This window comes from Paenibacillus albicereus (assembly GCF_012676905.1).
Taxonomy (GTDB): domain Bacteria; phylum Bacillota; class Bacilli; order Paenibacillales; family Paenibacillaceae; genus Paenibacillus_O; species Paenibacillus_O albicereus.
Window position 1 is genome coordinate 4,390,344 of sequence record NZ_CP051428.1, and the last position, 57,671, is coordinate 4,448,014.

Annotated in this window: 37 protein-coding genes, 1 pseudogene and 2 riboswitches (2 of these 40 cut by a window edge); of the genes and pseudogenes, 8 read left to right on the forward strand and 30 right to left on the reverse strand. The window is 66.2% G+C overall.

Annotation, left to right across the window (positions count from 1 at the left end; genetic code table 11):
- Positions 1-759 carry the 5' portion of a DUF3048 domain-containing protein gene (locus HGI30_RS19785; RefSeq protein WP_168909092.1) on the reverse strand. It extends 321 nt beyond the left edge of the window, so only the first 759 of its 1,080 coding nucleotides appear in the window; it begins with the start codon at positions 757-759; its stop codon lies off the left edge, out of view.
- 195 nt (positions 760-954) lie between these two features.
- Here HGI30_RS19785 and HGI30_RS19790 point away from each other — a divergent pair, with 195 nt between their 5' ends.
- Genes HGI30_RS19790 through HGI30_RS19800 form a run of 3 tightly spaced genes read left to right on the forward strand, consistent with a single transcriptional unit; the run spans position 955 to position 4,878 of the window.
- On the forward strand, positions 955-2,061 hold the full coding sequence (locus HGI30_RS19790) for a GerAB/ArcD/ProY family transporter (RefSeq protein WP_168909093.1): 1,107 nt from the start codon (positions 955-957) through the stop codon (positions 2,059-2,061).
- On the forward strand, positions 2,058-3,722 hold the full coding sequence (locus HGI30_RS19795) for a spore germination protein (RefSeq protein WP_168909094.1): 1,665 nt from the start codon (positions 2,058-2,060) through the stop codon (positions 3,720-3,722). Before HGI30_RS19790 ends, HGI30_RS19795 begins: the two co-directional genes overlap by 4 nt.
- A 13-nt stretch (positions 3,723-3,735) precedes the next feature.
- Complete coding sequence (locus tag HGI30_RS19800; protein WP_168909095.1) at positions 3,736-4,878, forward strand: Ger(x)C family spore germination protein; 1,143 nt, start codon at positions 3,736-3,738, stop codon at positions 4,876-4,878.
- A 7-nt stretch (positions 4,879-4,885) separates the two neighbouring features.
- On the opposite strand, the gene HGI30_RS19805 is transcribed toward HGI30_RS19800, so the two are convergent.
- Positions 4,886-5,707: an alpha/beta hydrolase family protein gene (locus tag HGI30_RS19805; RefSeq protein WP_168909096.1), complete on the reverse strand. Its 822-nt coding sequence runs from the start codon at positions 5,705-5,707 to the stop codon at positions 4,886-4,888.
- 181 nt (positions 5,708-5,888) lie between these two features.
- Between HGI30_RS19805 and HGI30_RS19810 the strand changes: the two genes are divergently transcribed.
- On the forward strand, positions 5,889-6,233 hold the full coding sequence (locus tag HGI30_RS19810; protein ID WP_168909097.1) for a winged helix-turn-helix transcriptional regulator: 345 nt from the start codon (positions 5,889-5,891) through the stop codon (positions 6,231-6,233).
- A gap of 332 nt (positions 6,234-6,565) precedes the next feature.
- Here the strand turns inward: HGI30_RS19810 and HGI30_RS19815 are convergent, their stop codons facing one another.
- The 21 genes and pseudogenes from HGI30_RS19815 to HGI30_RS19910 all read right to left on the reverse strand — a co-directional run bounded on the left by HGI30_RS19815 (position 6,566) and on the right by HGI30_RS19910 (position 34,310).
- The gene (locus HGI30_RS19815) at positions 6,566-7,975 is read right to left on the reverse strand and encodes a sensor histidine kinase (protein WP_168909098.1); all 1,410 of its coding nucleotides are present in this window, start codon (positions 7,973-7,975) and stop codon (positions 6,566-6,568) included.
- On the reverse strand, positions 7,972-8,595 hold the full coding sequence (locus tag HGI30_RS19820; RefSeq protein ID WP_235680463.1) for a winged helix-turn-helix domain-containing protein: 624 nt from the start codon (positions 8,593-8,595) through the stop codon (positions 7,972-7,974). Before HGI30_RS19820 ends, HGI30_RS19815 begins: the two co-directional genes overlap by 4 nt.
- Positions 8,593-8,952, reverse strand: a pseudogene (locus HGI30_RS23365) (response regulator transcription factor); the annotation flags it as partial. The gene HGI30_RS19820 and the pseudogene HGI30_RS23365, both read right to left, overlap by 3 nt.
- 39 nt (positions 8,953-8,991) lie before the next feature.
- Positions 8,992-10,494, reverse strand: coding sequence for an FG-GAP repeat domain-containing protein (locus HGI30_RS19825; RefSeq protein ID WP_168909099.1), 1,503 nt, complete (start codon positions 10,492-10,494; stop codon positions 8,992-8,994).
- A gap of 110 nt (positions 10,495-10,604) precedes the next feature.
- On the reverse strand, positions 10,605-11,573 hold the full coding sequence (locus tag HGI30_RS23065; protein WP_206109953.1) for a polysaccharide deacetylase family protein: 969 nt from the start codon (positions 11,571-11,573) through the stop codon (positions 10,605-10,607).
- 934 nt (positions 11,574-12,507) lie between these two features.
- Positions 12,508-13,926 carry an ABC transporter substrate-binding protein gene (locus HGI30_RS19835; RefSeq protein ID WP_235680208.1) on the reverse strand — a complete coding sequence of 473 codons (1,419 nt, stop codon included), beginning with the start codon at positions 13,924-13,926 and terminating at the stop codon, positions 12,508-12,510.
- Between the two features lie 235 nt (positions 13,927-14,161).
- Positions 14,162-14,929: a carbohydrate ABC transporter permease gene (locus HGI30_RS19840; RefSeq protein ID WP_168909998.1), complete on the reverse strand. Its 768-nt coding sequence runs from the start codon at positions 14,927-14,929 to the stop codon at positions 14,162-14,164.
- A 119-nt stretch (positions 14,930-15,048) separates the two neighbouring features.
- Positions 15,049-16,239, reverse strand: a complete 1,191-nt coding sequence (locus HGI30_RS19845; RefSeq protein WP_168909100.1) for an ABC transporter permease subunit — start codon at positions 16,237-16,239, stop codon at positions 15,049-15,051.
- Between the two features lie 522 nt (positions 16,240-16,761).
- A complete protein-coding gene (gene purD, locus HGI30_RS19850; RefSeq protein ID WP_168909101.1) occupies positions 16,762-18,042 on the reverse strand; it encodes a phosphoribosylamine--glycine ligase in 1,281 nt (426 codons plus the stop codon).
- An 86-nt stretch (positions 18,043-18,128) separates the two neighbouring features.
- Positions 18,129-19,676: a bifunctional phosphoribosylaminoimidazolecarboxamide formyltransferase/IMP cyclohydrolase gene (gene purH / locus HGI30_RS19855; protein WP_168909102.1), complete on the reverse strand. Its 1,548-nt coding sequence runs from the start codon at positions 19,674-19,676 to the stop codon at positions 18,129-18,131.
- Between the two features lie 771 nt (positions 19,677-20,447).
- On the reverse strand, positions 20,448-21,089 hold the full coding sequence (gene purN / locus HGI30_RS19860; RefSeq protein WP_235680464.1) for a phosphoribosylglycinamide formyltransferase: 642 nt from the start codon (positions 21,087-21,089) through the stop codon (positions 20,448-20,450).
- Between the two features lie 224 nt (positions 21,090-21,313).
- A complete protein-coding gene (purM, locus tag HGI30_RS19865) occupies positions 21,314-22,357 on the reverse strand; it encodes a phosphoribosylformylglycinamidine cyclo-ligase (RefSeq protein WP_168909104.1) in 1,044 nt (347 codons plus the stop codon).
- A gap of 168 nt (positions 22,358-22,525) precedes the next feature.
- Positions 22,526-24,151, reverse strand: a complete 1,626-nt coding sequence (purF, locus tag HGI30_RS19870) for an amidophosphoribosyltransferase (protein WP_235680209.1) — start codon at positions 24,149-24,151, stop codon at positions 22,526-22,528.
- Positions 24,136-26,385 (reverse strand): phosphoribosylformylglycinamidine synthase subunit PurL, encoded by a 2,250-nt coding sequence (purL, locus tag HGI30_RS19875; RefSeq protein WP_168909105.1) that lies wholly within the window; start codon positions 26,383-26,385, stop codon positions 24,136-24,138. The genes purF and purL overlap by 16 nt, the downstream gene beginning before the upstream one ends.
- On the reverse strand, positions 26,363-27,058 hold the full coding sequence (purQ, locus tag HGI30_RS19880) for a phosphoribosylformylglycinamidine synthase subunit PurQ (RefSeq protein ID WP_168909106.1): 696 nt from the start codon (positions 27,056-27,058) through the stop codon (positions 26,363-26,365). The genes purL and purQ overlap by 23 nt, the downstream gene beginning before the upstream one ends.
- A 4-nt stretch (positions 27,059-27,062) precedes the next feature.
- Positions 27,063-27,305, reverse strand: coding sequence for a phosphoribosylformylglycinamidine synthase subunit PurS (gene purS / locus HGI30_RS19885; protein WP_028598681.1), 243 nt, complete (start codon positions 27,303-27,305; stop codon positions 27,063-27,065).
- A 1,410-nt stretch (positions 27,306-28,715) separates the two neighbouring features.
- Positions 28,716-29,615 (reverse strand): phosphoribosylaminoimidazolesuccinocarboxamide synthase, encoded by a 900-nt coding sequence (locus HGI30_RS19890; RefSeq protein WP_168909107.1) that lies wholly within the window; start codon positions 29,613-29,615, stop codon positions 28,716-28,718.
- A 357-nt stretch (positions 29,616-29,972) separates the two neighbouring features.
- Positions 29,973-31,268 (reverse strand): adenylosuccinate lyase, encoded by a 1,296-nt coding sequence (gene purB / locus HGI30_RS19895; RefSeq protein ID WP_168909108.1) that lies wholly within the window; start codon positions 31,266-31,268, stop codon positions 29,973-29,975.
- A 49-nt stretch (positions 31,269-31,317) separates the two neighbouring features.
- Positions 31,318-32,550, reverse strand: a complete 1,233-nt coding sequence (gene purK, locus HGI30_RS19900) for a 5-(carboxyamino)imidazole ribonucleotide synthase (RefSeq protein ID WP_168909109.1) — start codon at positions 32,548-32,550, stop codon at positions 31,318-31,320.
- The gene (gene purE / locus HGI30_RS19905; protein WP_168909110.1) at positions 32,547-33,035 is read right to left on the reverse strand and encodes a 5-(carboxyamino)imidazole ribonucleotide mutase; all 489 of its coding nucleotides are present in this window, start codon (positions 33,033-33,035) and stop codon (positions 32,547-32,549) included. Before purE ends, purK begins: the two co-directional genes overlap by 4 nt.
- 187 nt (positions 33,036-33,222) lie before the next feature.
- Positions 33,223-33,322, reverse strand: a riboswitch (purine riboswitch).
- 418 nt (positions 33,323-33,740) lie between these two features.
- The gene (locus tag HGI30_RS19910; protein ID WP_168909111.1) at positions 33,741-34,310 is read right to left on the reverse strand and encodes a nitroreductase family protein; all 570 of its coding nucleotides are present in this window, start codon (positions 34,308-34,310) and stop codon (positions 33,741-33,743) included.
- A 188-nt stretch (positions 34,311-34,498) separates the two neighbouring features.
- Here HGI30_RS19910 and HGI30_RS19915 point away from each other — a divergent pair, with 188 nt between their 5' ends.
- Both HGI30_RS19915 and HGI30_RS19920 read left to right on the forward strand, forming a co-directional pair.
- Entirely contained in the window at positions 34,499-41,212 is a 6,714-nt protein-coding gene (locus HGI30_RS19915) for a DUF7507 domain-containing protein (RefSeq protein ID WP_407945047.1), read from the forward strand.
- Positions 41,212-42,894 (forward strand): DUF11 domain-containing protein, encoded by a 1,683-nt coding sequence (locus HGI30_RS19920; protein ID WP_168909113.1) that lies wholly within the window; start codon positions 41,212-41,214, stop codon positions 42,892-42,894. The genes HGI30_RS19915 and HGI30_RS19920 overlap by 1 nt, the downstream gene beginning before the upstream one ends.
- A gap of 632 nt (positions 42,895-43,526) precedes the next feature.
- Here the strand turns inward: HGI30_RS19920 and HGI30_RS19925 are convergent.
- From HGI30_RS19925 to HGI30_RS19945, 5 genes are all read right to left on the reverse strand, one after another.
- The gene (locus HGI30_RS19925; protein ID WP_168909114.1) at positions 43,527-44,279 is read right to left on the reverse strand and encodes an imm11 family protein; all 753 of its coding nucleotides are present in this window, start codon (positions 44,277-44,279) and stop codon (positions 43,527-43,529) included.
- A gap of 220 nt (positions 44,280-44,499) precedes the next feature.
- A complete protein-coding gene (locus HGI30_RS19930; protein ID WP_168909115.1) occupies positions 44,500-46,377 on the reverse strand; it encodes a hypothetical protein in 1,878 nt (625 codons plus the stop codon).
- Between the two features lie 55 nt (positions 46,378-46,432).
- The gene (locus tag HGI30_RS19935) at positions 46,433-47,806 is read right to left on the reverse strand and encodes a hypothetical protein (protein ID WP_168909116.1); all 1,374 of its coding nucleotides are present in this window, start codon (positions 47,804-47,806) and stop codon (positions 46,433-46,435) included.
- A 422-nt stretch (positions 47,807-48,228) separates the two neighbouring features.
- On the reverse strand, positions 48,229-49,617 hold the full coding sequence (locus HGI30_RS19940; RefSeq protein WP_168909117.1) for an NCS2 family permease: 1,389 nt from the start codon (positions 49,615-49,617) through the stop codon (positions 48,229-48,231).
- Between the two features lie 230 nt (positions 49,618-49,847).
- Positions 49,848-49,948: riboswitch (purine riboswitch) on the reverse strand.
- A gap of 100 nt (positions 49,949-50,048) precedes the next feature.
- Positions 50,049-51,272, reverse strand: coding sequence for an MFS transporter (locus HGI30_RS19945; protein ID WP_168909118.1), 1,224 nt, complete (start codon positions 51,270-51,272; stop codon positions 50,049-50,051).
- A 420-nt stretch (positions 51,273-51,692) separates the two neighbouring features.
- Here HGI30_RS19945 and HGI30_RS19950 point away from each other — a divergent pair, with 420 nt between their 5' ends.
- The gene (locus tag HGI30_RS19950; protein ID WP_168909119.1) at positions 51,693-52,880 is read left to right on the forward strand and encodes an asparaginase; all 1,188 of its coding nucleotides are present in this window, start codon (positions 51,693-51,695) and stop codon (positions 52,878-52,880) included.
- Positions 52,881-52,895: 15 nt separating this feature from the next.
- Positions 52,896-54,671: an asparaginase domain-containing protein gene (locus HGI30_RS23370; protein WP_168909120.1), complete on the forward strand. Its 1,776-nt coding sequence runs from the start codon at positions 52,896-52,898 to the stop codon at positions 54,669-54,671.
- Positions 54,672-54,743: 72 nt separating this feature from the next.
- Here the strand turns inward: HGI30_RS23370 and guaA are convergent, their stop codons facing one another.
- Both guaA and HGI30_RS19965 read right to left on the reverse strand, forming a co-directional pair.
- The gene (gene guaA / locus HGI30_RS19960) at positions 54,744-56,285 is read right to left on the reverse strand and encodes a glutamine-hydrolyzing GMP synthase (RefSeq protein ID WP_168909121.1); all 1,542 of its coding nucleotides are present in this window, start codon (positions 56,283-56,285) and stop codon (positions 54,744-54,746) included.
- A 409-nt stretch (positions 56,286-56,694) separates the two neighbouring features.
- On the reverse strand, positions 56,695-57,671 hold the end of the coding sequence (locus tag HGI30_RS19965) for a transglutaminase-like domain-containing protein (protein WP_235680211.1). It continues 1,819 nt past the right edge of the window; the window shows 977 of its 2,796 coding nt (coding positions 1,820-2,796); its start codon lies beyond the right edge, outside the window; the stop codon is at positions 56,695-56,697.

Below are 57,671 nucleotides of genomic sequence, written 5' to 3' on the forward strand. Positions count from 1 at the left end.
GTACGTCCGCGCCGCGGCGTCGTAGGCGTAGGACACCTTGTACGACTCCAGCAGGAAGGTGACCTCCAGCCCCGAGGACGGACGGCCCGGCGGCGCTTGCTCCGGATCAGAGACGAACGGCAGCGTGCGGACCGCGCCCCGCTGCGTCGTCTCGAAGCCCTTTTTGGCCGAGCCGGCGGCGAGCTTCTCCAGGCTGGTATAGAGGTTGTGCGGCGCCTTCCTCGACTTGTCCCTCCAGAAATACGCTCCCGCATTCGTAATCTCGTCCATATGGTCGAGCTTCTCGCGCGAAAGCATCCCATATCCGTCCGGGCTGCCGCCGGAGTGGATCAGGACCGCGTCCAGGCTCTTGCCCACGTCGATGAAGTACGGCCGGATGCTGCGCACCGGTCCGATCGCTCCGTCGAAGGCGCGGCTCTGGAATACGGCCAGGAAACGCGTGATCTCGCCTTCTGCGAGCACCTCGTACACCAGGTCCGCCGAGCCGAGCCCCGATTGCGGCCTCGCCTTGGCGTGATTGTTGATCATGACGAGGTACGGACGGCTGTCGATCGGCCCCTGGGCCGCCTCTCCCGTCAGAGGAGCCGTGAAGGCGGGCGCCGCGGACGGCGTCGGGCTCGGCGATGCGGTCGGCGATGCGACCGCGCTCGGCGGCCCCGCCGTCTCCGCCGGAGCGTCGGCCGCTTGCGAGCAGGCGGAGAGCAGCATCGACGCTGCCGCCGCCAAGAGAAGCCCTTTGCCGGTCATGGTTCCAGACATGCGTTCATCCCTCCCGACTTCATCATAGACCAGCAGGAAGCGCGTGGAAACCTTTTTTCGCCTCGGCCGGACGCCCCCCTCGGCTTGCAAGAACCTTCCTCCAACGGATAGCGATGCCTGCGCCGATCCATACTACCGGCATGGGCCGGCTTTCGCGTCGTCGCCCCTACCATACCGGAAAGGAGGCGGCGGGACATGCCGATCCCGAGCCGGATCAGCGTCTGGGTCTGCATCATCATGCTGCTGCTCAGCAGCGGAGGCGTCGCGAACATCCTCGCGCCGCCATTCATCTTTTCCCGGTCGGGAAGCGACGCCTGGGTCGCGATCGTGCTGGCGCTGCCGCCCGTGCTGCTCTGGTGCTGCGCCCTCTACTACATCCTTCGCAAGCTCAACGGAGTCCCGATCGAGCAATGGCTGGCCGACCGCTTCGGCCGGGCCGCCTCCTGGACGATGCGCGCGCTCGTCATCGCCGTGCTGTTCGTCCAGGCCTCCACCTTGTCCTGGGAAACAGCGCATATCGCCGTCCGCAGCTACATGAGCCACATGCCGATCTGGATCATCGCCGGATCGACAGCGGCGCTCTGCGCCTGGACCGCCTCCGGCGGACTTCGCTCGATCGCCTATGCCTGCGTCTTTCTCGTGCCGATCGCAGTCCTGCTGGACTCGCTGCTGCTGGTCCTGAACTGGCCGAATGCCGACATCCGCATGCTGTTCCCGATTTTGGAGAACGGAGTTCGGCCCGCCGCGAGGGGCGTTCCGCTCGCAGCCGCGGCAATGCTGGAAATCTGGCTCATCCTGTTCGTCCAGCAAGAGGTCAAAGGGAAGATCCGGCTGTATCAGCTCATTCTGCTGATCGTTTTCCTCAGCTGGCTGCAGCTCATTCCCGTCGCCGTATCGATCAGCGTCTTCGGGCCCGAGCAAGCGCAGAAGCTGCGGAGCCCGGTGCTCGAAATCTGGAAGGTGATCTCGCTCGGCAAAACGATCGAGCATATCGATCTGTTCGCGATCGTCCAGCGTCTTTCGAGCACGTTCGCTCGCATCTCGCTGCTTTTCTACTTGTCGGCTAAGCTCGGCCCGGCGCGCAGCGCGCGGGGACTGACGATTGTTTTCGTTGGCATGGCCGCCGCAGTGACGGCGTTCTCCAGCTCAGCCATTACCGATTCGGCGCTGATTACGTTCCTGATCCGGTTCCAGTACCCCGTCTTCCTCGGCGTCGTGCTGGCGTTGACGGCGGTCATCGCGGTGCTGCTGCGCTGGCGCGGACCGGTCCCGGCCTCCGGAAAGGAGGCGGGGCGAGGATGAAGCCAACCCGCGACGGCCGGCCGAAGCCGGCGAATTCCGCCTCTGCGGCAAGCGAAGCGGAGAAGGAAACGTCCCGCAGTCTGCCGACCCTGGAGGAGCTGCGCCAATGGTTCGAGCGAAGCGACGACGTGGCCGTGCTTCGGTTCAGCCCCGACTCCAAGCAGCAGCAGGAAGCCGGACGGCCATCCGGCTCGGACGAGCCGGATGCGCGCGGCGAAGAGCCGCAGAAAGCGCCGGATGCGCGCCGGGACGACTCGCAGGAAGGCTCGCCCGACGCGCCTTTGCCTGAGCTGACTCTCGTCTACTCCAGCTCGATGGCGGACCCGATGCTGCTGCAGAAGGTCGTCCTGCCCCAAGCCCGCGCCGGCCTGCCGGCCCGCCTGCCCGCCCATGCGTCGGGCGACCGTCCGGCCGGCATGGGCGCATGGCAGGAGCTGAAGCTTCCGCAGGAGCCGGATCGGCATCCGCCGCTCCTCTCCTGGCGCGATTATGTGTTCCGCCTCATCTTCGAAGGCGACGCCGTCCTGTTTTGCGAGAACGAGCGGAAGGCGTGGTCGATCTCCGCCGGCGTCGTGCCGGGGCGATCGCCGTCGGAGGCCGCGACCGAGGTGTCGGTGCGCGGTCCGAAGGACGGCTTCGTCGAGCAGCTGCAGACGAACACGGCGCTGATCCGCTACCGGCTCCGCACGCCCGGCCTGCGCTGCGAGCAGATGTGCGTCGGGACACGCTCGGGCACGAAAGCCGCGCTTCTGTACGAGGCCGACATCGCCGATCCGCAGCTTGTGGACACGATCCGGGACCAGCTGACCCGCATCCGCGCGGACGACATCGTTTCGACCCGCCATCTGCAGGACTTGCTCGTCGGGCGCTCCTGGTCGCTGCTGCCCCGGACCTCTTATACGGGCCGGCCGGATTTTGCCGCGCAGTGCCTGGCCGGCGGGCGGGTTGTCATCCTGCTGGACGGCAATCCGACGGCCATCATCGCTCCGGCGAATCTGTTCCTGCTGATGAAGTCGGCCGAGGACGCCCAGCAAAATTACTTCTTCGTGAATTTCACGCGGCTGCTGCGCTACATCTGCCTGCTCGTCACCTGCTTCCTGCCCGGGCTTTATGTCGCCTTGGCCGTCTTCCACGTCGACCAGATTCCATTCAGCCTGCTCGCGACGATCCTGAACTCGCGCGAGGGGCTGCCGCTGTCGACCATCCAGGAGATGTTCCTCGCCTTGCTGCTGATCGAAATCTTCCGAGAGGCGGGAGCCCGGCTGCCGGGAGCGATCGGCCAGACGCTGACGGTCGTCGGCGGCCTCATCATCGGCGACGCGGCCGTGCGGGCCGGCCTCATCTCGCCCGTCATGATCGTCATGGCGGCCATGACGTTCGTCGCCGGCTCGACGCTGGTCAACCAGTCGCTGACCGGAGCGGTGACGCTGATCCGCTTCTACGTGTATGCGGCCTGCTCGGCGCTCGGCTTTTTCGGCTTCATGATTTCGGCCATCAGCGTGCTCGTGTACCTGACCCGGATCCAGTCGTTCGGCATGCCGTACCTGGCTCCGATCGCGCCGATCCAGTTCCGCGACCTGCTGCCGGGGCTGTTCATCCTGCCGTTCCGCAAGCATCCTCGCCGCGCCGAGGCGCTCCGCACGCGCAAACCGTTGAAATGAGGGGATCGTTGCCATGTGCTTCCCGCGCTTCGCCGCAGCCTTCATGCTGCTGCTGCTGCTCGCCGGCTGCCGCGGCGATACGACGTCGAGCCGCATCTACATCAAGGCGATCGGCATCGACTACGCCGACGGCATCTATACGATGTACGTGCAGATGCTTGATTTTGCCAACGAGTCGAAGCCGGAGATGGGCTCTGGCGGCGGCAAGGAAGTTCCGATCTGGACCGGCCACGGGTCGGGCAGGAGCATCGGCGAGGCGAACACGAGACTGATGGACAGCTCGCAGCAGGATCTGGACTACTCCCATGTGACGGCTCTGCTCCTGACGGAAAAGGCGCTCGGTGTCCTGTCGAGCGAAGACATCTCCGAGCTGATCGCCGGCTATCCGGACAGCCGCATGAACATCTGGGTGTTCGGGACGCGCCAAAAGCTCGACCGGATCTTCATCACGAAATCGTTCTTCAACATGTCCAACACGACGACGCTGCTGCACTCGCCCGAGACGAGCTACGGCCAGAAATCCGACATCGAGCCGGTCTACCTGTTCACGCTGCTGAGGGAGCTGCAGCACCCCGCCATGAACGCCTATGTGCCGGAGCTCGCGCTCGAGGAGCGCGCCTGGGAGAAGGACGAGACGCCCCATCCGGAGATGAAGCTGGCCGGAGCGTTCTTCTACCGCAAGTCCGAGTACTCGGCAAGGCTGCCGTTCCGCGAGCTGGAAGGCTGGCATTGGATGAATCCGCGCATGAAGCGCTACATGGTCGAGATCGTGCAGGACGGCGTCGACTACGGATTCGCCAATTTCACGGGCACGAAGGTCAAGCTGCGCTACAAGACGGACGCGCAGGGAGAGCCGATCTTCGAAGCCCGCGTGCGGCTCAAGGGCGTGCTGTCGACGCGCCAGACGAAAGCTCCCATGAAGGAAGTGGAAGCGGCGGCCGCAAAAATGATCGAGGCCCAGATCGCATCCGCTTATCGGAGCGCTCTGAGCCGGGGAATCGACCTGTTCGAGCTGGAAGAGATGATCTACCGCAGGCATCCCCGCCAGTGGGAGGAGCGGACCGGCAAAGGCGAGCGGCTGCTGCTGAAGCCCGAGTCGCTGCGGCTGGCCGAAGTGCGGGTCGACCTGGAGAACGCCGGGAAATACAAGCCCTGACGAACGGTCAGATGCTCCAGTCGAGCCACTGCTCATGCCGCTTCTCCAGCTTGGCGAGCCAGTCGGCGCTGACGCGGATCGCCTCCTCCTGATGCGAGCGGGTCGAGTAGGTGTGATCCGCCTGGAAAATGATCTCCTTGTCGCACAGGCCGTCGCCGCGCGTCCAGAACAGCTTCTGGTAGAGGAAGCTGTAATCGGCCGGAATGACGTCGTCGCTCGTCCCGTGCACGAGCAGCACGTCCCCGCCGAAGCGCGCCGCCGCCTGGAACGGCTGATGCTGCTGCAGCGAGTCGAAAAACGCAGGCTCCAGCGTGTAGCCCGCATGGTCGGTCGAGCCCTTGAGCACGGCCTCGTCGTACCCGCCGCGCCCGACCAGCCGCACGATGTCGTTGAACGGATATCCGACGGCCGACCAGAGGATGAGCCGGTTCACGCGCTTGTCCTTGACGGCGGTATGGAGCGCCACCGCTCCGCCCAAGCTGTGGCCGAGCAGCGTCACCCGCTGCGGGTCGACGCAATCCATCGCCAGCACATAGTCGAGCGCGGCGCGCGTCTGGCCGATCATCGAGCCGAAGCCGAGCGCCCCGTAGCTGCCGCTGCTCTCGCCGCAGCCGCCGTAGTCGAAGCGCAGGACGAACGAGCCTTGGGCGGCCAGCGCGCGGGCGGTCTTCACGAACAGACGGTCGACGCCGATCCGGCTGCCGATGAAGCCGTGGCAGATGACGACGACGGGCCGCCGCTCGCTCTCGACCGCCGAAGACGCGGCGGGATAGTGCAGCGTGGCGGTGAGCTCCAGCCCTTCATGGCGCAGAATCAGTTGTTTTTCCATCGTTCGATCCATCCTTTGCAAGCGCGATTTCAATCCTATATAATTCCAACCTGTTTAATCGGGTTTAGATGAGTTCAGCTTACCATCCCTCCCGTTCGGTTGTCAATCGATCTTCTTGTTTGCCGTTTGTGACGGCGGTGTAACAGCAGTATAATGAGAAGAATTCGAATGAGGTGATGGAATGTCAAGGCCGGACATGGAGCTCTGCCCGCGCTTCGAAAAAGCCGTCGACCTGCTCAGCAAGCGCTGGACGACGCTGATCGTCTTCAAGCTGCTCGCCGGGCCGCAGCGGTTCGCCCGCATCGAGGACTCGCTGCCCAATCTGAGCGGCAAGATGCTCGCCGAACGGCTCAAGGAGCTGGAGGCCGAGGGGGTCGTGCTGCGGGCCGTCTATCCGGAGATGCCCGTGCGCATCGAATATTCGCTGACGGACAAAGGCCGCGCGTTGGAGCCGATCGTAAGCGAGATCGCCCGCTGGTCGCAGGACTGGCTGCCGGCCTCTCCTCCGGAGGCCGCCGAGACTTGAGCCGGAAGAGGCGGCCTCGCCCGGACGGGTTGTCCCGGCATAGGTCGCGGGATTCCCCGGCCGTCCTCCGCCAGTCCGAAAAGGGCCGTCCTCCGCGTCGACAACGACGTGGAGGACGGCCCTTTTCGCGTCGCCCGCATGGATCGGCGGCGGCGGTCCATACTAGCAGTAGATGGAACATCGAACGTTGAAGGAGGCATCCTCATGGAAGCTCTGCTGAGCTGGCTCGTGCGCCACTGGGTATCCGCGATGATCGCGGCCGCTCTCATCATCGCTTGCATCTTCGTGCTGGTCAACCGGAAGGCACTGTTCTACAAGCAATGACGGCGGCGTCAGCCTGCCGGGGGCAGGTCGGATCCGCCCGTCAAAGGCAGGCGCAGCTCGACCGTCGTGCCGGCCCCCGGCTCGCTGCCGATGCGCAGCGAGCCACCGTGCTGCTCGGCGATCTCCTTGCAGATCGCCAGTCCGAGTCCGCTGCCGGGACGCGCCGACAAGCCCTTGTAGAACTTGTCCGTCACATGGGGCAGATCCTCCGGGGCGATGCCGACGCCGCTGTCGGCGACAAGCAGCACCGCCTCGGCACCCTCGCGATGGGCGCTGACCCGGATCGATCCGCCCTCCGGCGTGAACTTGAAGGCGTTGTCGATCAGATTGATGAGCACCTGGCGCAGCCGGTTCGCGTCGCCCCGCACATGCAGCGGCGCGGGCTCCAGCAGGCTGAGCAGGCGCACGCCGGTCTCCTCCTGGCGGACGGCCTGCTGCGTGACGCATTCGCGGACAGGGAGGTTCAGGTCCAGCTCCTCCACATGCAGATCCATGCTGCCGGAGCTGAGATTGGAGAAATCCAGCAGATCCTCCACGAGCCCGGTCAGCCGCTCCGTCTCGCGCGCGATGATGCCGAGTCCCTCCTGCACCTCTTCGCGCCGGGAGCCCGGATCGGCCAACGTCTCGCTCCAGCCTTTGATGGAGGTGAGCGGAGTCCGCAGCTCATGCGAGACGGAGGAGATGAAGTCGTTCTTGAGCTTCTCCCGCTTGTTCAGCTCGACGGCCAGCGTATGCAGCGTGTCGGACAGCTGGCCGATCTCGTCCCGCCCCCGCCGGCCGCTTACGCCGAGCTGCCAGTCGCCGTCCGCCATGTGGCGCGCCCGGCGGGTCAGCTCCCGCAGCGGCCGGACGATGCGGTTCGCCATCCAGATGCTGAGCGCCAGGAACAGCAGGATGACGGCCGCGCCGGTAAGCAGCGTCATGCGGACGAGCAGCGTCACCATCCGGTCGACCTCGCCGAGCGCCGCCGTATAGCGGACGACCGAGATGATGCGGCCCTCCCGCAGCAGCGGCGCGGAGGCGGCGACGATGCGCTCGCCGCTCGTCTCGTCCTTGCCGATCCAGGTGCTCGTATCCCCCTCGGCAGCCTTTACGACATCGGGCGTGCGGATCGTGCGGTTGTCGCTGAAGCCGTCCGAGTCGAGGAACATCATGCCGTCGGGCTGCAGCAGCTGGATCCGGGTGTCCGCCTCGGCCATGCTCTGCAGCATGTAGCTCGCCCGCTCGTTGGTCGACATCCACTGCATCGCGCGCGCATGCAGCGACATCGAAGTGACGACGCGCTGCTTCATCGCGCTCGAGGCGCTGCCGTAGTAGTAGTTCCAGATCAGCGTCAGGAACACGCCGCCGAGCACGACGACGGTCAGGAAGATAAGCAGCAGGTAGCTGAACACCATCTTGGTCCGCAGGCTCCTCATTCCGGATCGCTCCTGTTCCACCGATAGCCGAAGCCCCATACCGTCTCGATGATCGCCGGCTCGGACGGATCATCCTCGACCTTTTGGCGGAGGCGCCGGATGTTGACGTCGACGACCTTGAGATCGCCGACGTAGTACCTTCCCCATACCTCGCTCAAAATCTCGTCGCGGCTGACGCTTTTGCCGCGCCGCTCCAGCAGCAGCTCGACGAGCGACCGCTCGGTCGGCGTCAGCACGATCTCGCGCCCGTGCTTCCAGAGGCGGCGGTCGGCCAGCCGGAACGGATCGCCGGCGTGGATCGCCGCAGGCGTCGCGGCAGCGGCGAGAGTCCCGGCGCCGCTCGGCCTCCCGAGCGGCGGCAGCGCCGCCGCCGGCGTCGCGGCAGCCTCGGCGGCGTGGCCGGCTCGCAGCGGAGCGGCAGCCTGGGCCGCCGCCGATCGAAGCGACGCGTCGCCGAGTCCGGCGCCGACGGCTGCCGGAGCGAACGCCTGCGCTTCCGCCGGAGCGGGCGGCAGCGCCGTTCCCGGCACGCTTGCCGGCCACTCGGAGGCAGCCGCAGCCTCGGACTGCTGCGGCAGCTCCGCCGCAGGCGCAGACCTCCGCCACGCGCCGACCCGCATCCGCCGCTGCAGCGAGCGGATGCGCGCCATCAGCTCGCCGGGGCTGAACGGCTTTTGGATGTAGTCGTCCGCGCCGAGCTCCAGCGCCTCGATCTTGTCCGTCTCCTGCGACTTGGCCGTCAGCATGATGATGCCCATCTCCGGGTAGGCCTCGCGCAGCGCCGAGCAGACCTCAAGCCCGGACAGGCCGGGCAGCATGATGTCCAGCAGGGCGATGTCCGGCGGGCCCTGCTCCGCGACGAGCCGCAGCGCCTGCTCGCCGCTGCCGGCCTCGATCGGCTCCATGTCCGCGCGCTTCAGATTGATCCGCACGAAGCCGCGGATCGCCTCTTCGTCCTCTACCAGCAGGATCTTCACCGCCTTCATCCCCCCCTTTCCCCCATCCGTCCTGTCCCATCAGTCCCCCGGCTGCAGCCGCACGGAAGAAGCGAGCTGCTCGCCCGTCAGCCTCATCGCGTCGTAGCGGTTCAAGTCGGTCGCCGACCAGCCGTCCTCGGCCTTCGGCTTGGGCTCCTCGACGGCCGCATAGACAAAGCCGCCTGCCGTGCGCAGGTTCGCCGGCTTGCGTCCTTGTCCTTCCATGCCGGCGGACCAGCTTCCCCACTCCTTGACCGGGATGCCGTACAGCGTCCAGAGCGGAGCGATCGCTCCGCTCTTGGCGTTGTAGTAATCCAGCTGAATGATCGCGTCGGTCTCCTCGCCGGGCCGCGACAGCGTGAACTGTCCTCTCCAGCGGGACGGAATCTGCACCGAGACGCCATAGCTGTAGTCGTTGTATTCCAGCGTGACCGGCAGGAACATGTCCTTGCGGGAGAAACCGGCATCCTGCGGCCTCAGCCCGCTCCACTGGGTCCATTCGGTATACGTAATCAAGTCGGCATAGGCCGTGCCCTCGGGCTGGCCCGGCGCCTCGACCTGGCGGCTCCATTCGAGGATGCCGTCGCCGTTGATGTCGGTGTTGAGCACGGGGCTCATGTTGAAGCCGAGGTCGGGCTCGTCGGCAGGCGGATAGACCTGCTCCAAGCGATCGCCGTACCATCCGGCCATGAGCGTCAGCGACGAATGCGCGCCTGCGCCGGCTTCCGCGATGATGCCGAACCGGTCCTTGGCGATGCGACCGATCGCCAGCCGCTCGTACAGCGTCGCGTCCGGCTGCAGCGGCAGCGTCGCGGCGCGGGCGAGCTTGCCATCCGCGAAGCGGTGCACCTCCAGCATCGGCTCGTTCGGGCTGCCCGGCCGGCGGACGAGCACGAGCTCCTGACGCCCGTCTCCGTCGACGTCGCCCGTATCGCCCGCCTCGTAGCCGAGCTCCGCGACCGGCCGCAGCAGCCTGCCCTCCTCCGACTCCTCGAACGAAGGCTTGGAGGCCGAATAGACCTGCACCTCGTACTGCTGCCAGATGAAGCTGTTGCCGGGCTGGCTGACGCGCCAGCCGGCGAGGATCTCCGGCCGCTTGTCCCCGTCCATGTCGATGAAGCTCAGCCACTCGAGGCTCGTCCCCATCGCGGAGCGCAGCAGCGCCCACGTCTTCCATTCGCCGGCTTCCCGGCGGGCGATCAGGATGCGCGAGCTGCCGTAGGCATCGCTGTACGTCAGGACGGCCTCGGGCGATCCGTCGCCGTCGAGATCGATGGAGCGGATCGCCTCCGGCTGCCGCTCGCGCGCGGGCAGCGCGAGCGAGCTGCCCGCCGGCAGCAGCTGCTTGAGGCTGGAGCTCATGCCTCCGGCCTGCGGCGCCTCCTTGGGCGGCCTGAGCAGATCGGCAGGCGCGGCCGTATAGCGGCAGCCGGACAGGGCGAGCGCGCAAGCTCCGAGCAGCGCGAGCAGCCGCAGCGGCTTGCCGGCGCCGCTGCGGGCTGGGCTGAAGCGTCCTTTATTGCTGAAGCGGCTGTTGCTCACGTTCGTTTCCGCGCCTCCTTCGCCTTCGTCGTCTAGTCGTCGCCGCCACCGGCAGCCAGAAGTCACAGCCGTCATCCCGGCCGTCGCTCCGCGGTCTCCCCGCGCGCCGGTCAGCCGAGCTGGTCCGGCGTCACGAAGCGGTAGCCCTTCGCCTTGAGATCCTCGATGATGAGCGGCAGCAGTTCCGCCGTATGCAGCTTGCTGCCGAAGGAGTGCATGAGGATGACGCTGCCGGGCTTCGTATGCTCCGCGACGTTCGCCCTCATCGTCTTGACCGACGTGCCCGCCCAGTCCCTCGTATCCACGTTCCAGAGCACTTCCGTGCGGCTGCCTTGGCTGAGGATCGACTTCAGCTCGGCCGACGTCGCGCCGTACGGCGGACGGAACATCGTCGGCGTGATGCCGACGGCTTTTTGAATAAGTGTATCATTATCCTTGATTTCTTGCAGGATCTTTGTCCTTCCTCTTTTTGAGAGGTCGGGATGATTCGTCGTATGGTTGCCGAGCGCGTGCCCTTCGTCCACGATGCGCCGCATGACCTCGGGATGCTTCTTCACTTGCGTGCCGACGACGAAAAAGGTCGCCTTGACCTTCTCTTTCTGGAGAATGTCGAGAATCTCGACCGTCGTGGCCGCATCCGGCCCGTCGTCGAACGTCAGCGCGACCGCCTTCGTGCCCTTCTCCAGCTTGGCGGTATGCGCTCGCCCGTCGTTCGGCTCGGCAAGCGGGCCGGCCGGCGGCAGCCCGTACGTATCGCCGGTCACGGTGCTCGGCCGCTTGGATGGGGACGGCTGCTTGGAGCCGTGATCGGAAGGCGCCGACGGATGCGGCGATGTCCCGCCGGACCCGGCCGATGGATGCGGCGACGGCGAGGAAGGCGGCGTTGGCGTGGCCGACGGCGAGGCCACGCCGGGCGATGGCGTGGCCGAGGCGGCAGGCTGGAAGCCGCCGGCCTCGACATGGTCGGCGCTGCCGCAGCCGCCGGCCGCCAGCGCGAGCGCGGTCAGAGCGGCGAGCGCCGCCGCCTGTGGGGCGCGCCGGCGGACCGCCGCGCCGCCGTTCGGTTTCTGCGGATGCATTCTATTTCTATCATTCGCAGCGTGGCTGCGATTTGGGACGTTTTTCGACAAGAAAAGACAAATGGGGTTCATCTGAGGTGCTCCTAACTCTCGTAAGATAGCTCTATCGTACCGGACAAATATCGGCAAGGAGTTACAATCCGGTAACACCTCAGACGGAGCGGGAAGCCGGATAAGTTGCAGGTGCAGGCGAAATTCGGAGCCCGAATTTCCTGCGGGAGAAGCCGGCGAGGCGCGGACAAGCCGTGCGGCGGAGTGAGGAGAGCCTGAGCGCACAGGAAGGACGGCGATCGAGTCGGGACTTCCTTCATGCGGCGTGCCGGACTCGAAGAAGCTCGACGACGGGGTCGAGACTTCCTTCATACGGCGTGCCGGGCTCGCAGGAGCACGACGACGGGGTCGGGACTTCCTTCATGCGGCGTGCCGGGCTCGCAGGAGCGCGACGACGGGGTCGGGACTTCCTTCATGCGGCGTGCCGGGCTCGATGGAGCTCGACGACGGGGTCGAGACTTCCTTCATGCGGCGTGCCGGATTCGACGGAGCGCGACGAAGGGGTCGGGACTTCCTTCGTGCGGCGTGCCGGGCTCACAGGAGCGCGACGAAGGGGTCGGGACTTCCTTCATGCGGCAAGCCGGGCTCGATGGAGCTCGACGACGGGGTCGGGACTTCCGTCGTGCGGCGTGCCGGGCTCGCAGGAGCACGACGACGGGGTCGGGGCTTCCTTCATGCGACGTGCCGGGCTCGATGGAGCGCGACGACGGGGTCGGGACTTCCTTCGTGCGGCGTGCCGGGCTCGCAGGAGCGCGACGACGGGGTCGGGACTTCCTTCGTGCGGCGTGCCGGACTCCCCTCCCCTGCCGCAGCGCAAAAAGCCCTGACGAGCCGGGTCCTCCCGGCGTCAGGGCCTTGCTTCCTCTCCACGAGTCGATGCGGATTACTTCGCGACGGTCTTGTTGTAGACGGCGATCTTGTCCGTGATCTGCTTGGCGGCGCCGTCCAGCGCGGCCTTGGCGTCCTTCTTGCCGGTGAACGCCTCCTCGATCGCGCCTTCGACGAGCTGGCGCGCTTCCGGGAACACGCCCATGACGGCGCCTTGGCTGGCCGTGCTCGGCTTGGAGGCGTGCAGCTGGTCGACAGCCGTCTGGAACTGCGGGTACTTGACGAGGTTGTCCTTGACCGCCTGCTCGTCGTACGCCTTGGTCGTAATCGGGAAATACCCTGTGTTGATATGCCACTGAGCCTGCGTCGCCGGCTCGGCCAGGTACTTGATGAAGGCCCACGCCGCCTGCTGCTCCTCGGCCGGCTTGTTGTTCAGCACCCACAGGCTCGCGCCGCCGACGACGACTCCGCCCTCGGTATCGGCGGACGGACGCGGCAGGAACGCCGTGCCGACCTCGAACTTGCCGGCCGCGCCGTCGACGATGCCGCGCAGGCCCGCCGTGGAATCCAGCGTCATCGCCACTTGGCCGGCGAGGAACGCCTTTTTCGTGTCGTCGGTCTTGCGGCCGAGGTTGAGCGCGGTCTTGGCGTCGACGAGCCCTTTCCACCACTCCAGCGTCTTCACCGCCGCCTCCTGGTTCACGAGCGATTCGGTGGCGGCGCTGTCGCGGCCGTTGCCGTTGTTGACGAGCTCCTTGCCCTGGGCGGCGAGCAGCTGCTCCATGAACCAGCCGTAGATGGCGAACGAAGCGCCGGTCACGCCGTCCTTGGTGAGCGCCTTCGCGGCGTCGGCGACTTCCTGGTAGGTGGCCGGAGGCTTTTCCGGATCGAGCCCGGCCGCCTTGAACAGGTCCTTGTTGTAGTACAGGATCGGGTTGGACGTGTTGAAAGGCATCGAGTACTGCTTGCCGCCGAACGTGTAGTAGCCCCGGATGTTCGGCTCCAGCGAGCCGACGTCGTAGCCTTCCGCGTCGATGAACTGCTGCACCGGCGTCACCGCGCCGGAGTCGATCATGAAGCGGGAGCCGATCTCGTACACCTGGATGAGCGACGGGCCGGACTTGGCGTCCATCGACGCCTTCATCTTGTTGAGGCTCTCGTCGTACGTGCCCTGATACACCGCCTCGACCTGCACATCCGGCTGGGACGAGTTGAAGCCGCTGACGAGCGCGTCCGCGGCCTTGCCGAGCTCGCCGCTCATCGAGTGCCACCAGACGACCTTCACCGGCTGTTTGGCCGGCTCGCTCGAAGCTTCGCCTCCGGCCGGGGACTCGGACGGCGAGGCGGTCGCGCTCGGGGCGGACGAAGCCGCGCCTCCGCTCGTGTTGTCCGGATTGCCCGCGCAGGCGGACAGAGGCAGGATCAGCATCGCCGCCGCGGCCGGCAGCACCCATTTCCAATTGCGGATGACCATGTGTGCAATCTCTCCCTTTTTCGTTGAAATGATCGGCTGGCAATGACGCTATGGCAAGCCCCGAGGGGCGGACGCCTGCAAAAGGCTCCACGCTGCACGGCGCGGTTCGAGGGCTGCGCGAGTCCCGCCGGGAAGGCGGCGGCGGACGGCATGCTCGTGCTTGACGCGGTTCAAGGGGCTGCTCCAGGCTGCTCCCCTGTAGGAAGACGGCCGCGGCATATCCTGCCGCGCTTGCTCAGCCCTTCACCGCTCCGGCGGTGATGCCGCGCACGAGCGGACGCAGGCCGAGCGCGAGCAGCACCAGCGACGGCACGAGCACGAGCGCGACGCCGCACAGCACGAGGTTCCAGCTCGTCATCTCCTCGAACTGCAGCATCGCGATGCCGATCTGCACCGTGCGCATCGCGTCGCTGCTCGTGACGAGCAGCGGCCATAGGTACATGTTCCAGCCGTTCAGGAACACGTACACGCCGAGCGAGGCGGCGGCCGGACCGGAGAGCGGCAGCACGACGGAGAAGAAATGCCGCAGATGGCCGCAGCCGTCGATGCGCGCCGCCTCGAACAGCTCGCGCGGCAGCTGGAGGAAGAACTGCCGGAGCAGGAACACGCCGAACGCCGACGCCGCGAACGGGACGATCAGGCCCGGGAACGTATCGAGCCAGCCCCAGCTTTTGACCGTGAGATAGTTGGGGATGATCGTCACCTCCCACGGAATCATCATCGTGCTGATGAACAGCGCGAACCAGAAGCGGCTGCCGGCGAAGCGCACGTAGACGAACGCGTACGCGGCAAGCGCCGCCGACAGCACCTGCAGGACGGTGACGGCGCTCGCGAGCAGGAAGCTGTTGGCGATGAAGCCGAAGATCGGCACCGTCTCGATCGCCTGCCGCAGGCTGGACGTGTCCAGCCCGGACGGCAGCAGACGCGGCGGGTACATCGACGCCTCCGCCGGCGTCATGAAAATCTGCGCCAGCAGGTAGAGCAGCGGCGCGACGGTGAGCATCGCGAGCGCGGCGGTCAGGACGAAGCGCAGCGCGGAGGCGGCATAGCGGCGGAACTCGGCCGATGGAGCGGCGCTGCCGGCACGTGCCGGCCGCTTGACGGGAGAAGGAGACACGGCGCTCATTGGTAATGCACCTTCTTTCCGAGGACGAGGAACTGGACGAGCGTCAGCAGCAGCATGATCGCGAACAGCACGATCGCCAGCGCGCTGCCCGTGCCGAACTGGTAGTTGACGAACGCCTCGCGGTAGATGGAATAGACGAGCACGTCGGTCGACCCCGCAGGTCCGCCCTTGGTCAGGATGTGGATCTGTCCGAACGACTGGAACGCGCTCATGACCGACACGACCGCGAGGAAAAAGAGCGTCGGCGACAGCAGCGGCAGCTTGACCGACACGAACGTGCGCCATCCGGATGCTCCGTCGATGCGGGTGCTGTCCAGCACGTCGCCGTCCAGTCCCTGGATCGCCGCCAGCAGCAGCACGAACGGGAAGCCCGAGTTCATCCACACGGTCATGAGCGAGACGGAACCGAGCGCGCTGCCGGGATCGGTCAGCCACTGCACGGGATCGAGGCCGAGCTGCAGCAGCAAGTAGTTGAGCATGCCGAGCGACGGATGATAGAGGATCATCCAGATGATGGAGGCCGTGCTGACGGACATCGCGAGCGGCAGCGAGAACAGGAAGCGCAGCGCGCTTCGCCCCCGCCCGGCCGAGTGGACGAGACTGGCGCAGAGCAGGCCGAGCGCGAGGCCGGCCGGCACGGTCAGCAAGGTGAACTGGAGCGTGACGAGCAGGCTGTTCCAGAACGCGGACGACTGCAGCATGCCGGTATAGTTGTCCCAGCCCGCGTAGGCGGCGACGCGGCCGCGCGGATCGGTCAGCTGGAAGCTGAGATAGATGGAGCGGAGCATCGGGTAGAAAAGGAATACGGCGAACACGGCCAGCGACGGCGCGAGGAAAGCATAGCCGAGCGCCTGCTCGCGCCAGCGGCGGAGCCGGGCGGTGCGCGCTGCGGCGCGCGGGCCGGCCGCGCTTGCGGCGACGCCGGGGGCGGATGCGCCGGGCGTGTCGCGGAGCTCGGACGGGCCTGCGGCGCTTGCGGCGACGCCGGGGGCGGATGCGCCGGACGTGTCGCGGAGCTCGGACGGGCCTGCGGCGCTTGCGCCGCCGAGCGTGGAGGCGCTGGACGTCGCGAGAGGGCTGGATGCGTCGGATGGCGTGCGGAGCCCGGATGCGTCTGGGACGCTTGCGGCGGCTCCGGGGCCGGTCCGGTGCTGCGGCCGGGAGGGATCAACGGGAGAGCTGCTCATGGAAGGTTGTCCACCGCCTTTGTCGGATAGTCGGCCGTGCGGGCCGATTCTGGGCTCATATCCCCTACGTTAAGGAAGATTTGTTATCCCTTTGTCAGGATATTATGAAGATAAAAAAATATGTCAGCGCTTTCATCAAGTGATGAAACAATTCTCCAGCGTGTTGCCGCAGAGCACTAGCAGCCGGATTAAGCGACAGCCTTCAGGATGAGACGAAGAAAAAAAGCGTTCCTCTACCTGATTCAGGTAGAGGAACGCTTTTAAAACGTATGTTGAGGCGGAAGGTGCCGAATCCAAGGCAGAAATATGCCTTGGATTCGGTTCTCCAGCCTGATTGCGCCCGATCCAAGACAGAAATGTGCCTTGGATTCGGCTCTCCAGCCTGATTGCAGTCGATCCACGGCGGAAATATGCCTTGGGTTCGGCTCTCCCGCATGATTGCGCCCGATCCACGGCAGAAATATGCCTTGGATTCGACTTTCCCCCTCCGGGGGGCAAGCGCGGCGGAGGGCGATCGGGCGGTTATGCCTGCCCGGCCGCCTTGAGCGCCTTCATGGCGATGTCGCTGCGGCGCTGCATGCCTTCGAACGAGATCAAGCCCGCCGCTTCGTACGCGCGCTCGCGCGCCTCGGCGATGTCGCGGCCGAGCCCGACGATGCCGAGCACGCGGCCCCCGCTCGTCACGATCTCGCCGTCCTTCTCCGCCGTGCCGGCGTGGAAGACGAGTGCCCCCGCTTCCTTGGCCGCCTCCAGCCCGGAGATCGGCCGGCCTTTCGGATAGGAGCCCGGATAGCCCTCGCTCGCGGCGATGACGCAGACGGCGGCCTCGTCCTTCCACTTGATCTCGATGTCGGCCAAACGCCCTTCCATGGCGGCGAGCACGATGTCGAGCAGGTCCGTCTCCAGACGCGGCAGCACGACCTGCGTCTCCGGATCGCCCATGCGGGCGTTGAATTCGACCGTCTTGACGCCGTCCGGCGTCAGCATGAGCCCGGCGAACAGCACGCCGCGGAAAGGCCGGCCCTCGGCGACCATCGCGCGCGCTGTCGGCTCGATGATATTCACGATGGCGTCGTCCACGAGCGCCTGAGGCAGATGCGGCAGCGGCGAGTACGTGCCCATGCCGCCGGTATTCGGCCCTTTGTCCCCGTCGAAGATCGGCTTGTGGTCCTGCGCCGGCACCATCGCGCGCACCGTCTCGCCGTCGACGAAGGCGAGGATGCTCATCTCCTGTCCGGTCATGAACTCCTCGATGACGACCTGGCTGCCCGATGCGCCGAACACGCCGCCGAGCATCATGCCGCGCAGCGCCTCTTCAGCCTCGTCCAGCGTCGCCGCCACGGTGACGCCCTTGCCCGCGGCGAGGCCGTCGGCCTTGACGACGATCGGCGCCTGCTGCGTCCGCAGGTAGGCGAGCGCCGCCTCGAAGTCCGTGAACGACTCGTAGCGGGCAGTCGGGATGCCGTATTTGCGAAGCAGGTCCTTCATGAAAATCTTGCTGCCCTCGATCTCCGCCGCCTTGCGGTCCGGTCCGAACGCAGGGATGCCCGCGTCCTGGAACGCGTCGACGATGCCCGCCGCCAGCGGATCGTCCGGGCCGACGAAGACGAGGTCGATCTCGCGCTCCCGCGCCAGCTGCACGAGATCGTCGAAGTGGTCGACCGCGATCGGCACGCATTCGGCCAGCTCCGCGATGCCGGCGTTGCCGGGGGCGCAGAGCAGCTCCTTGACTTTGTGGCTTTTGGCCAGCGACCAGACGATCGCATGCTCGCGGCCTCCGCCGCCGATGACCAGAATACGCAATGCAAACTCCTCCTTGAAATGAAGTGGACCTATGAGGCGATCGATCTCGGATAACACGAAAAGGACGCCGAAGCGCCCTCGCCGCCTTAGTGCTTGAAGTGGCGCACGCCGGTGAACACCATCGCGATGCCGTGCTCGTTGGCCGCCCGGATCGACTCCTCGTCCTTGATCGAGCCGCCCGGCTGGATGATCGCGGTGATGCCCGCCTTGGCCGCGAGCTCGACCGTATCGCCCATCGGGAAGAACGCGTCCGACGCGAGCGCCGCTCCCTTGGCCTGCTCACCTGCCTGCTCGATGGCGATGCGGGCCGCGCCGACCCGGTTCATCTGGCCGGCGCCGACGCCGACGGTCCGATCGTCCTTGGCCAGCAGGATCGCGTTCGACTTGACATGCTTGACGACCTTCCAGCCGAACAGCAGCTGCTTCATCTCCTCGGCGGTCGGCTGGCGCTCGGTGACGACCTTCAGATCGGCTTCGGAGATGCTGTGCACGTCGCTCTCCTGCACGACCATGCCGCCCTCGACGCTCGTCACGACCCAGTCGCTCTTGCGGCCCTCGGCCGAGGCGAGCTCCCCGGTGCGGAGCAGGCGGATGTTCTTCTTGCGGCTGAGGATGTCCAGCGCCTCCGGCGTGTAGTCGGGCGCGAGGATGATTTCCAGGAAAATCTCCGAAAGAAGCTGCGCCGTCTCCTCGCCGATCATGCGGTTCGCCGCGACGATGCCGCCGAAGATGGACGTCGGGTCGGCTGCGTACGCTTTCTGGTAGGCCTCGTGGATGTCGGCGCCGACGCCGACTCCGCACGGATTCATATGCTTGACGGCGACGACGGCCGGCTCGCTGAACTCCTTGACGATGGCGAGCGCCGCGTTGGCGTCATTGATGTTGTTGTAGCTGAGCTCCTTGCCGTGCAGCTGCTCGGCGGTCGTGACGTTGCCCTCCGAGGCCAGCGGCCGGCGATAGAAGGCGGCGCGCTGATGCGGGTTCTCCCCGTAGCGCAGGTCCTGCACTTTTTCGTACGTGACCGTGTAGCGCTCCGGCAGCGGGTCGCCGCCGAGCTTGGACAGGTAGTCGCCGATGAGCGCGTCGTACGCGCCGGTATGGCGGAACACCTTGGCCGCGAGACGCTTGCGCGTGTCCAGCGACGTGTCGCCGCCCTGCTTGATTTCGCCCAGCACGCCCTCGTAATCGGCGGCGTCGACGACGACGGTGACGAAGGCGTGGTTTTTGGCCGCGGAGCGCAGCATCGTCGGGCCGCCGATGTCGATGTTCTCGATGGCGTCCTCGTACGTCACGTCGGGCTTTGCGATCGTCGCCGCGAACGGGTACAGGTTGACGACGACGAGGTCGATGTAGTCGAGGCCGAGCTCGCGGATGGCGCGCTGATGCTCCTCGTTGTCGCGCACGGCGAGCAGTCCGCTGTGCACGGCCGGATGCAGCGTCTTGACGCGGCCGTCCATGATTTCCGGGAAGCCCGTCACCTCGGAGATGCCGATGACCGGGATGCCTTCCTTCTCCAGCAGGCTGTGCGTGCCCCCGGTGGAGATGATCTGTACGCCGGCTGCCGCCAGCTCCCTCGCGAACTCAACGATGCCGGTCTTGTCCGATACGCTGATAAGCGCCCTGCGAATAGCCACGTTGTCCCCTCCTGTATGAAAATGAATCGATGAATGCTTGCTGCAGCGCAGCTGCGAAGACCCTCGTGCTGGCCGCTGCGCGGTGATCCCGTGCTGGCCCGCTGCGCGGTGAATTCGTGCTGGCCGCTGCGTACCCGCTCCGCGGACGGAACCTTCTTCCGATACCGCTGAAGCCCAGATTCCTCTGAATCTCCCTATTCAAAAAGGGAGGAATCCGGCCTTCAAGGGTAACGCTCCCGCTTCTCCAGAAGGATTCCGTCCCCTCCGCTCCACCGCTTGCGAAGGAAAGACTTCACGCGCGGCTGTCAGGATAACCCGGCGCGCTCAAGGTAGTCCGGACTCCTTCTTGCGGCGCATCCGGGTCATCCCGGCGCGCTCAAGGTAGTCCGGACTCCTTCATACAGCGCTTCCGGGTCATCCCGGCGCGCTCAAGGAAGTCCGGACCCCTTCTTGCGGCGCATCCGGGGCATCCCGGCGCGCTCAAGTCAGTCCGGACCCCTTCATACAGCGCTTCCGGGTCATCCCGACGCGCTCAAGGTAGTCCGGACCCCTTCGCGCGGCGCATCCGGGTCATCCCGGCACGCTCAAGGTAGTCCGGACCCCTTCTTGCGGCGCATCCGGGTCATCCCGGCGCGCTCAAGTCAGTCCGGACCCCTTCATACGGCACTTCCGGGTCATCCCGGCGCGCTCAAGGTAGTCCGGACTCCTTCATGCGGCGCATCCGGGTCATCCCGGCGCGCTCAAGGCAGTCCGGACCCCTTCGCGGACTTCTTACTTGTCCGCCGGATCATCGTCCGGTCCGGCTCCTGCGCCGGAAGAGACGAGCACGCGGCGGCCGTCGAGCGAGATCCGTCCCTCGGCGAAGCCGCGCACCGCCCACGGGTAGAGCACGTTCTCGGCGGCATGGATGCGCTCGGCGAGCGAGGCCTCGCTCTCGCCCTCGTCGATCTCCAGCGCCCGCTGCGCGATGATCGGCCCGCTGTCGAGGCCGCCGTCGACGAAGTGGATCGTGACGCCAGTCACCTTGACGCCGTAGTTCAGCGCCTGCCGGATCGCATGCATGCCGGGGAAAGCCGGCAGCAGCGACGGATGGATGTTGATCATCCGCCCTGCAAAGGCGTCGACGAGCACCGGCGTCAGGATGCGCATGTAGCCCGCCAGCACGACGAGGCCGACGCCGCGGCGCTCCAGCTCGGCGAGGATCTCGCCTTCGTACGCTTCGCGCGAAGCGTACGCCGACGAGTCGAACACCCAGGTGTCGATTCCGCTGCGGCGCGCCCGCTCCACGACGGGCGCCTCCGCACGGTCGCAGACGAGAAGCTCGATGGAGCCTCCGAGCTTCCCGTCCGCCGCCGCGTCCGCCAGCGCCTGGAAATTGCTGCCCTGGCCGGAGGCGAAGATGGCGATGCGCAGCTGCCCCTCGGGACGGCCAACGTGAGCTGGCTGGCCGAGACGCTGCCCGCTGCGGACATGTCCATCCGCCTGCTCGCCGAACCGCTGGCCACCGCCGGGATGTCCGTCCGCCGGCTGGCCGAGCCGCTGCCCGCTGCGGAGATGTCCGTCCGCCTGCTCGTCTCGGCGCGGCCCGCCCGTCCGGCCTGCGCCCTCCAGATCGACGCTCAGCGGCTGCTCGGCCATCAGACGTCCGCCCCGGTGAAGGTGACGATGCGGCTGCCCTCCGTAACGGTGCCGATGCGGTACGCCGCCTCGCCTAGCTCCGCGAGCGCGGCAAGCGCCGCCTCCGCCTCGTCCGGCGGCACGACGACGACGAGGCCGATGCCCATGTTGAACGTCGTGAACATGTCGCGGTTCGTGATGGAGCCTTTGTCCTGGAGCAGCTTGAAGATCGGCTGGATCGGCCAGCTGCCGCAGTCCACCTCGACGTTCACGCCTTCCGGCAGCACGCGCGGGATGTTCTCGATGAAGCCGCCGCCGGTGATGTGGGCCATGCCCTTCACCCGCACCTTGGCGATCAGCTCCAGCGCCGGCTTGACGTAGATGCGCGTCGGCTCCAGCAGCACGTCGCCGAGGCGCTTGCCGCCGAGCTCCGCCAGCTCGTCCTGCAGGCCGTAGCCGGCCTGCTCCAGCAGCAGGCGCCGCACGAGCGAGTAGCCGTTGCTGTGGATGCCGCTCGACGCCAGGCCGATGACCGCGTCGCCGGGAGCGATCGTGCTGCCGTCGATCATCTTGGCGCGGTCGACGACGCCGACCGTGAAGCCGCCGATGTCGTATTCCTCCGGCGTGTACATGCCAGGCATCTCGGCCGTCTCGCCGCCGATCAGGGCGCAGCCCGCCTGCACGCAGCCTTCGGCGATGCCGGCCACGATCTGCTCGATCTTCTCCGGCTCGACCTTGCCCGTCGCCAGGTAGTCGAGGAAGAACAGCGGCTCCGCGCCCTGCACGATGATGTCGTTGACGCACATGGCGACGGCGTCGATGCCGATCGTGTCATGCTTGTCCATGGCAAAGGCGAGCATGAGCTTCGTGCCGACTCCGTCCGTGCCCGAAACAAGCACCGGCTCCTCGTACTTGTTCTTGTCCAGGCTGAACAGGCCGCCGAAGCCGCCCAGCCCGCCGAGCACCTCCGGACGGATCGTCCTCTTCACGTGCTTCTTCATGCGCTCGACCGCTTCGTTGCCCGCCGCGATGTCGACGCCGGCTTGCTTGTATGCCTCTGCCATTCTCCTGTCACTCCCTGCAAAATGGTAGGGACCGCCCGGCGCGGACGCCGCGCGCGGCCCTGCAATGCGATGGATGCTGCGGCCCGCCGGACATCGCTGTCAAGCGGCTGCTCCCGAACCTCGAACGCTCGATCCGTAGAGTGTGGTCTGGCTCCCCCGCTGCCGCCTCTAGCAGCTGCAGCTCTTGTCCGAGCTTTCGTCGACCGGGGTCGGGTAGTCGTTGTTGAAGCAGGCGAGGCACAGGCCGCCGCCCTTGCTGTCGCCCGGCACCGAGGCGGACTCGATGAGCCCCTCGGCGCTCAGGAAGTAGAGCGAGTCGGCGTTGATCGCCTCGCGGATCTCCTCGACCGTCTTGGACGAGGCGATCAGCTCGCGCCGGTCCGGCGTGTCGATGCCGTAGTAGCACGGATTGGCGAACGGCGGCGAGCTGATGCGCACATGCACCTCGGCCGCGCCGGCCTCGCGCAGCATGTTGACGATGCGCAGGCTCGTCGTGCCGCGCACGATGGAGTCGTCGATCATGACGACGCGCTTGCCCTGCACGATCTTGCGCACGGCCGACAGCTTCATCTTGACGCCCTTCTCGCGCAGCTCCTGCGACGGCTGGATGAACGTGCGGCCGGAATACTTGTTCTTGATGAGCCCCATCTCGTACGGGATGCCCGTCTGCTCGGCGTAGCCGATGGCCGCGCTGATGCTGGAGTCCGGCACGCCGACGACGATGTCGGCGTCCACGAACGCCTCGACCGCGAGGCGGCGGCCCATCTGCTTGCGCGCCGTATGGATGTTGACCTCGTTGATGTCGCTGTCCGGCCGGGCGAAGTAGATGTATTCCATCGCGCAGCTGGCGCGGCGCTCTTCCTGGTCGAACCGGTCCTCGTGCAGGCCGTCCGCGTCGAGGATGAGCAGCTCGCCCGGCTGCACGTCGCGCACGTACTCCGCGCCGATCGTCTCGAACGCGCAGGTCTCGGAGGCGAACACGTAGCCGTCGCCGAGCCGTCCCATGACGAGCGGACGCAGGCCGTTCGTGTCGGAAGCGACGAGCAGCCGCTCGTTGGTCATGATGAGGAAGGCGAAGCCGCCGACGATACGCCGCAGCGCGTCTCGGGCCGCGCTCACGAAGTCCTTGGGCGAGCGCGCGATCAGATGCGCGATGACCTCCGTGTCGCTCGTCGTCTGGAAGATCGAGCCCATGCCCTCCAGCTCGCGGCGGATCGAAGGCGCGTTGACGATGTTGCCGTTGGTCGCCACGGCGAGGTCGCCGTCGCGGTACTTGAACACGAGCGGCTGCGCGTTGCCGAGCTGGCTCGCGCCGGACGTCGAGTAGCGCACATGCCCGATCGCGCGGTCGCCCGGCAGCGAGGCGAGGATGTCGGTCGTGAACACTTCCTTGACGAGGCCCATGCCGCGATGGTAGGCGAAGCCTCCGGTCGCGCTGTCCACCGTGCAGACGCCCGAGCTTTCCTCGCCGCGATGCTGCAGCGCATGCAGGCCGTAGTACGACAGCGACGAGGCGTCCGGCGTGCCGAACACGCCGAACACGCCGCATTCCTCCTTGAGCTTGTCGAAAATATCGTCGCGGCCGATGCCCGCGTTGTAGTGGGCGTCCTCCCAGGCGCGCGACACCGCGCGCAGCTCCTCGGAGCCGGCGACGGCATAACGGCCGCCGTCGGCAAGCGCCGGCGGCGCCTCGCCGGCAGCCGCCGTGCCGTCCGCGCGGAGGACGGGGGCGCTGTCCGCGCCCTCGCCCCAGCGGGAGCCGGGCTGGACCGCCAGCCTTATTTCATCCGGCATGGGATCGCTTCCTTCCACACGCTCCGCAGCTCGGCGACCGCGGCCTTCACGCCCGGCTTGCCGTTCACGCGGATGTCCAGCTCCTCTCCGCCGACCGTGCCGATCTCCGCATGCGGGACGCCGCGCTCCGCCAGCAGCGCCAGCAGCTCGCCCTTGCGCTCCGGCGACGCGCTCAGCAGGATGCGCGACTGCGACTCGCTGAACAGCGCATGGTCCGGACGCAGGTCCGTCGCCACGTCTACTCTCGCGCCGAGGCCGCGGCCGAAGCTCGCCTCCGCCAGCGCCGTCGCCAGCCCGCCCTCGGACAGGTCATGCGCAGAAGCGACGAGGCCGGCGCGGATCGCCGCCTGGACCGCGTCCAGCAGCGTCTTTTCGACCGCCAGGTCCAGCGCCGGAGGACGTCCCTCCGCCTTGCCGCCGCGCACCTGTTGCAGCTCGCTGCCGCCGAACTCGGCGCGGGTCTCGCCGATCAGGATGACGGAGTCTCCCGCCCGCTTGAACTCCTGCGTCGTGATGAAGTCGATGTCGTCGATCAGGCCGACCATGCCGATGACCGGCGTCGGGTAGATCGCGCCTTTGGCGTTCTCGTTGTACAGGCTGACGTTGCCGCCGATGACCGGCGTCTCCAGCACGCGGCAAGCCTCGCTCATGCCGTCGGCCGATTTTTCGAGCTGCCAGAACACCTCCGGCTTCTCCGGACTGCCGAAGTTGAGGTTGTCCGTGATCGCCAGCGGCTGCGCGCCGGAGCAGACGATGTTGCGCGCCGCTTCGGCGACCGCGATCGCGCCGCCGACCTCGGGGTCGAGGTAGACGTAGCGGCCGTTGCAGTCGGTCGTCATCGCCAGCGCCTTGCGCGTGCCCGGCACGAGCACGACGGCCGCGTCCGAGCCGGGAGGCACCGCGGTGCCCGTACGCACCATGTAGTCGTACTGCCGGTATACCCACTCCTTGCTCGCGACCGTCGGGGAGCCCAGCACGTCCTTGAGCGCGCCCGTCAGGTCCGTGATCTCCTCGAAAGCCGCCGTGTCGATCGACGCGCTCGCCGCGTAGGAGGCCGGCTCCTGCGAAGGCTTGCTGTACACCGGGCACTCGTCCACGAGCGCCTTGACCGGCATGTCGGCGACCTGCTCGCCTTGGTGGAACAGCCGCAGGCGGCCGTCGTCGGTCACCTTGCCGACCTTGGCGCAGATGACGCCCCAGCGTTCGAAAATCTCGCGCGCCTGCGCCTCATGCTCCGGCGCGACGACGAACAGCATGCGCTCCTGCGACTCGGACAGCATCATCTCGTACGGCGTCATGCCTTCCTCGCGCTGCGGCACCTCGTCGAGGTACAGCTCGAGGCCGTTGCCGGCCTTGGACGCCATCTCGGCGCTGGAGCAGGTCAGGCCCGCCGCGCCCATGTCCTGGATGCCGAGCACGATGCCGGAGTCGATCAGCTCGAGCGTCGATTCCATGACGAGCTTTTCCATGAAGGGATCGCCGACCTGCACGGCCGTGCGCTTCTCCTCGGACTCCTCGGACAGCTCGACCGATGCGAACGTCGCGCCGTGGATGCCGTCGCGGCCGGTCGCCGGACCGACGTAGAACACGGGGTTGCCGACGCCCATGGCGACGCCGCGCTGGATCTTGTCGTGGTCGATCAGGCCGACGCACATCGCGTTGACGAGCGGGTTGCCCTCGTAGCTCTCGTCGAACATGACCTCGCCCGCGACCGTCGGGATGCCGATGCAGTTGCCGTAGCCGGCGATGCCGCCGACGACATGCTCGAACAGGTACTTGACGCGGTCGCTCTCCAGCCGGCCGAAGCGCAGGCTGTTGAGCAGCGCGACCGGACGCGCCCCCATCGAGAAGATGTCGCGGATGATGCCGCCGACGCCCGTCGCCGCGCCCTGGTAAGGCTCGACCGCGGACGGATGGTTGTGCGACTCGATCTTGAACACGACCGCCTGGTTATCGCCGATGTCGACGATGCCCGCGCCCTCGCCCGGTCCCATGAGCACTTTCGGGCCGGTGATCGGGAACTTCTTGAGGATCGGCTTGGAGTTCTTGTAGGAGCAGTGCTCCGACCACATGACGCTGAAGACGCCGATCTCGGTATAGTTGGGCTGCCGGCCCATGAAGCCGCAGATGAGCTCGTACTCGTGGTCCGTCACGCCGAACTGCTGGTAGATCTTCTGCTCGGCGATCTGCTCCGCCGTCGGTTCCAACGCCTTAGCTGTTGACTGCTGCGTCATGCTGTTCCCTCCATGCGTTCAAAATCGATGTGAACATCCGCTTGCCGTCCTCGGAGCCGAGCAGCTGGCTGACCGCCCGCTCGGGATGCGGCATCATGCCGACGACGTTGCCGCGCTCGCTGCAGATGCCGGCGATGTCGTGGACCGAGCCGTTCGGGTTGCCGCCATTCGCGTAGCGGAACACGATCTGGTTGTTCTGCTGCAGCCGCGCCAGCGTCTCGTCGTCGCAGTAGTAGTTGCCTTCGCCGTGGGCGATCGGAATCGAGATGACCTCGCCCTGGCGGTACTGGTTCGTGAACGGCGTCGAGGCGTTGACGACCTCGAGCGGCGACGGGTGGCAAAGGAACTTGAGGTCGCGGTTGCGCAGCAGCGCGCCCGGCAGCAGGCCGGCCTCGGTCAGGATCTGGAAGCCGTTGCAGATGCCCAGCACGTACTTGCCGGCCTCGGCCGCCTTGACGACCTCGGCCATGACCGGAGCGAAGCGGGCGATCGCGCCGCAGCGCAGATAGTCGCCGTAGGAGAAGCCGCCCGGCACGAGGATCGCGTCGTAGGCGGAGAGATCGGTGGCCGTATGCCAGACGTAGTCGACGGACTGCCCGATCGTCTCTTCGACCGCCTTGTAGCAGTCGATGTCGCAGTTCGATCCGGGGAAAACGATGACGGCGAACTTCATCCGATCAGCCCTCCAGCTCGAAGCGGTAGTCTTCCACGACCGTGTTGGCCAGCAGCTTCTCGCACATGGCGCGCACGCGCTCCTCGGCCTCGGCGCGGTCCGTCGTGTCCAGGGTCAGCTCCAGGTACTTGCCGATGCGGACCTTGTCCACTTCCGCGAAGCCCATGCTGTGCAGGGCTCCCTGCACGGCCGTTCCTTGCGGGTCGAGCACGTTTTGCTTGATCGTCACGTATACGGTTGCTTTCATCGTGGCAACTCCTCATGAGTGGATTGATTATCAAGGCGGTTGAATGTTCGTGGGGCTGACTGTTTGTCGGGTGAACGGCTGCGAGCAGGGACGAGCGGCTAGGCGGGCAGGGCTGAGCGGCTAGGCGGTCCAGGGACGAGCGGCTAGGCGGGCCAGGGACGAGCGGCTAGGCGGGCAGGGACGAGCGGCTAGGCGGGCAGGGACGAGTAGAGTACAACCGCCGCGAGGGACGAGGCGCCGGCCTTGGCCGCTCTCGGGCAGCGATAGCAGTCGCCCCGGGCCTTCGCCGCTCCGCGGACGGAACCTCTTTCCGATTCCGCTGAAGCCCAGATTCCTCTGATCTCCCGTTCCGAAATGGAAGGAATCCGGCCTTCAAGGGAACCGCTGCCGCTTCTACAAGAGGCTCCGTCCCCTCCGCTCCCTGCTCCAAGCCGACCAGCTCGATTTTTTCGACTTAAAGCCGTCTTGACCCACTCCCCGAAGCCCAGTAACTCGATTTTTTCGACTTAACGCCTGCCGGACCCACACCTCGAAGCCCAGTAACTCGATTTTTTCGACTTAACGCCTGCCGGTTGCACACCTCGAAGCCCAGTAACTCGATTTTTTCGACTTAATGCCTGCCGATTGCACACCTCGAAGCCCAGTAACTCGATTTTTTCGACTTAACGCCTGCCGGATGCACACCCCGAAGCCCAGTAACTCGATTATTTCGACTTAACGCCTGCCGGACCCACACCTTGAAGCCCAGTAACTCGATTTTCTCGACTTAATCCCTGCCGGATGCACTCCCCGAAGCCTAGTAACTCGATTTTTTCGACTTAATGCCTGCCGGATGCACTCCTCGTAGCCCCGTAACTCGATTTTTTCGACTTAATGCCTGCCGGATGCACACCCCAAAGCCCAGTAACTCGATTTTTTCGACTTAATCCCTGCCGGATGCACACCTCGAAGCCCAGTAACTCGATTTTTTCGACTTAACGCCTGCCGGATGCACTCCCCGAAGCCCAGTAACTCGATTTTTTCGACTTAACGCCTGCCGGATGCACACCCCGAAGCCCAGTAACTCGATTTTCTCGACTTAACACCTGCCGGTTGCACGTACTGTCGATCCCGAGCTGCTCGGTTTTTCCGCGCATTTCCCTGTCCGACCGCCTGTCGGTACCGAGCTGCTCGGTTTTTCCGCGCAACTCTCCTGTCCGACCGCCTGTCAATCCCGAGCTGCTCGGTTTTTCGACGCAACTCTCCTGTCCGACCGCCTGTCGGTACCGAGCTGCTCGGTTTTTCCGCGCAACTCTCCTGTCCGACCGCCAGTCGATCCCGAGCTGCTCGGTTTTTCCGTGCAACTCTCCTGCCCGACCGCCTGTCGGTGCCGTGCTGCTCGATTTTTCCGCGCAACGCACGGGCGTGCGGTCAGCTCAGCTCTTCGCCGACAATGGCGCGGTAGATGGCGCGATAGCGAGCGGTCGTCGCGGCGACGACCGGCTCCGGCAGCGGGGCGGGCTTGCTGTCCCGGTCCCAGTCGGAGCCGAGCAGATACGTGCGCACCGGCTCTTTGTCCATGCTGTCGATCTCGATGTCGAGCTCGTACTTGTCCTGCGCCCAGAAGCGCGAGCTGTCCGGCGTAAAGATCTCGTCGATCAGGATGATCTCGCCGTCGACGAGCCCGAACTCGAACTTGCAGTCGGCCAGCAGGATGCCTTGCTCCAGGCAGCGCGCATGCGCGAATTCGTACAGCCGGATGCTGCGGTCGCGCAGCTCGGCCGCGACGTCCGCGCCGACCAGCTCTTCCATGCGCGAGAACGGGATGTCCTCGTCATGGCCGACGTCGTTTTTGGCCGCCGGGGTGAAGATCGGCCGCGGGAAGCGCTCGTTCTTGCGCAGCCCCTCCGGCAGCGGGATGCCGTTGATCTGGCCGGTCGCCGCATATTGACGCCAGCCGCCGCCGGTGATGTAGCCGCGCACGACGCATTCGATGTCGATCCGCTCCGCCTTGCGCGTCACCATGATACGGCTGCGCAGCGCGTCCTTGTCCTGGACGAGGTCACCGAGCAGCTCCACGGCCGTGTGGACGACATGGTTGGGCTGAAGGGCCGCCGTCTGCTCGAACCAGTACGCGCTCAGCCGGTTGAGCACGTTGCCCTTGTCCGGCACGGGCGGATCGAGCACGTAGTCGAACGCGCTGATGCGGTCGGTGACGACGATCAGGTACTGCTCTCCGAGATCGTAGAGCTCGCGGACTTTTCCTTTATAGAGCAGCGGCGCCTCGATGAGGTCCGCGGCCGTCGATAGCGCCGTCGTTGCTGCGGCCATGATAGCTCCTCCTGCCATTGCGAGATAGATGAAGCAAAACGATTCGTCCACCGACCAGGCCTGCTGATGCTGACCTGAAAAGCAGCTTCGTCGCGAGCGAGCCTGCGAGCGCTCGAACGGATGATTCCTGCGAGCGAGCGGTGCTTGCCGCGATCGGATGGAGCCTCTCGGCCCGCTGAGAGCGGAGAGGACGGAATCCTCTTGGAGAAGCGCCTTGAATGCCGGATTCCTGCTCGGGGAAGGAAGATCCGAGGAACCTGGGCTTCAGCGGAATCGGAGAGAGGCTCCGTCCGCGCAGCGGCGCTGGCGGGCTGTGGCCCCCTCCTTGCAGCGACGCCCCCAGCTGCAAAAGCTTCCCTAGATCAGCTCCAGCCGGCGGAAGATCGTGTCGACATGCTTCAGATGCCAGCTCGGGTTGAACGCGTCGTCGATCTCCTGCTCGCTCAGCGCGGCCGTGATCTCCGGCGTCTGGGCGATGATGTCGCGGAACTGGCGTTGCTCCTCCCACGCCTGCATCGCGCGCGGCTGCACGGTGTCGTACGCCTGCTCGCGGCTGAAGCCCTTGTCGATCAGCATCGTCATGACGCGGCCGGAGAACGGCACGCCGAACGTGCGGCCCATGTTGCGCTTCATGTTGTCCGGGAACACCTGCAGGTTCTTGAGGATGTTGCCGAGGCGGTTCAGCATGTAGTTGAGCAGCATCGTCGCGTCCGGCAGGATGATGCGCTCCACGGAGGAATGGCTGATGTCGCGCTCATGCCAGAGCGGCACGTTCTCGTAGGCGCTGACCATATGGCCGCGGATGACGCGCGCCAGGCCGGAGATGTTCTCGCAGCCGATCGGGTTGCGCTTGTGCGGCATCGCCGACGAGCCCTTCTGGCCCTTGGCGAACGGCTCCTCGACCTCGCGGAACTCGCTCTTTTGCAGCGCGCGGATCTCGGTGGCGAACTTGTCCAGCGAGGTGGCGATCAGCGCCAGCGTCGCCATGTACTCGGCGTGGCGGTCGCGCTGCAGCGTCTGCGTGCTGATCGGCGCCGGCTTCGTGCCGAGCTTGCGGCAGACGAACTCCTCGACGAACGGATCGATGTTGGCATACGTGCCGACCGCGCCGGAAATCTTGCCGTACTGGACGCCGTCCGCGGCATGGCGGAAGCGCTCCAGGTTGCGCTTCATCTCCTCGTGCCAGAGCGCCAGCTTGAGGCCGAACGTCGTCGGCTCGGCATGCACGCCGTGCGTGCGGCCCATCATGACCGTATCCTTGTAGGCGACGGCCTGGCCGCGCAGGATTTCGATGAAGTTCGTCACGTCGCGCTCAAGAATCTCGTTGGCCTGGCGCAGCAGGTAGCCCATGGCCGTGTCGACGACATCGGTCGAGGTCAGGCCGTAGTGCACCCACTTGCGCTCCGGTCCGAGCGTCTCGGATACCGCGCGCGTGAAGGCGATGACGTCATGGCGCGTCTCCAGCTCGATCTCGCTGATCCGGTCGATGTCGAACCCGGCCTTCTCGCGCAGCGCGGCAACGTCCTCCTGGGGGATGACGCCGAGCTCGGCCCAAGCCTCGCACGCGCAGATCTCCACTTCCAGCCAAGCCTTGAACTTATTCTCTTCCGTCCAGATCGCCCGCATCTCGGGCCTGCTGTAACGCTCCAACATTGCAGAATCCACACCTTTGCCTAGTTATTGAAAACCTCTATGTTCCATTTTATCGTATCGCGTCGTTCTCCGCCTGCCAGATGCCGGTTCCCTGAATCCAGGCGAGCGCGGCGTCCGCATCCGGCGCCAGCACGTTCACATGGCCCATCTTGCGGCCCGGCTTGGCCTCCGCCTTGCCGTACAGATGCAGCTTGGGCGCGACGCCGAGGCGCTCCGCCTCGCCGTCCGGCGCGCTCAGCCGGGCGACCGCCGGCTCGACATGCTGGCCGAGCAGGTTGACCATGACGACCGGGCTCAGGAGCGACGGATCGCCGAGCGGCAAGCCGCAGACGGCCCGCACATGCTGCTCGAACTGCGAAGTCCGGCAAGCCTCCATCGTATAATGCCCGCTGTTGTGCGGGCGCGGCGCGAGCTCGTTGACGTACAGCCCGCCGTCCTCCGTCAGGAACAGCTCGACCGCGACGAGGCCGACCGCGCCTAGCCCCTCGACGATGCGCAGCGCGAGCCGCTCCGCCTCGGCGAGCACCTCGGGGGCGACCCGGGCCGGCACGATGGACAGGTGGAGGATATTGTCCACATGGACGTTCTCCGCCGGGGGGAACACGCGCACCTCGCCGAGCGAGCTGCGCGCCGCGATGACGGACAGCTCCTTAGCGAAGCGGATGAACTGCTCCAGCACGAGATCGGCGCCCGTCCGCGACAGCTCCGCGTAAGCGGCGGGAATTTCCTCCTCGCTGCGGATGACCCACTGGCCCTTGCCGTCGTAGCCGCCGGTCGCCGTCTTGAGCACGGCCGGCAGCCCGAGCCGGGCCGTCGCCTCGCGCAGCTCGTCCTCGCTGCGGATCTCCGCATAGGGAGCGACCCGCGCTCCCGCCGCCTCGACGGCGCGCTTCTCGCGGAGGCGATGCTGCGTCGTGTAAAGCAGCTCGCTGCCCTGCGGCACGTACGACTGCTCCATCAGCATCGCGGCGACGCCGGCGTCGACGTTCTCGAACTCATACGTGATGACGTCGCAGCGCTCCGCCAGCTCCCGCGCCGCCGCGCGGTCGTCGTAGGCCGCGGTGATGCTGCCGCCGACCTGGGCGGCAGGCCCGTCCTCGGCCGGATCGAGCGCGACGAAGCGGTAGCCCATCGCGCTGCCGGCGAGCGCCAGCATGCGGCCGAGCTGGCCGCCGCCGAGCACGCCGACCGTCGCGCCGGGTCGTACGACGCGCGCCTGATCGGGCGCGACGGCCGCTCCGCCCGGACCGAGCGCCGCATCCTTGTTGCCGGCCGCGCTCACAGCAGCTCCTCGCCGCTCGCGAGCACCTGCTCGCGGATCGCGTCCCGCCGCGCCTGGACGCGCGCCTGCACGTCCGGGTCGAAGGCGCCCAGCATCTGGGCGGCCAGCAGGCCGGCATTGGCGCCGCCCGCCGCGCCGATCGCCACCGTGGCGACCGGGATGCCGGCCGGCATCTGCACGATCGAGAGCAGCGAGTCGAGGCCGCTCAGCGACGATGACTTGACGGGCACGCCAATGACCGGAAGAGGCGTCTTGGACGCGACCATTCCGGGCAGATGGGCCGCTCCGCCGGCTCCCGCGATGATGACCTTGAGTCCGCGCCCGGCGGCGCTCGAGGCATAGTCGAACATCAGATCCGGCGTCCGGTGGGCGGACACGACCCGCTTCTCGTAGGCGATGCCGAGCTCGTCCAGCACCTCGCATGCGAGCTTCATCGTCTCCCAATCCGACTTGCTGCCCATGATGACGCCTACGCTTGCACCCATCTCATCATCCCGCCTTCGCCTGTTATATGGAGGTACAAAAAAATCCCGCGGAACGAAAGGCGCTCCGGCCTCTGTCGGGAGAGGGTACGGAAGGCCGTCCAGCCTGCGGGATCGCGGAACGGCGCGCAAGCCCGACGCCGCAACATGCGAGCCAGGCGGCAGCGCCGCTCTGCCCGAAGCGCCATGACGGGGCTCCGGTTCTTCCCGTAGTCCGGCGATTCCGGTCGCCGGGTAGAAACGTTCGGGCCGATTCCCGAAGATATACGAGGAGTATGCGATTATCGGACAAGTCGGACGCCGCTCGCTCCGCTTGCCCCATTCCAAGATTCGACATCGGCGAGGCAAGCCAAACCCGGCTGCCCGCTTCGCCTTCCTAGTGTACCAATCCGCCCCGGTACTGTCAACCAGAAAAGGCGAACGTTAAATACTTAAAATCTCACAATAGTTCGCTTTTAATGCTTTGGGACCAAACGTGACCCATTCCGCAGCAGCGCCCCTTCGAGCGGGGGCTGTTCAGGAAAAGGAAGCGCTTCCGGCGATAAGCAAGGCGTGCGGCACCTGGAATAGGAACGAAAAAAGCCAACCTGGCCCTTAGGTCAGATTGGCTTCCATCGTCTTAAACCCGAACATCCCCGCTCGCAGGAATGTGAGATTAGCTCACACCGGATCGCTCGGTCGGCGTCCGATTCCGAACATCCCGGCGCCTCAGGACATCCAGAACGTCTTGTCCTTGGCGGCGATGCGCCGACCCTCCGGGACGTTCATGCCCGGATAGCCGAGGTAGACGAAGCCGACCAGTTCCTCCCCGTCCTTGAGCCCGAACGCCGACTTCATGGACGGGTGCTGCATCGGCTCGCCGCTGCGCCAGACAGCCCCGAGCCCTTCCTCGCAGGCCGTCAGCAGCATGTTCTGCACGGCGCAATGCACGGCCGCGAGCTCCTCCGAGCGGATGACTCGGGGGTTCGTCGAGGGCGAGCAGGCCACGGCGATGACGACAGGAGCGCGCATCGCTTTCGCTTCCTCGCGCGACAGCCGCGATTCCTTTTCCCCGGCTTCCAGTCCGTCCAGCGACTCCAGCGCCGCGTTGGCATAAGCTCGCCCCAGCACGCGCCGCCCCTCGCCCGTCATGACGAAAAACTTCCATGGCTCCGTATGGTGATGATTAGGCGCCCACACCGCCGATTCCAGGATGCGCTCGATCTTCTCCTTCTCCACCGGCAGATCCAGCACCTTGCCGACGCTTCTCCGCTGCCGGATCGCTTGCTGCAGCTCCATCCGCTTCCCCTCCTCTGCAAAGTCAGGTCCGGATCATGCACTCGGACATTGCTTCTTCTATTATAACGGTCCGGACGATCCGGGGAAAGCTTAGACCAAGCAAATAATTAAGCAGTTAAACAAAATGTCCATCCCTGCGGCATAAACTTGAACGTCGGCTTCGACTTTACCGCAAGGCGGTGATGACCATCCCATTGCTCGTTCGAGCCATCTTCAATGCAGCAGGCGCCATGACGTTCACGGGCAATACGCTGGGCCTCAGCCGTTCCGACACGGTCGGCGTGCCCGGCACGCAGGACAGCATCGGCGCATTCACGACGACGAATACCGCGCTTCAATTCGGCAGCTACCCGGCCGGCACGACCGACAACTACACGCTGAACAGCTCGGCAGCCGTGCTCGTCCTGCCCGCAGGCAGCACCGTCCTGTATGCGGAGCTCATCTGGGGCGGCACGTATGTCAACGGCAGCGTCAACCTGACGTCGGCGATCAACAACCCCGTCACCTTCACGACGCCCGTCGGCGCCAGCACCGTCTCGCCGGACAGCGTCACGGCCCAGACCGGCATCGCGCTCGGCACCGGCGTGCTGGCGTACGTAAGGACCGCCAACGTCACCCCGCTCGTGCAGGCTGGAGGAGCCGGCACCTATACGACCGGCGGCGCCGTCGGCACGATCGTCGTGAACGGGGACTCGACGGCCAACCATTGCGGCTGGACGCTGGCGGTCCTTTACAGCAACGCCTCTTTGCCGCTGCGCAATATGTCGCTGCGGGTCGGCTCGGTGCTCGTCACGACGACCGGATCGACGACGACGACGATCACCGGCTTCGCCACGCCCGTATCCGGGGCCCTCGGAGCCCGCGCGCTGTTCAGCTCCCAGGAGGGCGACGCCAACCGGACCGGCGACCAGGCGCTATTCGGCCCGACCGCCTCCTCGCTCGTCGCCCTGTCGGGGCCGAACAACCTGGCCGCGAACTTTTTCGCCTCGCAGATCAACAACGACGCCGGACTGCTCAATACGAGCGGCACGTTCGGGACGCGCAACCAGACCAACGGCGCGCCCGGCACCAACATCGTCGGCGGCCGCCAAGGCTGGGACATCACCAACGTCGACATCAGCGCCCGCCTCGTCAACAGCCAGACGAGCGCCGTCCTGACGCTCACGACCTCCGGGGATGCCTACATCCTGAACGCCAGCGGCATCCAGATCAACATCAACTCGCCGAGCGTCACCGTCACCAAGAGCGCGAGCGCGGCCGGCGCCGCCATCGGCGATACGCTCACCTACACCGTCGTCATGACGAACAGCGGCACCGCCAACGTGACGAACGTCGTCCTCACCGATCCGCTGCCCGCCGGACTCAGCTTTGTCGCCGGCAGCGTGACGGTCGGCGGGACCGCGCTCCCGACCGCCGACATCCGCAGCGGCGTGGCGATCGGCACGCTGACATTCGGCACGAGCGTCACGGCGACGTACCGGGCGACCGTCACCGCGCTGCCGAGTCCGCCGCAGCTGAACAACACGGCCAGCGCCTCGTTCTCGTTCGTCAGCATCGCCGGGGGCAGCACGATCACTGCCGTCATCCCCTCCAACACGGTGTCGACGCCGGTGTACGCGCCCGTCCTGTCGCTCGCCAAGTCGGCCAGCGCCGCGGCCGCGACCGTAGGCGACACCGTCACCTATACGATCGTCGCCGCCAACAGCGGCAGCATCGCCGCGGCCGTCACGCTGACCGACAACATCCCGTCCGGCAGCAGCTTCGTGACGGGCAGCTTCCGGGTAAACGGAACGGCAATCGCAGGCGCGAACCCGGCGGCGGGCGTCGCCATCGGCAGCATCGCCGCCGGCGGCAGCTCGACGATCACGTTCCAGGTGAACGTGAACAGCCTGCCCACGCCGCCGCAGCTCGTCGACCAAGCGACTGCCGCCTATACGTACCAGCCGCCGGACGGCCGGACGCTGTCCGGCTCCGCCGCTTCGAACACGGTCGCCATTCCCGTCAGCCTGCCGAGCGTGAGCGTCGCCAAAACGGCCAGCACGACCGATCTGGCCGTCGGGGAAACGATGACGTACACGAGCGTCATTACGAACAGCGGCGGAACGGCCCTGACGAATGTCGTGCTCACCGATCCCGCGCCGTCCGGGACCGCCTTCGTCACGGGCAGCGTCACGGTCGGCGGCGCGGCGCGGCCGACCGCGATTCCCGGCGCGGGCATCGCGGTCGGGACGATCGCCGCCGGCGCTTCCGTCGCCGTCGCGTTCCAAGTGACGGCTCAATCCGTGCCCGCCGGCGGCAGCCTCTCCAACCAGGCGGCTGCCTCGTACAGCTCCGGCACGGCGACCGGGCAGTCGCTGTCCAACCTCGCCGTGACGCCGGTCTACCAACCCGTCATCTCCTTGACCAAAACGGCTTCCGCCGCCGCGGTCGTCGTCGGAGATACCGTCACGTACACCGTCACCGCCGCGAACAGCGGCAACATCGCCGCCGCCGTCACGATCACCGATCCGATCCCGGCCGGCTCGACCTTCGTGCCGGGCAGCGTCACGATCGGCGGCGTGCCCGCGCCGGGCGCCAGCCCCGTGACCGGCATCAATGCCGGCACGATCGCGGCGGGAAGCTCGAGAGCGGTCACGTTCCAGCTGACGCTCGCCTCGCTGCCGTCTCCGCCGCAGCTGGCCAACCAGGCTTCGGCCACCTACAGCTACACGCTGCCGAGCGGACGCAGCCTGAGCGGGAGCGCCTCGTCGAATACCGTCACGCTGCCGGCCTCGTCGCCCAACGTCACGCTGACAAAAGGCGCGAGCGCCACGGCCGCCGCCGTCGGCGATACGATCGCTTATACGATCGCCTTGTTCAACAGCGGCGGCTCGCCCATCCAGAACGTCATCGTCTCCGATCCGCTGCCGGCAGAGCTCGGCTTCGTCTCCGGCAGCGTCACCGTAAACGGGATCGCCCAGCCGTCGGCCAATCCGAATACCGGCATCACGCTCGGCACGATCGCCTCCGGGGGCGGGGCGACGATCGTCTTCCAGGCGTCCGTGAACGCCATCCCGTCCTCCGGCTCCGTGGCCAACCAGGCGAAGGCCGCCTTCGCCTCCGGCGCTTTCGCCGGCGCCTCCGTCTCGAACGCCGTGTCGGTGCCCGTCGTCCAGCCGGTCTTTTCCATCGTCAAGTCGGCCAGCTCGGCCTCGCTTACGGTCGGGGACTCGTTCACCTATACGCTCGTCATCCGCAACAGCGGCAACGCGGCCGCCCCGTTCACCGTCAAGGACATCCTGCCCGCCGGCCTCGTCTTCGTCGTCAATACCGTCACCTTGAACGGAGCGCCCAACCCCGGGCTCGATCCGGGAGCCGGCATCGACCTGGCGGCGATCGCCCCTGGCGCCTCCGTCACCGTCGCGTTCGTCGCGAACGTCGTCTCGCTGCCGTCGCCGCAGACAGCGAGCAACTCGGCGAGCGGCAGCTATTCCTTCACGCTTCCCGGCGGCCGCCTGGTCATCGGCACGGCCGCTTCGAACACGGTGACGCTGCCGGTCTCCTCGCCGAGCGTGACGGCCGTCGCCAGCTTCAACCAGAGCGTGGCCGTCGTCGGAGACACGCTCGTCTACACCGTGATCGTCACGAACAACGGCGCCTCGCCGGTGAACGGAGTCGTGCTGGCAGACAGCTTGCCGGCCGGCACCGCTTTTGTACCCGGCAGCGTTATCGTATCGGGGACCGCGCTCCCCGCCGCATCGCCTTCCTCCGGCATTCCGCTCGGCACTCTGGCACCGGGGGCTTCGGCCGCGGTCCAATTCGAGGTGAACGTAACGATGGCCATCCCATCTCAGATCAACAACCAGTCGACGGTCAGCTTTACCTCCGGCAGCTTCTCCGGCACGTCGGCATCCAATGTGACCACGACGCCGGTCACGCAGCCGCAGCTCTCGCTCGTCAAGTCGGCGAGCCGCGCGGCCGTCACGCTCGGCGATACGGTCGCCTACAGCATCGTCGTGACGAACAGCGGCAACCTGGCCGGCAACGTCTCGCTGGCCGACACGCTGCCCGCCGGCATGAGCTTCGTGCCCAACAGCCTGGCTGCAGACGGCGTGCCGCTGCCCGGCGTCGACCCGACGGCCGCTCCGTTCAACATCGGCAACGTCCTGCCCGGCTCGAGCGTGACGGTGACGTTCTCGCTGGCCGCGACGACGCTGCCGAGCCCGCAGGTATATGTCAACCAGGCCTCGGCGACGTATTCGTTCACGCCGCCGGACGGCCGCACGCTGGGCGGGACGGCTGTGTCCAACTCGGTGAGCGTCTCCGTCTCGCCTCCCAACGTGTCCATCGTCAAGTCGACGACCGCGGCGGACGCCGCCGTCGGCGATACGATTCCCTACAGCATCGCCGTCACCAACGCCGGCATCGACCCGGTCAACAACGTCGTCCTCACCGACCCGCTTCCGGCAGGAACGGCGCTCGTGGCGGACAGCGTCACGGTGAACGGCATTCCGGTCGCCGCCGCCCCCGCGGCCGGCATCCAGCTCGGCACGCTCGCGCCCGGCGCGGGCGCCACGGTCGCGTTCAGCGTGACGGTGACCAGCGTGCCGCCGGGGGGCACGGTCGGCAACCAGGCGTCCGTCGCCTTCACTTCCGGCGCCCTCGCCGCCTCCGCGCTGTCCGCTCTCGTCTCGACGCCGGTCTATCAGCCGAGCCTGGCCGCCGTCAAGACGTCGTCGACAACGAGCGCGACGCTCGGCGATACGATCAGCTATACGGTCACGCTGACGAACAGCGGCAACTACGCCGCGCTGGCGACGGTGACCGACCCGGTCCCTCCCGGCACGGCATTCGTCCCGAACAGCGTCATCGTCGGCGGCGTTCCCCAGCCGGGCGCGGACCCGAGCGCCGGCATCGCCGCGGGCGTCGTCGCGCCCGGACAGAGCGTGGCCGTCTCGTTCTCGTACAACATCGTCTCGCTGCCCGTGCCGCAGGTCATCACCAACCAAGCGCAGGCCGCCTACAGCTTCACGCTGCCGAGCGGGCGCACGCTGACCGGCAGCACGAGCTCCAACCTGCTGCCGATCCCGGTATCGGCGCCCAATCTGACGCTGACGGCGAGCGCCGGACTGGCCGCAGCGTCCGTCGGCGACGTCATTCCGTACACGATCGTGCTGACGAACAGCGGCGCGACGACGCTGAGCAGCATCGTGCTCACCGATCCGCTGCCGCCCGGCACCGCCTTCGTGGCCGGCAGCTATGCGGTGAACGGCATCGCGAATCCGGCCGCCAACCCCGCAGCGGGAGCTCCTGTGCCCGATCTCGCGCCAGGCGCGAGCGCTACCGTCACCTTCTCGCTCCAGGTCGTCTCGCTGCCGAACCCGGCGCAGATCTCCAATACGGCTTCGGCCAGCTTCACGACCGGCACGTTTTCGGGAGCAGCCTTTTCGAACACGGTCGTCACGCCGGTCTATCAGCCGATCATCGCAGCCGTCAAGTCGGCCGGCACTGCCAACGCGACGGTCGGCGATACGGTCGTGTACACGGTCATACTGAGCAATACCGGGAATTACGGCGCGAGCGTCACGGTGTTCGACGTCATCCCGACAGGCACGGCCTTCGTGCCGAACAGCGTCATCGTCGGCGGCTCGCCGGTGGCCGGAGCCGACCCGGCGACCGGCATCCCGGCCGGCGTCGTGAACGGCACGCCGGTCAGCGTCATGTTCTCCGTGGTGATCGAGTCGCTGCCCGCCGGCCAGCAGCTCGCCAACCAGGCGACGGCCGCTTTCGCCTATACGCTGCCTGACTCGCGCACGCTGACCGGCAGCGCGGTCAGCAATACGGTGACGATCCCGGTCAGCTCGCCGAACGTGCAGGTCGTCAAAAGCGTCAGCGCCGACGACGCCGTCGTCGGCGACACGCTGGTCTATACCGCGCTCGTGAGCAACAGCGGCATCGAGAACGTCGCGAACGTCGTGCTGTCGGACACGGTGCCGCCCGGCAGCTCGTTCGTGCCCGGCAGCGTCACCGTCGGCGGCGCCTCGCTGCCGACCGCCAATCCCGCCACCGGCATCGCGGTCGGCACGATCGCGCCGGGCGGCTCGGTCGCCGTCGCCTTCAGCGTGGTCGTCAGCGGGCTGCCGACGCCGCCGAGCCTGACCAACAGCGCTTCGGCCGCCTTCACTTCCGGAGCTTTTGCCGGCAGCTCGATTTCGAATCCGGTCATCACGCCCGTCTACCAGCCGATCCTCTCGCTCGTCAAATCGGCGGACCGGACGCAGGCGACGGTCGGAGACACGGTCACCTACTTCGTGACGGCGACCAATACGGGCAACTACCCTGCCAGCCTGACCGTGTTCGACAGCCCGCCGACCGGCTCCGACTTCGTGCCGAACAGCGTACTCGTCAACGGCGTGCCGCAGCCGGGCGCCGATCCGACGGCCGGCATCGCGGCGGGCGTGCTCGCGCCGGGAGCGAGCGCCGTCATCGTCCTTTCGCTGCAAGTCAACGTCACCTCGCTGCCGAATCCGCAGCTGCTCAGCAACCAGGCGACCGGCTCGTTCACGTTCAGCCCGCCCGACGGCCGTACCTTGACGCAGAGCGTCCTGTCCAACACGCTCGTCATCCCGGTCTCCTCGCCGGATGTCACGGTCGTGAAAAGCGCCTCGGCGATCGACGCCGTCGTGGGCGATACGCTCACCTACACGATGACCGTGACGAACAGCGGCATCTCGCCGGTCGACAACGTCGTGCTCGTCGACCCCGTGCCGGCCGGGGCCGCGTTCGTGCCCGGCAGCGTCACCGTGAACGGCGCCGCGCAGCCCGCCGCCAGCCCGGCGTCCGGCATCGCGGTCGGCACGATCGCCGCCGGCACGACGGTCACCGTTACGTTCCAGGTGACGGTGACCGCGGTAAACACTTGATGTCGCCGCTCGAACCGCTGCACAACCAGTCGACCGTCCGCTTCCAGGCCGGCGTCGTCAGCTCCGCCGCTTACTCCAATACGGTCATCACGTTCGTCGCGGGGCCGCGCATCCGGCTGCAGCTGACCGCGTCCGCGGCGGAGGCGGCCGTAGGCGGCATCGTGACCTACACGGTGACCGCCTTCAACGAAGGCAATCTCGCCGGCGAGCTGACGGCCGGCGCGAGCATCCCGCCGGGCGCCGTCTTCGTCCCCGGCAGCGTCGTCCTTGGCGGTGGCCTGCTGCCCGGCGCCGATCCGGCGCAGGGCATCTACCTCGGCCTGCTGGAGCCCGGCGGCAGCGCCTCGTTCCGGTTTCAAACGCTGGTCACCGGCCCCGTGCCGGGAGGCGCGCTCGTGAACGAAGCCTGGGGCTCGGCGACGTTCCGGACGCCGGGCGGACGGGTGCTGGCGATCGGCGCGGAGCCGGCGTCGCTCTCGATTCCCGTGCGCTCGGCCGCGCTGGCCGCGTATCTGACGGTCGGGCCTGCACTCGTCGCTGTCGGCGCAACCGCAGAGTACGTCTTGCGGATCGTCAACGCCGGCAGCTCCGCCGCGACGGGCATCCTCGCCCGCTTCTCACTGCCTTCGGGCGTGGCGTTCATCCCCGGCAGCGTCACTCTGAACGGCGTCCGGCTGACGGACGCCGATCCGCTCGCCGGCATCTTCGTCGGGGAGCTCGCACCTGGCTCGGAGATCGGGCTGTCGTTCGCCGTACGCGTCGACTCGTCCGCCGCCTCCGGCCAGCTCGCCTCCGCATCGGTGGAGTATGTGACGGCGGACGGGGAGCCGGCTGCCGTCCCGTCCAACCCGGCCCTCCTGACGGTCGTGCCGCCCAATCCGCCGGACCCGCCCGAAGCGGCGAAGCGGGTCGACGCCCATCAGGCTTCGCCCGGCGACATTCTCAGCTATGTCGTGACGGCGAGCGTGCCGTCCGGACCGCCGCTTTACGCCGTGCTGGTCGATCCGCTGCCGCCCGGGCTGAGATATTTGGCTGGCAGCCTGCGGGTGAACGGCGAAGCTCCGCCGGCAGCCGCCGGCAGCCTGGATAGCGGGCTTGCGCTCGGCTTCGTCGCGCCGGGCGCTCCGGTCACGGCATTCTACCGGGCGGAGGTGCTGCCGCTCCAGGGGCAGCCCGCTTCCGAGCCGCTCGCGGTGCGCAACGGCGCTGTCGTCCGCTTCAGCGCGGGGGCAGGCCGGCCGGTCGAGAGCGAGGTCGCAGCCGGGCCGGCGCTGACCGTCGTGACGGCAGCGGCTTTCCGCGTCGCGGCGGCGGCGGATCGGACCGTCAGCGAGCCCGGCGAGACGGTGGGCATCGAGATCGCGATCCACGCGATCGGCAGCCAGCCCGCCGAGGGCTTCCTCTCGGGCTTCGTGCCCGAAGGGCTGCAGCTGCTGCCCGAGACATTGCGGCTCGACGGCGAACCGGCCGCCGTGCTGGCCGCAGGCCTGCCGCTCGGCCTGCTGCTTCCGGGCAGCGTGCGCCGGGTGCGGTACGACGGCCGCGTCGCGGCCGACTTCAGCGGCAGCGAGCTCGTCGGCACCGCCGCGCTCAGCTGGAGCTACGAGCTGGAGGGGCGCGTCTACCGCGGCGTCGCGCTGGCTCCGCGCTACCGGGTGCGGATCGTTTCGCAGCAGGAGTGAGGGGCGGGGAGGTGGCTGCCGAGGTGGCGATTGCTGGGGTGGCGGTTGCTGGGGTGGCGGCTGCTGGGGTGGCGGCTGCTGGGGAGGCACCCGCCTCGGCTGGCAGCTTCGACCTGGAACTGGTCGATGAAGCGCGCCCCGTAAGCTCCGACACAGATTAATGAAGCGCGCCCCGTCAGCCTCCGATACGGATTAATGAATCACGTCCAGACACAGCCGCTCCTAGCGGAATGGTTTAGGGAAAGCTTGCGCCGAAGCCCATTCTTTCCCGGTTGCATGTTGATAACGAACCTCACAAGCGCTATTCGTGCGGAATCGGGCCATTGAGTCTTCTAACGAAACCCACAAGCGCTATGAGCCGATAAATCACCGAAACGCCCCCCTCCGCGCCTGAATAACGCTTATCCGTTTCGTTAAATAAAGTTGAACGTGGGTTTTGAACGAAATAGCGTCGCTCAGGTTCGTTACATTGGTTCGATGCGGTCGAAATAGATGGACGCTGAACCTCCGCCTATCGAGCCCGTTCGGCACGAGGAGCGCATCCAGCAGGAAGGGGCGAAGAACTCTATTTCGTAAAAAAGCTCGCCCCGCGAATCGTTCACGGGGCGAGCTTTCAAATTTTTTAACAGCCGTTATAGGTCTTCCGTTTCCCTCACGACATGCCACTTCAGATCGAGCAGGATCGGCGGGTAATAGATCGGAGCGATCCACGACAGCTCTCCGTTCGCATAGAGGCGTCCGAGCAGGAGTTCACCATCCCCATCCTTCTTCAGCCTCCATTCTCCGCTCGCCACGACGGTTCCGTCCTCGATCCGCTTCTGCGCTTCGTCAAAGGAAAATTGCTCGCCGACCTCTTCTGGTTCCGTCTCCGTTGCCGCCCCGCCTTGTTCCTCTTGCTCCGAATCCCATAGGAGAAAGAAAGCAAAGCCCTTCAAATCCGCGGCTTCAACCGCTTGCTTGAACGTGTCGGTGACATAGACTTCGGTTCCACGAAACTCAGGCGTCTTGAATATAGCATTGTCCCCGATGATCTCTGGACGAAAAGCATATCGCTCAATGTCTGTAATTACCTGCGGATATCTCGGATTTCTTGTGTAGATCGCTTTCTCGTAATCCAAAGCTTCCAACACCGTCGTCACGTTGATGGCATAGTAGGGCTTCTCCGGATGAATGAACGGCAACACTTCGACGTTGCGGTCAATCATCGGCTGCAGTACGGTTAATGCCCTCTCTGAAATAATCGGGACGCCACCTCCCACTCCCGTACAATCGGTAGGCAAGCTTTTCTTCGAGAGGTGTCTCACCTCGAATGGAACCCAATCTTCTTTCATCGGTTTACCGTTAAAATAATCGTAGAACTTGAAGTCTTCGTTCAGAAAATTCAATAACTCTTACCCTTTGTCCATCGCGTAAATGAATTTCCAAATTTTCATGGCTGCCCCTCCCGTTATCCTAGTCCTGCATCTTATCGAATTCATTCTCTTAAACGGACGACCACTCCTCTATGGATTGCATATCCAAGAACACAAAAAACTCGCCCCGCGATGTTCAGGGGCGAGCCTTTTGATTTAGATGATTAAATGGCCGTTCCAGTCGGAGAAGGGGTTACAAGATCGAACGGCTGTCCGAAGAGCGGAAGAAGTCCAATGCCGACGAAGCATGAAGGTTCAGCTTCAGCCCAAGATCGAGGCTGCCGCGCTTGTGGGAAGCATAGCTTCCTTTCTGCTGCTTGCTGCTGCCTTCATGTCCGTTCACGCTGCTGCGGTCGCTATAGCTGTCATAGCTGGATTTACCTTCGAGATTCAGGTTCAGCCCGAGACCGAGGCTGCCGCGACTTTCGCCGGCGTAGCTGCTGCTACGGTCAGAGACGACGTTTTGCACGCCTTTGTCCGAAACATAGCTTGCGCTGCGGTCGTAACTCGTGCTGCTTTCGCCTTCTGCATTCAGGTTCAGCCCGAGATCGAGGCTGCCGCGGCTTTCGCGCTCGATCGAAGACTCGTTCGAGTTCGCGTAAGCGCCGGACTCCGTTCCTTTGCCGCCTTCAGCAAAGTCCTTGCCGTAGCTGTAGCCCTTCGAATCGCGGCTCCACTTCTCGTAGGAAGAAGAGCTGTCCGCGTTCAGGCCGAGATCGAAGCTGCCTTTGCTTTCGCTCTCGACCGAAGACTCGTTCGAGCTCGCAGTTGTGGCAGACTGCGTTCCTTTGCCGCCTTCAGCAAGACCCTTGCCGTAGCTGTAGCCCTTCGAATCGCGGCTCCACTTCTCATAGGAAGAAGAGCTGTCCGCGTTCAGGCCCAGATCGAGGCTGCCGTCGCTCGACTTCGACGTTTGAGTGGCCGTTTCCGTCATGCGACGGTCGCCGTTCTCGCCGGTCTCCGTTTCGGACGCGTAGCTCGTCATCGTCTCCTGCTCGCTGGAACTGTCCGCGTTCAGACCGAGATCGAGGCTGCCGTCGCTCGACTTCGACGTTTGAGTGGCCGTTTCCGTCATGCGACGGTCGCCGTTCTCGCCGGTCTCCGTTTCGGACGCGTAGCTCGTCATCGTCTCCTGCTCGCTGGAACTGTCCGCGTTCAGACCGAGATCAAGGCTGCTGTCGCTCGACTTCGACATTTGAGCGGCCGTTTCCGTCATCTGACGAGCGCCGTTCTCGCCGGTCTCCGTTTCGGATGCGTAACTCGTCATCGTCTCCTGCTCGCTGGAGTTGTCCGCGTTCAGGCCGAGATTGAGGCTGCTGTCGCTCGACTTCGACGTTTGAGTCGCGGCTTCCGTCATCTGGCGGGCGCCGTTCTCGCCGGTCTCCGTTTCGGACGCGTAGCTTGTCATCGTCTCCTGCTCGCTGGAGTTGTCCGCGTTCAGGTTCAGATCGAAGCTGCTGTCGCTCGACTTCGACGTTTGAGTGGCGGCTTCCGTCATCTGACGGGCGCCGTTCTCGCCGGTCTCCGTTTCGGTCGCGTAGCTCGTCATCGTCTCCTGCTCGCTGGTGCTGTCCGCGTTCAGGCCGAAATCGAGGCTGCTGTCGCTCGACTTCGACGTTTGAGTCGCGGCTTCCGTCATCTGGCGGTCGCCGTTCTCGCCGGTCTCCGTTTCGGACACGTAGCTCGATTTCGTTTCCTGCTCGCTGGAGCTGTCCGCGTTCAGGTTCAGGCCGAGGTCGAGATGGCTATCGCTCGACGTCGATGTCGTCGTCTCCGAGGCCGTCGAAGCGCGGCCGCCGTCATCCGTAGAAGAATGGCTTTGAGTCGACTCCGTGCGGCTGCTTCCGCTAAGACCGAGGTTCAGGCCGAGGCCGAAGGAGCTGTTGGAGGAAGATTGGGAGGAGTAAGAGCTCTGCTCCTGCTTCATCTCCGTTCCTTCCGAGGCATGAGCGCCTCCAGCTGCCGCCAGCGCACCGATCACGACGCTCGTCGAAAGCACCGACAGCTTTACCCAGGATGGCATCTGAACCGACTTGAACCCTTTGTTGGTCACCGTTTGGATCGTTTTCATTTGACATGCACTCCTTCTCATTTTTAAGGGTGTGGGATGAGGGTCATCGCAACGCTTATGAGAAAGAGGCTGCCATCGGAGGCTGCTCCGGCGGCGGCAATCGCCACTGGTCATGCCCAAGCAAGTATTCGATTCGAAGAATGATTTCCGTACGCGTCAGTCCGGAAAGGCCTTTGCCTTCGGCCAGGACGCCCGGGTAAGCACCCGATGCGCCGGCGAAGCCGTTCGCGCTGCCGGACGCGCCGCCCGGAGGCGGAGGTCCGCCTGACGGTCCGCTTCCCGTCAGTCCCGGCCCGGCCGGTACGGCTGGCAAAGGAGGAGGCGCGGCTGCCGGAAGGAAAGGCGCGGACGGAAGCCGCTGCGGCGCCGCGCCGTCCGTACGATCGGTTGCCGCCGCTTCACGGGAAGGACGATCCCCCGCTGGCGGAGCCGCTAACCCGCCATCCATGCCAGCCCCGTTCACTGGAGGCGCGGATGGATACGGCAATCCGATCGGGCTTGCTGCAGGTGGACTCGAAGACGGGTCCAGCGCAGGCGTTCCGCTTGGAACGGGGCTCTGCGGCATGACCGTCGGCAGTCCCGTAGGCGTGCCCTGCGGCGCTTCGCTCGGAGCAACGGAAGGCGGAGCCGACGTTCCCGGCGTGCCGCCCGGAGCTCCCGGCGTCGGCGGCGGCTTCGGAGAAGCACTGCCTCCTCCCGAGCCGATCGGCGGTGGGAGCGACGGGACGCTCGGGAGCGGCGGCGCTGTCGGAAGAGCGATGTCGACCGAAGGCAGCGGCACCTGAACGCCTGGAGCCTTCACGCCCCCGCCGCCCGCTCCGACTTGGCCGCGCGGGACGTCGACCGATACCTCTGGCGTGTCGATCGATACGCCCGGCAAGCTTGCGCTCCCGGATGAGACGTCCACGCCGAGCTTGGAGCCGTCCACGGATACCGACGGCGCCGTCACGCTCGCGACAGACGTATCGACGACGATCGGGGAGACCGATACGGAAGGCAGCGGGACAGTTCCTTCGCCTTTGCCGGCTTCGATCTGCGGCATGCCGACCTTGGCGATCGGCGTCTCGATCTCGATCGGCGTCACGCTCAGAGCAGGTCCTTCCTCGTTCCCGCCGAGTCCGATCTCCGGCGTCTTCACGCTGCCGAGCGGCGTGTCCACCTCGATCGGAGGCAAGACCAGCCCAAGCCCCGTTCCCCTTTCGGAAGATGCGGCCGAGGAGCCGCTCGGAGCAGCCGAGGCTGCAGGCGGAGCGCCGGTGGATGCGGCCGGCGAAGCGCTAGGCTTGACGATGCCGCTCACGGGCTCGATGATTTCCTTCAGCAGCGCGTAGGCCGGAGGAGAGTGAGCCAGCTGCAAGCCCATTCCCGCCAAGGCGAACGCTCCGGCTGCCAAGGCTTTCCGCCATCCGTACAAGCTTCTTCCGCTCATCTCTCCCCCTCCTTTCCCGCATGCAGAGGATAATTACCTTATATGGAGCGAAGCGCATGATAAATAATATTATTCAGAATCAAAAATGCGAAATAATTATTATTTTTATCCGTTATTCACCCTTACTTATTATGTATAACGCAAGATAATCGTCGACGGATCACATCATTTCAAATAAATAAAAATTATTATTGAAGTTATGTGCGAGTTCATTCGCCCCCTTCCTTACCCGGCCCTTTCCGCATGGAAACATATGGACGCGATTGAAAGCAAAAAAGCCGCTCTCCGGCGCCGGATGGCGAGGGAGGCGGCTCAGGCAATGCCTAAGGCTACGGCGCAGGCAATGCCGAAGGCTACGGCTTGGGCAATGCCGAAGGCTACGGCTCAGGCTATGCCGCTCGGGCAATGCCCGAGATTACGACTCAGCCTGCTCCGAGATACAGGTAGCGGAGCGTGATGAGCACGGCCAGAACCCACATGAGCGGATGGATGTCGTATTTCTTTCCGGACTTGCCGGTCAGGTTGGCCAGCAGCGCCAGGATGACATACGACACGATGCCGAAGCTGATGCCGTTGGCGATGTTGTACGTGAACGGCATCAGGATGACGATGAAGAACGACGGAACGGCGTAGACCATGTCTTGGAAGTCGATCTCCTTGACGGACTGCATCATGAGCAGGCCGACGAGGATGAGCGCCGCCGCGGTCGCCGAGCCCGGGATGAGCGCGACGAGCGGGGCGAGGAAGATCGAGAGCAGGAAGCAGATGCCGGTCGTAACGGCCGTCAGGCCGGTGCGGCCGCCTTGGGCGATGCCGGAGGAGCTCTCCACGAAGGCCGTGACGGTGCTCGTGCCGAGCATCGCGCCGCCGCTGACGCCGACGGCGTCGACGAACATCGCTTTGCCGACGCGCTTCTTGCCTTCCTCGGGATTCTTCATGAAGCCGGCGCGGTTGGCCGTGCCGACGAGCGTGCCGAACGTGTCGAACAGCTCCACGAACGTGAATGTGAGCACGACGGTGATGAGACCGACCTGCATGACGCCGGCGAAGTCGAAGTGCCAGAAGTTGAGCTCGCTGAAGTCCGGCATCCACGTCGGGTTCTCCGCCATCGTCGGGAGGTTGCCCGTGAGCCAGGCGACGAGCGTCGTGCCCAGGATGCCCCACAGGAACGCGGCCGGCACGCGCAGCACCATCAGCACGGAGATGAGCAGCAGGCCGACGATCGTCAGATAAACGGACGGGTTATGCAGGTCGCCCATGTGGATGACCGTCTCGAAGCTGAGCAGGTTGGTGAAGGTGCCTTTCTCGACGTCGGTGACCGCGGTCTCGGCGGCGATCGTCATGATGCCGCTGTTCTTGAGGCCGACGACGGCGATGAACAGGCCGATGCCGACCGTGATCGCGTGCTTGAGGCTGTCCGGCACGGCGGTGATGAGCATCTGGCGGATCTGCGTGACCGTCAGGATGAGGAAGATGATGCCCGAGATGAAGACGGCCGTGAGGCCCATCGCCGGCGAGATCGGATTGCCTGTTCCCTGCGAGGCGATGATGGTGGCGGCGAAGTAAGCGTTGAGGCCCATGCCCGGCGCGAGCGCCACCGGGAAGTTGACGAACAGGCCCATCGCGATCGTGAAGATGCCCGCGGCGAGCGCGGTCGCGAGGAACACCGACGTCCAGCTGAGGCCCGATGCCGACAGGATGCTCGGATTGACGGCCAGGATGTAGGCCATCGTCATGAACGTCGTGAGGCCGGCCATGATTTCGGTGCGGATGGTCGTTCCGTTTTCCTTGAGCTTGAAGAAGCGCTCCATGCTGCTTGTCCCCCTTGGACCGTTGGATTGGCTGGCGCCCGAGGCGCTCCCTCGCGGGAGGCGGATCGGACCGTTGTTCGGAAAAGCAAAAAAGGAGAGCGCGCGGCAGCGGGCAGGCGGCTGCCGGAAGCGTCTCTCCCGGATCGTCCGGAGCGGAAGCTCGCGACCTGCTCCCTCCCTCATCCTCTGCCGCATGGCGGAGAAGATCAGAGGACGAGAGCGGCACGAGGGCTTGCGCTCCGAACTTTCGTAGCCAGGTCATTTACGGTGACCGAGTAGAGACTTCCGGGCCGATCCCCGGAATTATACGAAAGTTGCGTTGAATTTCGATCAGAACGTAACTAATTTACCTTCCTATTCGACAGAAGTCAACCGAATTCTTTTGTTTTCGACCTGTTTTCCGAACATTATCCAGCATCTTGGAAAAATCGTCAGCGATCTGCCTCTCCAGCAGAGACGGCCGGGCGCAGGCGCGCGACGGCGAGTCCCGCCAAGCCGAACAGCAGGAACGCGCCGCCGAGCAGCCAGAACAGGCTGCCGGCCGCCCCGTACCGCAGGCCGAAGCCGCCGACGACCGGACCGGCGATGCTGCCGACGGAGAAATGGATCGAGGCGAGCACGTTGGCCCCCGGCAGCAGATGGCGCGGGAGCTGGTCCGCCGCATAGGCGAGGCCGAGCGAGAAGAACGAGCCGACGAGGCCGCCGGCAAGCGCCAGCAGCGCGGCGATGAGGAGGACGCTATCGCCCGCCGCCGGCACGCAGGCGAACAGCGCGCCGCCGCCCAGGCCGCAGCCGATCAGCACCGGCAGGCGGCCGATGCGGTCGCTGAGCGCGCCGAGCGGCAGCTGCAGCAGCAGTCCGCCGAGGCCGATCGCCGGCAGCAGCGCGCTGATCGCTTCGCGCTCGAGGCCGATGCGCGTGCCGTACAGCGGGAAGCTGCTGTTCATCGACGCCTCCATGATGCCGTACAGCATCGCCGGCAGCAGCGCGTACCAGGCGATGCGATAGACCTTGAGGTAGCGGGCGGCGCCGGTCGCCTCGCCCGGCTCGGCCGTGTCCGGACGCTCCTTGGCCGGGAGGCCGAGCGCGAGCAGCAGCACGGCCGCGTACAGCCCTGCGCTGACGAGGAACGGCGCCGCTTCGCCGAAGTGCAGCAGGTTGATGCCGAGCGGGCCGATGCTGAAGCCGACGCCGTAGGACATGCCGTACAGCGAGATGAACTTGCCGCGATGGGCCGCCGGCGCGCGGCTGACCATCCAAAGCTGGGTGGCGAAGTGCATGGCGCTGTCGCCGACGCCGATGACGACGCGCAGCAGGAACCACGCGGTCAGCGACCCCGCCGTCACCGGAAACAGCAGCGTGGCGGCGGTGATGAGGACGATGCCCGTGACGATGACCGCCTTGAAGCCGAAGCGCCGCACCGGACGCTCGATGAAGAACATCGTCGAGAACGTCCCGATGTACAGCGCCATCGAGTTGAGGCCGTTGATGTCCTCGGGCACGCCCGCCCGCTCCAGCAGGATCGCGAGCAGCGGCAGCAGCAGCCCCTGGCTCGCCCCCGCCGTGACGACGACGGCGAGCAGCACGAGCAGCCGGTAGCTGACGAGCCGCCCGGGCGGCTCGAGGAAAGGGCTGGCGGAAGCAGGTTCATTCATGATGGGACGATGGCTCCTTCGTTCGCTTGCTTCGTGATTGCTCCGCATGCGCAGCTGTCATGCGGAATTTTTTTTCATTCGAAATTCGCTTAAATTTTACCATAATGAAGCCGCTGCAAAAAAGGAACCAGCGGCTGATGCCGGGCCGCTTTTCGAGTTTATCCGAAAAGCTCGGTTTTGCTTGAACGGCCTGCCGTAGAGCAAGACTCTCCTTTTGCAGATCGATATGGAAAGAACTGTCCAAATCATGAGTTTCATAGCCAATATGTCATGAATTCTTCCTCGATATAAACTTCCAATCGCATCCTACGGAAAAAGGCTTTGCATCAATCCAAATCCTTGTAAAGTTAACTAACATTTAATAGACTTATAGCATCTTACGTTATATATCCTTACATAAAGAATGGAGGAACCTGTCTGATGTCTGAATCCTTATCCCTCAAGCGTCTGCTGTTCTATGCCCTCGCCGTCTCGCTGCTGGCCGGACTGCTGTCCGCCTTCGGCGCGCCGCGCGCAAGCGCCGCTGAAGCGGCACCCCTACCGCCGCTGCCGCAAGCCTCGAAATCGTCGCCGCTGCCGAACGTCGTCGTCATCGGCACCGGAGGCACGCTGGCCGGCAAGGCCAATGCCCCGACCAGCTTCCAAAGCTATCGTGCCGGCACTTACCTGATCGCCGATCTCGTGAAGCAGCTGCCCGACAGAAGCCAGCTCGCCGACGTGTCGACCTATCAATTCGGCAACAAAGGCTCCGGCGGCTATACGATTCCGGAGCTGCGCGAGCTGTCGCTTGCAGTCGACGAGGCGCTCCGCATTTACGACGCAGCCGTCGTCACGACGGGTACCGATACGATGGAGGAGATCGCCTACTTCCTCGATCTGACCGTGCGCAGCGAAAAGCCCGTGGTCGTCACCGGCGCGATGCGCCCGTGGGACGTGATCGGCACCGACGGACCGGCCAACCTGTTCAACGCGATCAAGCTGGCCGGCAGCGGCAAGACGACCTCGTTCGGGACCGTCCTCATGCTCAACGACTACATCCACGCGGCGCGCGACGTGACGAAGAGCAACTCGCATCGGATGGATACGTTCGACACGCCGATGCTCGGCGCGCTCGGCTACATCGACGAGAAGAACATCCGCGTCTACCGCGCGCCGGGAAGAGCCGCAAAAGCCGGTACCGCCGCCTGGAAAACGCCGTTCGACCTGAGCCGGATCGCGTCCGAGGCGCTGCCGAAGGTCGAAGTCGCCTACGCGTATCAAGCGGCAGGAGCGGGCGCGATCAACGGCTTCGTCAAGGACGGCGCCAAGGGCATCGTCACTGCCGGCACGGGCGCGGGCGGCCTGTCCTCCGCGATGAACGCGGCGCGGTCCGAAGCGGTCAAGCAGGGCGTAGTGTTCGTCACGACGACCCGCACCGGCTCCGGCACGATGTATCCGGGAAGCTCGCCTGGCATCATCGCCGGCGACAGCCTGAACGCCCAGCACGCGCGTATCCTGCTGTTGCTCGGCCTCGCCTTCTCAAGCGACTTCGACACGATCAAGGGCTGGTTCGCCGACTATGGCACTAGCGCGGCCAGCGCCGCCAGCACCGCCAGCGCTACGGAATAAAGGAGGACAAGACCAATGGCTACCTTGTTGACTACGCTCCAACGCTCCGCCGCTCTGGCGGCGATGCTCTCCCTTGCCGCCGGCGCCTTCGCGGCGTCCGGCCCGGCCCCGGCCGCCGCGGCCGCCGAGGCCGCGGCGATCAGCGCCAACCCCTTCGCGCCGACGGCGGAGATCCCCGCCGTGCCGGAGGCTTTTCAAACGTCCGAGCTGCCTGACGTCATCGTCGTCGCCACCGGCGGCACGCTGGCCGGCAAGGCGGCGGACGGGACGAGCTTCCAGAACTACCGCGCCGGCACCTATCTCATGGAAGACCTGGTCGCGCAGCTGCCGGGCAAGGAGAAGATCGCCGACGTCGAGACGGCGCAATTCGGCAACAAAGGATCCGGCAGCTATACGCTTCAAGACCTGTACGACCTGTCGCAGACGGTGGACGCGGCGCTGGAGAAGTACGACGGCGCGGTCGTGACGACGGGCACCGACACGATGGAGGAGATCGCCTACTTCCTCGATCTGACCGTGCGCAGCGAAAAGCCCGTCGTCGTCACCGGCGCGATGCGCCCGTGGGACGTGATCGGCACCGACGGACCGGCCAACCTGTACAACGCGATCAAGCTGGCCGGCAGCGGCAAGACGAAGGGCTACGGCACCGTCGTCATGCTGAACGACGTCATCCAGACGGCGCGCGACGTGACGAAGGCCAATGCCCACCGGATGGATACGTTCGAGACGCCGGTGCTCGGCGCGCTCGGCTACATCGACGAGAAGAACATCAGCCTCTACCGCCTCAACGCGCGGGCGATGGCTTCCGGCACGCCGCAGTGGCGCACGCCGTTCGACCTGACGACGATCGCCAAGAGCAACCTTCCGGCTGTCGAGATCGCCTACGCCTATCAAGGAGCAGGCGGAGGCGCGATCAAGCAGTTCGTCGAGGACGGCGTCAAAGGCATCGTCACCGCCGGCACCGGCGCAGGCGGCTTGTCTGCGGACATGAGCGCCGCCCGTGCCGAGGCGATCCAAAAAGGCGTGCTGTTCGTCACGACGACGCGCACCGGCTCCGGCACGATGTACCAAGGCAATACGCCGGGCATCATTGCCGGCGACAGCCTCAATCCGCAGCACGCGCGCATCCTGCTGACGCTCGCGCTGGCGTTCAGCTCCGATTACGACACCGTCAAAGGATGGTTCCAGACGATCGGCACGCAGGACGTCCCCGCCTCCGGCACGGTGGAGCCGGCCGCGCCGGCTCCGGAGCTCGTCGCCAGCGACCTGGCCGGCCACTGGGCCGAGGAGCCGGTCAAGCGAGCCGCCTCCTACGGCATCGCCGCAGGTTATCCCGACGGCACGTTCGGCCCCGACAAGCCGGTTACCCGCGCCGAGCTCGCCGTCATGCTGATGAACGCGCTGAACGTGCAGCCGGCTGTCGCGGGCGAGCCGTTCGCCGACGCCGCCTCGATCGGCGAATGGGCCCGGACAGCCGTGGCGCAGGCCAAGCAGCTCGGCATCGTCAAAGGCTATGCCGACGGCAGCTTCAAGCCGAATGCGCCAGTCACCCGCGCCGAGATGGCGGCGATGGTCGGAGCGGCTCTCGGCCTGCAGGGACCGGCTGACGGCCGCACCTCGTTCGCCGACGACGCGGCGATCCCGGCGTGGGCGATCCCCGCTCTGAACGGCATCCGTCAAAAAGGACTGATCGACGGCCGCGACGGCAACCGCTTCGAGCCGTCCGCGGCGACGACGCGCGCGGAAGCATCCGTTCTGCTCCTGCGGGCCCATGACCTCGGCTCAGCCTGATTCAAGCATCAAAACGCCCTTTGCCCGACGAAACCGTCGTGGCAAAGGGCGTTTTCCGTTTGGCTTACTTCTTCATTCCCACTCGATCGTCGCCGGCGGCTTGGACGTGATGTCGTAGACGACGCGGTTGACGTTGTCGACCTCGTTGACGATGCGCACGGAGATCTTCTCCAGCACGTCCCACGGGATGCGCGCCCAGTCGGCCGTCATGCCGTCGATGGACGTCACGGCGCGGATGCCGACGGTGTAGGAGTACGTGCGGGCGTCGCCCATGACGCCGACGCTGCGCATGCCCGGCAGCGCCGTGAAGTACTGCCAGATCTCGCGGTCGAGGCCGGCCTTGGCGATCTCGTCGCGCAGGATCGCGTCGGACTCGCGCACGATCTCCAGCTTCTCGTCCGTCACTTCGCCCAGCACGCGGATCGCGAGGCCGGGACCCGGGAACGGCTGGCGCCAGACGATGGCGTCGGGCAGGCCGCATTCGGAGCCGACCTTGCGGACCTCGTCCTTGAACAGCGCGCTCAGCGGCTCGACGAGCTTGAACGTGATGTCCTCCGGCAGGCCACCGACGTTGTGATGGGACTTGATCGTCTGCGCGGTCGCGGTGCCGCTCTCGACGATGTCGGTGTACAGCGTGCCCTGGGCGAGGAATTCGAAGTTCGCGAACTTGGCGGACTCCTCCTGGAACACGTAGATGAACTCGTTGCCGATGATCTTGCGCTTCTGCTCCGGATCGGAGACGCCGCGCAGCTTGCCGAGGAAGCGCTCGCTGGCGTCGACCTTGATGACCTCCATGCCGAACTTGCCGACGAACGTCTCCATGACGCTCTCCGCCTCGCCCTTGCGCAGCAGGCCGTGGTCGATGAACATGCACGTCAGGCGATCGCCGATCGCCTTGTGGACGAGCATGGCGACGACGGAGGAGTCGACGCCTCCCGACAGCGCGCACAGCACGCGGCCGGTGTCGCCGACCTTCTCGCGGATGTCGCGGATCGCGTCGTCGATGAACGTCTCCATGCTCCAGTCGCCTTCGCAGCCGCATACCGTATAAAGGAAGTTGCGGATCATGTCGTTGCCGTAGACGGAGTGGCGCACCTCCGGGTGGAACTGCACGGCGTAGAAATTCTTGTCCGGATGGCTCATGGCCGCGATCGGCGCATGTTCCGTTCCCGCATCCAAGCGGAAGCCCTCCGGCATCTCCACGACGAGATCGGTATGGCTCATCCATACCGTCTGGCGGTTCTCCAGGCCGAGCGCGAGCGCCGCGCCCTCGGCGAACGTCACGTCCGCGCGGCCGTACTCGCGCTTGCCGGCGCGCTGCACCTTGCCCTTGAGCTGATGGCTCATCAGCTGCATGCCGTAGCAGATGCCGAAGATCGGCAGGCCGAGCTCGTAGATCTCCGGATCGACCATCGGCGAGTTTTCTTCATAGACGCTGGCCGGCCCGCCGGAGAAGACGATCCCCTTCGGCGCCAGCTCGCGGATCTTGGAAGCCGGAGTGTTGTACGGCAGCAGCTCGCTGTAGACGCCGAGATCCCGGATGCGCCGAGCAATCAGCTGGTTGTACTGTCCTCCGAAATCGAGAACCACGATCATTTCATTAGGCTTGTTCACGCCCGTACCTCCCTCAGTCAATTGGACTCATTCTATCAAAGCGGCTTCCGGCCAGTCAAGGCAGGAAGCCGCGCGGCTGCGCGGCCGGACGGCCGCGGACGGGAGCGGGAGATGGACGGCCGGAGCCGAAGACACGGGCCGAGCCGGGAGCGGGCGGCGGGAGCCGGAGACGCCGGCTGAGCCGGGGGCGCAGCCGGAGGTGGCCGGAGACGTCGGCTGGGCCGGTGGCGCAGCCGGAGGTGGCCGGAGACGTCGGCTGGGCCGGTGGCGCAGCCGGAGGGCGCGGACGGAGCGGGGCCGGCGCGAAGCGCAGCGCTACGCGCGGGTTTCCGCGCGTAGGAGGCTTGGCCGCGCGCCCAAGCGGCGGCTACGCGCGGGGTTTCCGCGCGCAAAAGCTTCGCGGCGCGCCTCAGGCGCGGTCGCGGCGGACGAGCGCCATCGCGGCGGCCAGCTCCGCCGCCGCGGGGCCGCGCCAAGTCGCAGGCGCCGCGAAGCGCGCGGCCTCGGCCCAGGCCGCGAGCCGGCGCAGCGCAGCGGCGGCCGCCGGCGCAAGCCGCGGCGCGAGCGCCTCGGCGCGCTCGGCCGGGCCGCCGCCGAGCAGCGGCGCCGCGCCTTGCCGGCGCTCGAGCGCGCGCAGCTGCGCCTCCGCCGCGGCAAGCAGCGCGGCCCGCTGCGCGGCGCGGCGGCTGCGGCGCTCGCCGCCTGCCGCCGCCAGCGCGTAGCGGCGCAGCGCCAGCGCGAGGCGCAGCCGCGTGCGCAGCCCCGGCGAGGCCAGCGCAGCCGCGAGCGCGCCCAGCGCGGCGACGGCCGCGGCAGGGCCGGGCTGCGCCAGCGCACGCGCGAGCTCGGCCGCACGGCCGGCCGCAGCGCCTGCGGCCTCGCGCAGCCGCGAGCTTGCGGCTGCGTCTTGCTGCGGCGCCGGGCTCGGCGCAGCCGCGGCGCCCTCGGCGTCGGCGGCAGCCGGAATCTCCGGCTGCTGCGCGGCGCCCGCCGCGTACCCCGGCGTCGGGTCGATGGCGACCCACCCGGCGCCGGGAAAATAAACCTCCACCCAAGCATGCGCGTCCAGCCCGCTGACCCGGTACAGCTCTCCCCCGGCTCCGGCCGCGGCGCCTCCAAGCGCCGCACGGGCTTCCGCAGGAGCTTTTCCCGACGCCAGCGCTTCGCCTGGAGCGAAGCCCTTCACCCACCGGGCCGGAATGCCGACCGACCGCAGCAGCACCGCCATCGCCGTGGAGAAATGCACGCAGTAGCCGACCTTCCGCTCGAACAGGAACTGGTCGACCAGATCCTGCCCCGGCGCGGGAGCGGCGGTTTCCGTCAGCGAGTACCGATAGTTCGCCTTCAAGTAGTCCCTCACCGCGGCGACCTGCCCGTACCGGTCTT

What these genes read in the sequence shown, in the direction of transcription:
- HGI30_RS19790 (WP_168909093.1), top strand. Translation starts at nt 955, where the DNA reads ATGCCGATCCCGAGCCGGATCAGCGTCTGGGTCTGCATCATCATGCTG.
- HGI30_RS19795 (WP_168909094.1), top strand. Translation starts at nt 2,058, where the DNA reads ATGAAGCCAACCCGCGACGGCCGGCCGAAGCCGGCGAATTCCGCCTCT.
- HGI30_RS19800 (WP_168909095.1), top strand. Translation starts at nt 3,736, where the DNA reads ATGTGCTTCCCGCGCTTCGCCGCAGCCTTCATGCTGCTGCTGCTGCTC.
- HGI30_RS19805 (WP_168909096.1), bottom strand. Translation starts at nt 5,707, where the DNA reads ATGGAAAAACAACTGATTCTGCGCCATGAAGGGCTGGAGCTCACCGCC.
- HGI30_RS19810 (WP_168909097.1), top strand. Translation starts at nt 5,889, where the DNA reads ATGTCAAGGCCGGACATGGAGCTCTGCCCGCGCTTCGAAAAAGCCGTC.
- HGI30_RS19815 (WP_168909098.1), bottom strand. Translation starts at nt 7,975, where the DNA reads ATGAGGAGCCTGCGGACCAAGATGGTGTTCAGCTACCTGCTGCTTATC.
- HGI30_RS19820 (WP_235680463.1), bottom strand. Translation starts at nt 8,595, where the DNA reads ATGCGGGTCGGCGCGTGGCGGAGGTCTGCGCCTGCGGCGGAGCTGCCG.
- HGI30_RS23065 (WP_206109953.1), bottom strand. Translation starts at nt 11,573, where the DNA reads ATGCATCCGCAGAAACCGAACGGCGGCGCGGCGGTCCGCCGGCGCGCC.
- HGI30_RS19835 (WP_235680208.1), bottom strand. Translation starts at nt 13,926, where the DNA reads ATGGTCATCCGCAATTGGAAATGGGTGCTGCCGGCCGCGGCGGCGATG.
- HGI30_RS19840 (WP_168909998.1), bottom strand. Translation starts at nt 14,929, where the DNA reads ATGCTCACCGTCGCGCCGCTGCTCTACCTGCTGGCGCAGATTTTCATG.
- HGI30_RS19845 (WP_168909100.1), bottom strand. Translation starts at nt 16,239, where the DNA reads ATGAGCAGCTCTCCCGTTGATCCCTCCCGGCCGCAGCACCGGACCGGC.
- purM (WP_168909104.1), bottom strand. Translation starts at nt 22,357, where the DNA reads ATGGCAGAGGCATACAAGCAAGCCGGCGTCGACATCGCGGCGGGCAAC.
- purF (WP_235680209.1), bottom strand. Translation starts at nt 24,151, where the DNA reads ATGCCGGATGAAATAAGGCTGGCGGTCCAGCCCGGCTCCCGCTGGGGC.
- purL (WP_168909105.1), bottom strand. Translation starts at nt 26,385, where the DNA reads ATGACGCAGCAGTCAACAGCTAAGGCGTTGGAACCGACGGCGGAGCAG.
- purQ (WP_168909106.1), bottom strand. Translation starts at nt 27,058, where the DNA reads ATGAAGTTCGCCGTCATCGTTTTCCCCGGATCGAACTGCGACATCGAC.
- purS (WP_028598681.1), bottom strand. Translation starts at nt 27,305, where the DNA reads ATGAAAGCAACCGTATACGTGACGATCAAGCAAAACGTGCTCGACCCG.
- HGI30_RS19890 (WP_168909107.1), bottom strand. Translation starts at nt 29,615, where the DNA reads ATGGCCGCAGCAACGACGGCGCTATCGACGGCCGCGGACCTCATCGAG.
- purB (WP_168909108.1), bottom strand. Translation starts at nt 31,268, where the DNA reads ATGTTGGAGCGTTACAGCAGGCCCGAGATGCGGGCGATCTGGACGGAA.
- purE (WP_168909110.1), bottom strand. Translation starts at nt 33,035, where the DNA reads ATGGGTGCAAGCGTAGGCGTCATCATGGGCAGCAAGTCGGATTGGGAG.
- HGI30_RS19910 (WP_168909111.1), bottom strand. Translation starts at nt 34,310, where the DNA reads ATGGAGCTGCAGCAAGCGATCCGGCAGCGGAGAAGCGTCGGCAAGGTG.
- HGI30_RS19920 (WP_168909113.1), top strand. Translation starts at nt 41,212, where the DNA reads ATGTCGCCGCTCGAACCGCTGCACAACCAGTCGACCGTCCGCTTCCAG.
- HGI30_RS19930 (WP_168909115.1), bottom strand. Translation starts at nt 46,377, where the DNA reads ATGAAAACGATCCAAACGGTGACCAACAAAGGGTTCAAGTCGGTTCAG.
- HGI30_RS19935 (WP_168909116.1), bottom strand. Translation starts at nt 47,806, where the DNA reads ATGAGCGGAAGAAGCTTGTACGGATGGCGGAAAGCCTTGGCAGCCGGA.
- HGI30_RS19940 (WP_168909117.1), bottom strand. Translation starts at nt 49,617, where the DNA reads ATGGAGCGCTTCTTCAAGCTCAAGGAAAACGGAACGACCATCCGCACC.
- HGI30_RS19945 (WP_168909118.1), bottom strand. Translation starts at nt 51,272, where the DNA reads ATGAATGAACCTGCTTCCGCCAGCCCTTTCCTCGAGCCGCCCGGGCGG.
- HGI30_RS19950 (WP_168909119.1), top strand. Translation starts at nt 51,693, where the DNA reads ATGTCTGAATCCTTATCCCTCAAGCGTCTGCTGTTCTATGCCCTCGCC.
- HGI30_RS23370 (WP_168909120.1), top strand. Translation starts at nt 52,896, where the DNA reads ATGGCTACCTTGTTGACTACGCTCCAACGCTCCGCCGCTCTGGCGGCG.